The 49,140-nt window shown below is 48.1% G+C and carries 39 protein-coding genes; 22 read left to right on the plus strand and 17 right to left on the minus strand.

What is annotated here, in order from left to right:
• Positions 1–458: 458 nt before the first annotated feature.
• Both HNQ57_RS16965 and HNQ57_RS16970 read right to left on the minus strand, forming a co-directional pair.
• Positions 459–815, minus strand: coding sequence for a VOC family protein (locus tag HNQ57_RS16965; protein WP_221301780.1), 357 nt, complete (start codon positions 813–815; stop codon positions 459–461).
• 214 nt (positions 816–1,029) lie between these two features.
• The gene (locus HNQ57_RS16970; protein ID WP_244966227.1) at positions 1,030–1,899 is read right to left on the minus strand and encodes a LysR family transcriptional regulator; all 870 of its coding nucleotides are present in this window, start codon (positions 1,897–1,899) and stop codon (positions 1,030–1,032) included.
• Positions 1,900–2,032: 133 nt separating this feature from the next.
• Here HNQ57_RS16970 and HNQ57_RS16975 point away from each other — a divergent pair, with 133 nt between their 5' ends.
• The 4 genes from HNQ57_RS16975 (at position 2,033) to HNQ57_RS16990 (ending at position 5,584) form a co-directional block, all read left to right on the plus strand.
• A complete protein-coding gene (locus HNQ57_RS16975) occupies positions 2,033–2,359 on the plus strand; it encodes a DMT family transporter (RefSeq protein WP_184465011.1) in 327 nt (108 codons plus the stop codon).
• A gap of 142 nt (positions 2,360–2,501) precedes the next feature.
• Positions 2,502–3,632, plus strand: a complete 1,131-nt coding sequence (locus HNQ57_RS16980) for an S-(hydroxymethyl)glutathione dehydrogenase/class III alcohol dehydrogenase (protein ID WP_221301781.1) — start codon at positions 2,502–2,504, stop codon at positions 3,630–3,632.
• 48 nt (positions 3,633–3,680) lie between these two features.
• Positions 3,681–4,520 carry an S-formylglutathione hydrolase gene (gene fghA, locus HNQ57_RS16985; protein ID WP_184465013.1) on the plus strand — a complete coding sequence of 280 codons (840 nt, stop codon included), beginning with the start codon at positions 3,681–3,683 and terminating at the stop codon, positions 4,518–4,520.
• Positions 4,521–4,657: 137 nt separating this feature from the next.
• On the plus strand, positions 4,658–5,584 hold the full coding sequence (locus tag HNQ57_RS16990; protein ID WP_184465015.1) for a bestrophin family protein: 927 nt from the start codon (positions 4,658–4,660) through the stop codon (positions 5,582–5,584).
• A 156-nt stretch (positions 5,585–5,740) separates the two neighbouring features.
• Here HNQ57_RS16990 and HNQ57_RS16995 read toward each other — a convergent pair whose 3' ends face one another.
• A complete protein-coding gene (locus HNQ57_RS16995) occupies positions 5,741–6,337 on the minus strand; it encodes a TetR/AcrR family transcriptional regulator (RefSeq protein WP_184465017.1) in 597 nt (198 codons plus the stop codon).
• A 161-nt stretch (positions 6,338–6,498) separates the two neighbouring features.
• Between HNQ57_RS16995 and HNQ57_RS17000 the strand changes: the two genes are divergently transcribed.
• The 9 genes from HNQ57_RS17000 (at position 6,499) to HNQ57_RS17040 (ending at position 16,698) form a co-directional block, all read left to right on the plus strand.
• Positions 6,499–7,260, plus strand: a complete 762-nt coding sequence (locus HNQ57_RS17000; RefSeq protein ID WP_184465019.1) for an SDR family NAD(P)-dependent oxidoreductase — start codon at positions 6,499–6,501, stop codon at positions 7,258–7,260.
• Positions 7,261–7,272: 12 nt separating this feature from the next.
• Positions 7,273–7,566 (plus strand): 2Fe-2S iron-sulfur cluster-binding protein, encoded by a 294-nt coding sequence (locus HNQ57_RS17005; RefSeq protein ID WP_184465022.1) that lies wholly within the window; start codon positions 7,273–7,275, stop codon positions 7,564–7,566.
• Positions 7,567–7,605: 39 nt separating this feature from the next.
• The gene (locus HNQ57_RS17010; RefSeq protein WP_264299205.1) at positions 7,606–8,310 is read left to right on the plus strand and encodes an FAD-binding oxidoreductase; all 705 of its coding nucleotides are present in this window, start codon (positions 7,606–7,608) and stop codon (positions 8,308–8,310) included.
• A 155-nt stretch (positions 8,311–8,465) separates the two neighbouring features.
• A complete protein-coding gene (locus HNQ57_RS17015; RefSeq protein ID WP_184465026.1) occupies positions 8,466–9,533 on the plus strand; it encodes an alkane 1-monooxygenase in 1,068 nt (355 codons plus the stop codon).
• A 138-nt stretch (positions 9,534–9,671) separates the two neighbouring features.
• A complete protein-coding gene (locus HNQ57_RS17020; RefSeq protein ID WP_184465028.1) occupies positions 9,672–10,850 on the plus strand; it encodes an acyl-CoA dehydrogenase family protein in 1,179 nt (392 codons plus the stop codon).
• Positions 10,851–10,870: 20 nt separating this feature from the next.
• Positions 10,871–12,007 (plus strand): acyl-CoA dehydrogenase family protein, encoded by a 1,137-nt coding sequence (locus tag HNQ57_RS17025; protein WP_184465030.1) that lies wholly within the window; start codon positions 10,871–10,873, stop codon positions 12,005–12,007.
• Positions 12,008–12,052: 45 nt separating this feature from the next.
• A complete protein-coding gene (locus HNQ57_RS17030; protein WP_184465032.1) occupies positions 12,053–13,603 on the plus strand; it encodes a class I adenylate-forming enzyme family protein in 1,551 nt (516 codons plus the stop codon).
• 57 nt (positions 13,604–13,660) lie between these two features.
• Positions 13,661–14,071, plus strand: coding sequence for a hypothetical protein (locus tag HNQ57_RS17035; RefSeq protein WP_184465035.1), 411 nt, complete (start codon positions 13,661–13,663; stop codon positions 14,069–14,071).
• A 209-nt stretch (positions 14,072–14,280) separates the two neighbouring features.
• The gene (locus tag HNQ57_RS17040) at positions 14,281–16,698 is read left to right on the plus strand and encodes a TonB-dependent receptor (RefSeq protein ID WP_184465037.1); all 2,418 of its coding nucleotides are present in this window, start codon (positions 14,281–14,283) and stop codon (positions 16,696–16,698) included.
• Between the two features lie 103 nt (positions 16,699–16,801).
• Here the strand turns inward: HNQ57_RS17040 and HNQ57_RS17045 are convergent, their stop codons facing one another.
• Positions 16,802–17,806, minus strand: a complete 1,005-nt coding sequence (locus HNQ57_RS17045) for an AraC family transcriptional regulator (protein ID WP_184465039.1) — start codon at positions 17,804–17,806, stop codon at positions 16,802–16,804.
• 135 nt (positions 17,807–17,941) lie between these two features.
• Between HNQ57_RS17045 and HNQ57_RS17050 the strand changes: the two genes are divergently transcribed.
• From HNQ57_RS17050 to HNQ57_RS17070, 5 genes are all read left to right on the plus strand, one after another.
• Complete coding sequence (locus HNQ57_RS17050) at positions 17,942–19,162, plus strand: acetyl-CoA C-acetyltransferase (RefSeq protein WP_184465041.1); 1,221 nt, start codon at positions 17,942–17,944, stop codon at positions 19,160–19,162.
• Positions 19,163–19,258: 96 nt separating this feature from the next.
• Entirely contained in the window at positions 19,259–21,397 is a 2,139-nt protein-coding gene (locus tag HNQ57_RS17055; RefSeq protein ID WP_184465043.1) for a 3-hydroxyacyl-CoA dehydrogenase NAD-binding domain-containing protein, read from the plus strand.
• Positions 21,398–21,494: 97 nt separating this feature from the next.
• Positions 21,495–22,655, plus strand: coding sequence for an acyl-CoA dehydrogenase family protein (locus HNQ57_RS17060; RefSeq protein ID WP_184465046.1), 1,161 nt, complete (start codon positions 21,495–21,497; stop codon positions 22,653–22,655).
• A 97-nt stretch (positions 22,656–22,752) separates the two neighbouring features.
• A complete protein-coding gene (locus HNQ57_RS17065; RefSeq protein ID WP_184465048.1) occupies positions 22,753–23,889 on the plus strand; it encodes a CaiB/BaiF CoA transferase family protein in 1,137 nt (378 codons plus the stop codon).
• 412 nt (positions 23,890–24,301) lie between these two features.
• Positions 24,302–25,630, plus strand: a complete 1,329-nt coding sequence (locus tag HNQ57_RS17070; protein WP_184465050.1) for a right-handed parallel beta-helix repeat-containing protein — start codon at positions 24,302–24,304, stop codon at positions 25,628–25,630.
• A gap of 229 nt (positions 25,631–25,859) precedes the next feature.
• Here the strand turns inward: HNQ57_RS17070 and rrtA are convergent, their stop codons facing one another.
• The 4 genes from rrtA to HNQ57_RS17090 all read right to left on the minus strand — a co-directional run bounded on the left by rrtA (position 25,860) and on the right by HNQ57_RS17090 (position 33,346).
• The gene (gene rrtA, locus HNQ57_RS17075) at positions 25,860–26,447 is read right to left on the minus strand and encodes a rhombosortase (protein WP_184465051.1); all 588 of its coding nucleotides are present in this window, start codon (positions 26,445–26,447) and stop codon (positions 25,860–25,862) included.
• A gap of 187 nt (positions 26,448–26,634) precedes the next feature.
• Positions 26,635–26,844, minus strand: a complete 210-nt coding sequence (locus tag HNQ57_RS17740; RefSeq protein WP_221301782.1) for an aldehyde dehydrogenase family protein — start codon at positions 26,842–26,844, stop codon at positions 26,635–26,637.
• Positions 26,845–27,546: 702 nt separating this feature from the next.
• The gene (locus HNQ57_RS17085) at positions 27,547–30,666 is read right to left on the minus strand and encodes a PKD domain-containing protein (RefSeq protein WP_184465053.1); all 3,120 of its coding nucleotides are present in this window, start codon (positions 30,664–30,666) and stop codon (positions 27,547–27,549) included.
• A gap of 463 nt (positions 30,667–31,129) precedes the next feature.
• Positions 31,130–33,346 (minus strand): hypothetical protein, encoded by a 2,217-nt coding sequence (locus tag HNQ57_RS17090; protein WP_184465055.1) that lies wholly within the window; start codon positions 33,344–33,346, stop codon positions 31,130–31,132.
• Positions 33,347–33,588: 242 nt separating this feature from the next.
• On the opposite strand from HNQ57_RS17090, the gene HNQ57_RS17095 reads away from it, so the two are divergent.
• Positions 33,589–34,257: a TetR/AcrR family transcriptional regulator gene (locus HNQ57_RS17095; RefSeq protein WP_184465057.1), complete on the plus strand. Its 669-nt coding sequence runs from the start codon at positions 33,589–33,591 to the stop codon at positions 34,255–34,257.
• A gap of 445 nt (positions 34,258–34,702) precedes the next feature.
• Here the strand turns inward: HNQ57_RS17095 and HNQ57_RS17100 are convergent, their stop codons facing one another.
• Positions 34,703–35,368, minus strand: coding sequence for a choice-of-anchor Q domain-containing protein (locus tag HNQ57_RS17100; protein ID WP_184465059.1), 666 nt, complete (start codon positions 35,366–35,368; stop codon positions 34,703–34,705).
• On the opposite strand from HNQ57_RS17100, the gene HNQ57_RS17105 reads away from it, so the two are divergent.
• Positions 35,270–35,536 (plus strand): helix-turn-helix domain-containing protein, encoded by a 267-nt coding sequence (locus HNQ57_RS17105; RefSeq protein WP_184465061.1) that lies wholly within the window; start codon positions 35,270–35,272, stop codon positions 35,534–35,536. The two genes, HNQ57_RS17100 and HNQ57_RS17105, sit on opposite strands and share 99 nt — an antisense overlap.
• 636 nt (positions 35,537–36,172) lie before the next feature.
• Here HNQ57_RS17105 and HNQ57_RS17945 read toward each other — a convergent pair.
• On the minus strand, positions 36,173–36,799 hold the full coding sequence (locus HNQ57_RS17945; RefSeq protein WP_226968191.1) for a DDE-type integrase/transposase/recombinase: 627 nt from the start codon (positions 36,797–36,799) through the stop codon (positions 36,173–36,175).
• 23 nt (positions 36,800–36,822) lie between these two features.
• Positions 36,823–37,227: a hypothetical protein gene (locus HNQ57_RS17745; protein ID WP_221301783.1), complete on the minus strand. Its 405-nt coding sequence runs from the start codon at positions 37,225–37,227 to the stop codon at positions 36,823–36,825.
• A 698-nt stretch (positions 37,228–37,925) separates the two neighbouring features.
• Here HNQ57_RS17745 and HNQ57_RS17120 point away from each other — a divergent pair.
• A complete protein-coding gene (locus HNQ57_RS17120) occupies positions 37,926–39,542 on the plus strand; it encodes an amidase family protein (protein ID WP_184465063.1) in 1,617 nt (538 codons plus the stop codon).
• A 218-nt stretch (positions 39,543–39,760) separates the two neighbouring features.
• Here HNQ57_RS17120 and HNQ57_RS17125 read toward each other — a convergent pair whose 3' ends face one another.
• From HNQ57_RS17125 to HNQ57_RS17150, 6 genes are all read right to left on the minus strand, one after another.
• The gene (locus HNQ57_RS17125) at positions 39,761–41,656 is read right to left on the minus strand and encodes a CocE/NonD family hydrolase (RefSeq protein WP_184465065.1); all 1,896 of its coding nucleotides are present in this window, start codon (positions 41,654–41,656) and stop codon (positions 39,761–39,763) included.
• 5 nt (positions 41,657–41,661) lie between these two features.
• Positions 41,662–42,321 (minus strand): TetR/AcrR family transcriptional regulator, encoded by a 660-nt coding sequence (locus HNQ57_RS17130; protein WP_184465067.1) that lies wholly within the window; start codon positions 42,319–42,321, stop codon positions 41,662–41,664.
• A 462-nt stretch (positions 42,322–42,783) separates the two neighbouring features.
• Entirely contained in the window at positions 42,784–43,743 is a 960-nt protein-coding gene (locus HNQ57_RS17135; RefSeq protein ID WP_184465069.1) for a DMT family transporter, read from the minus strand.
• Positions 43,744–44,286: 543 nt separating this feature from the next.
• A complete protein-coding gene (locus HNQ57_RS17140) occupies positions 44,287–45,489 on the minus strand; it encodes an acyl-CoA dehydrogenase family protein (RefSeq protein WP_226968190.1) in 1,203 nt (400 codons plus the stop codon).
• A gap of 50 nt (positions 45,490–45,539) precedes the next feature.
• Entirely contained in the window at positions 45,540–46,664 is a 1,125-nt protein-coding gene (locus HNQ57_RS17145; RefSeq protein WP_184465072.1) for an acyl-CoA dehydrogenase family protein, read from the minus strand.
• A gap of 67 nt (positions 46,665–46,731) precedes the next feature.
• Positions 46,732–47,679, minus strand: coding sequence for an NAD(P)H-dependent flavin oxidoreductase (locus HNQ57_RS17150; protein WP_184465074.1), 948 nt, complete (start codon positions 47,677–47,679; stop codon positions 46,732–46,734).
• 820 nt (positions 47,680–48,499) lie between these two features.
• On the opposite strand from HNQ57_RS17150, the gene HNQ57_RS17155 reads away from it, so the two are divergent.
• The gene (locus HNQ57_RS17155) at positions 48,500–49,048 is read left to right on the plus strand and encodes an AbiU2 domain-containing protein (RefSeq protein ID WP_184465076.1); all 549 of its coding nucleotides are present in this window, start codon (positions 48,500–48,502) and stop codon (positions 49,046–49,048) included.
• The last annotated feature ends 92 nt before the right edge of the window (positions 49,049–49,140 follow it).

Raw genomic sequence — 49,140 nt, forward strand, 5'->3', positions numbered from 1 at the left:
TCTGGCAACCAACTAGGCGAATATTTTGATGAAGCCAAACTTCAGGCGGCACGTTTTTTTACTCAACTCAGCGCATAGTAAAAACCTTCGCTTCGCGCTACCACAACTCCTGCAGTCACCCCACCTATACAATCAATCCACAAAATCTTTGCCGCACAATTCATTCTCGGGAGAGATTTGAAGTTTTGGCTTATGATGCCCAATATTTATTTCCCAAAATGGTTTCGGCAAGTTGGCCAAGACATGAGCTACTCCCTCATCCCCCATTAGAGAATGATATTTATTAAAAAATAAAACTTGTGTTGCTATGGGTCTAGAATACTTTATCAGTGATTGCGCACTAGCCAAGCCCTACATTATTCTTTTGCAGCACCTGTTCCGCGCGGTAACTAGAGCGCACCATAACGCCAGAAACCACTTCTAGGAATCCCTTTTCCAAGCCTAATTGGCGATAGTTTTCAAACTCCGCGGGCGTCACATAGCGCGCGCATAAGCGGCGTAGGCGTTAGGTGCCCAATCTCGGGTTCCCGGTGCGCCTTCGTCTTTAGCCCAGGCAAGCAATGCTGCAGCATGAAATGCGTCGATAGCGGTGCGGCTAGGTGCTTCAAAACTAACAGTAACGCCGTTACCAACGCTGGCTGGCCGTTAGCAGGATTTAACACGAAGAATGGCGGTGCATCTTCACCCCATATAGAACCGTTTTCACCAAGGTCCGCAATACGCTTAAGGCCCAGTGCGCCAAGGACAGTGTCGTAGAAATTACGCGCCTTATTTAGATCGTTGGCACCAGCTGTAATGTGAGTAAAAATGCTCATGTGGTGTTCTCCGTATATGAATAGTACTTCTATCGAGGTGCGGCAAGTTTGCCGCTTCGCCTGTCGATGGAAAGCATCATATATTGCTCCACACGAATAATAATTACCGTAAATGTAAAATAACTTTTACCATGCGGTAACAGTTATCGACCGTGAATTATGGCCGCCGCGTGCTCGATATAGCAAACGCAGCAAGGAATAAATACCGCTACTATTAGGGTAAACTCTCTGCCAGGTAATCCACCAGTAGTCTTATTTTCGGCGACAAATGACGGTTTTGAGGATAAACCGCCCATATTCCCTCTTCAGGTTCCCGGTAATTATCCAGCAACGTCACGAGCTCACCTGCTTCGAGGTGTTTTTGAACATAATAGTCCGGCAGCTGAACGATGCCGAGGCCCTTTAAGGCGGCGTCCAATAAACTGTAGCCGCTGTTATACCGCACTTTACCGGTTACTCGAATATTCCGTTCTTTCGTTGCCTCCTTAAAATGCCAGTAATCCGGCGTGCCTAACAGGCAATTGTGCTTGCTCAGCTCCGTCAAAGAATGTGGTATGCCGTATTTTTCAACATAAGTGGGCGAGGCGCACACAAAATTAGTACGCTTACTGAGTTTTTTAGCCATCAAGGTCGAATTACTTAGCTTGCCGATTCGAACCGCTAAATCATAGCCACCTTCAACGAGATCGACTTTCTGATTACTTAAAAAAGCCGTCACCTCAATATCACTATATTGCATCATGAAGTCATTTACTAAAGGCAGTAACTGCTGCTCCCCGTAAGTGACTGGAACAGTCAGTTTGATCCTGCCCTGAGGTGTGGAGTTCAGGTTGCTCACCGCCTGCTCGGCCGCGTCTAAACTATCAAGGACACCACGACAGTGCTGATAGAAAACCCGCCCCTCCTCGGTTAAGGAGACGTTGCGCGTGGTCCGGTACAGTAATTTGATATTAAGACGCTTTTCTAACGCACTGACCTGCCGACTGACCTGCGCGGTGGAAATCGCCATCTCCTTCGCGGCCCGAGTAAAGCTTTCGTACTCGGCGACGTATACGAACTCGCTAATACCATCCCACTTCATCATTATTACTCACAAGTAAAAGATATTTTCAAAATAAGCACATTATCATTTCCTGAGAAACAAATATAATGGCAAGCATAAATTCAACGGTGCTTCCGTTATTTAAACTGAAGCAGGTCAATACAAGGGACACAAAATGAGCTGGTTATTTCTTTTTTTCGGGGTGGCGGCAGAAGCCATGTCTCACGTTGCGTTAAAAGAGACCGATGGCTTCACTAAGCCGCTAGCAAGTGTTTTAGTCGTATTAGGCCACTTAGCCGCATTTGTGTTCTTAGGCCAAGCAATGAAAGGCATGCCGGTGGGCATTGTTCATGCGCTATGGGCCGGCCTGGCAATAATGACCGTAACATTACTGTCTGCGGTAATATACCGCCAGCACCTAGACCTAAGTACGTGGCTCGGCATGGCACTGGTTGCGGCAGGTGTTGCCACAATCAACCTGTCGCAAGGGCATAGTCATTAAGCTAAGACACTAGACTGTGTCGCTGAATAAGAATAGGCATCGACCTATATAGGAGAAGCCATCAAAACACCGTAAGTGAACACCACACGCATCAAGGCTAGGTAGCCTGTAACAAATGACTAACCAAAGAGTGAGTATTGCTATGACAGATCAATTTATTAAATCCAGAGCCGCCATTGCCTGGGGGCCGAACCAGCCACTCTCCGTTGAAGAAGTGGATGTCATGCTGCCCCGTAAAGGCGAAGTATTGATAAAAGTCATCGCCAGTGGCGTATGTCACACTGACGCATTCACTTTATCGGGTGAAGACCCCGAAGGAATATTTCCTGTAATTTTAGGGCATGAAGGTGGCGGTATCGTTGAGCAGGTCGGCGAAGGCGTGACAAGCGTTCAAGTTGGCGACCACGTTATCCCTCTTTACACACCGGAATGTCGCGAGTGTAAATTCTGCTTGTCTGGCAAAACCAACCTATGCCAGAAGATACGTGAAACGCAGGGCAAGGGCCTAATGCCCGATGGCACCACCCGCTTTTATAAAGACGGCCAGCCAATTTTCCACTACATGGGTTGCTCAACATTCTCTGAATACACGGTATTACCTGAAATTTCATTAGCGAAAGTAAACAAAGACGCGCCACTGGAAGAAGTTTGCTTGCTTGGCTGTGGTGTTACCACCGGCATGGGTGCCGTCATGAACACCGCAAAAGTTGAAGAAGGCGCCACTGTTGCTATTTTTGGTCTTGGTGGTATTGGCCTTTCAGCAGTTATTGGTGCCGCGATGGCAAAAGCGAGCCGTATCATTGCGATAGATATCAACGAAAGTAAGTTTGAATTGGCCAAGAAATTAGGCGCAACTGATTTCATCAACCCCAAAGATTATGACAAGCCGATTCAAGAGGTCATTGTTGAAATGACCGATGGCGGCGTTGACTATTCTTTTGAATGTATTGGCAACGTCAATCTTATGCGCTCAGCGCTAGAATGCTGCCATAAAGGCTGGGGCGAATCGGTCATCATTGGTGTTGCCGGCGCCGGACAAGAGATCTCTACCCGGCCCTTCCAATTGGTTACAGGTCGAGTCTGGCGCGGATCCGCCTTTGGTGGTGTTAAAGGCCGCACCGAGCTGCCTGAATACGTAGAGCGTTATTTGAAAGGTGAGTTTCCCTTAACGGACTTCATTACCCACACAATGGGTCTTGAGGATATTAATAAATCCTTTGAATTAATGCACAAGGGCGAAAGTATCCGCACCGTTATTCATTTTGACAAGTAACTAGTTAGCTAGCTGCTCCGTCACTGGGGCAGCGTTTGGAGTTTCAGTATGTCCATTGAAAATATTAGTGTAAACAAAAGCTTTGGGGGTTGGCATAAGCAGTACAGCCACCACTCGAGCGCGCTGAACTGCAAAATGCAGTTTGCAATCTACCTACCGCCGCAGGTCTCTAGTGGTAACAAGGTGCCAGTACTCTATTGGCTTTCCGGCCTGACCTGCACCGATGAAAACTTCATGCAGAAAGCGGGAGCGCAGCGCATCGCCGCAGAATTGGGAATTGCCATTGTTGCGCCGGACACCAGCCCACGAGGTGACGGCGTCGCCAATGATAATGCCTACGACTTAGGCCAGGGCGCCGGATTTTATGTCAATGCCACCGAAATGCCCTGGAGCAAGCACTACCAAATGTACGACTACGTGGTAAATGAATTGCCCGAGCTGATCGAATCGGCATTTCCCGTATCAGACAAAAGAGCCATTGCCGGACACTCTATGGGTGGTCTTGGCGCCTTAAACATTGGCATGCTAAACCCCTTGCGGTATAGCTCAATGTCGGCGTTTAGCCCGATAAGCAATCCCGTAAACTGCCCTTGGGGCCAAAAAGCGTTCACAACGTACTTGGGAAAGGATAAATCGACTTGGTTGAACTACGACGCCAGCGAATTAATGAAGCAGGCAACGCAATTTGTGCCTGCTAAAGTTGATCAAGGCGAGTCAGACAACTTCCTGGTGGAGCAGTTAAAGCCTGAAGCGCTACAAGCGGCAGCAAGTGCAAGCGGCTACCCATTGGACTATCAGCTACACGAAGGCTACGACCACAGCTACTACTTTATCGCGAGCTTTATTGAAGACCACTTGCGATTTCACGCAACGCATCTCAAGAAATAAAGTCGCCTCGATAAAGCGTTTGATCGCAAGCTTGCAAGCGCTTTATCACCTCCCGCAACCCCGTAGCAAATAAACCTAACGCCAACATTCCTGTATTAGCGGGCAATGCAACAGGCACGCAGCCATTAGGTACCGCCATGATTGTTCGTAAAAAAACCAATATATTTAAGTTATTCTTTATCCTACGCGGCTCCATTGTGCCTAAGATTTTGCCACAAATTTTGTTTGTCGCATCACTGGGTGGCGCGGTGGCCATAGCACATCGTCATTATGCGCCCATCTTTCCAAACATCACGGTAGCGCCGTTCGCCCTACTGGGGATTGCACTATCACTATTTCTCGGCTTTAGAAATAACGCAAGCTATGACCGTTGGTGGGAGGCAAGAAAGGAGTGGGGCCAGCTCTTAGTCGATTCACGAAGTCTTTCTCGGCAAGTTACGTCTTATATAGATGGCGACACAGAGAGCGGAAAATGGGCCCAAGTACGCATGATCAGGCTGACGATCGCCTTCAACCATGCACTGCGCCATCGCCTAAGGAAAACAGATCCATGGGACGATATTAGCCAGCACCTTGAGGCTGACGATATTGCGCCATTAAAAAAATCGCGCAATCTACCTGACGCACTGCTACGAATGATGGCCGGCAAGCTCGGTGCATGCCGTCAAAAAAACATGTTATCTGAATTCTTGATACAGAGTTTGGATGATCGAATTACATCAATGGCCGGGGTTCAGGCTGCGTGCGAAAGAATAGAAAGTACACCGCTACCCTTTGCCTACTCCCTGCTGGTACAGCGCACCGCGTACTTATATTGTTTTATATTGCCCTTTGGTATTGTCGCTTCACAGGGCTTTGCAACACCCCTATTCTGCGCCATTGTAGCTTACGCTTTCTTTGGACTGGATGCCTTAAGTGACGAGCTAGAGGAACCTTTTGGTCATTCGGCCAACAATCTACCTTTGGCCGCGATGGCCAGAGCCACCGAGATTAATTTATTGGAAATTCTCGGGGAGGAGATTTTTCCAGAGCCCATTCTTCCTATAAAACATCTACTTGAGTAGAGAGTGTGCCAATCGGTCTTTTTTAAAATTGCCTTAACGCGGTTCAGATTGCACGCAATTTACAATTAGGCGTTGGGCTCTGCTATCGATAATTTACCTTAGGAAATGCTATAAACTTAATTCAATGATTGTCAGCTACTACCACTTAAGTGGTTATTACTCCCGAGGGAGCAGGTATCGAGAACATATTAAAGAAATTTCTTTTGCTAGGCGCGAAGGAGGAATCTCCGCTGAGGCATTGAGAAATATGCCCTCTATGGAGTTCATGCAAATATTCAGCGAAATATCGAGGTCTTCAACGTCTACGATTTCATTTCTATCGTCGAGGAAACCACTAAAGTAACTTACTACATTACTTTTTAACTCAGAAATTTTCTCATGAAAGTGGGCACCAGGTGCCTGTCTCAGCTTCCTGAGTAGCTCTGGACCTTCAGGCCACTCACCGTATATTTTTCCCACCAGCAGCTCAATAATTGCAACAAGCGCTAAATCGTTCTTGAGTTCCATACAAAAAATAGCGTCTACTATCTTAGATAGATAGTAATCCAACACCGCGTCGTAAATTTCGTTCTTATTATTAAAGTACTGGTAAATACTCCCAACGCTGACGCCTGCGCGTTCTGCAATGCGATTAGTGGTCGTAGAGATATAATCACGCTGCAGTAAAACCTGAGCAGCCGACTCTACAATGATGTTATGCGTTACCACCGACCTTTCTTGTTTTGGCTTTCTTTTCAATACCTTAGACGCCATTTTTGACTCCCTTCAAGCCCGTCTAAAAGACGAGTTTAATGAACATGAAACATGTCTCATAATAATCTCATTGCTATAGCATCACAAGTTATCGCGGCATTGCTTCGCCGATAGTTAAATAATAATCCTAACAGCAAACATGGTATAGGAAGGGATATTGTATGGACCACAAAGTGGTTTTTATCACCGGTGCGGGTAGTGGCATGGGGCAACTCTACGCTCGCAAAATGCTCGCGCAAGGTTGGAAGGTAGCTGCACTAGATGTGAACCAATCTGGCCTAAATGAACTGCCCGACAGCCCGAATTTACTACGTATAAATGTAGATGTTAGCGACTCCCAGGCTGTTTTAGCTGCCGTGCAGCAAACCGAATCTGAATTGGGACATATTTATCGGGTAGTAAATGCCGCTGGCATTATGCCCTTATCCAGAATACTTGATCAGGATATAAGCTTGATTAAGAAAATAATGGATATAAATTACGGCGGCCTAGTGAACGTAGCACATGCAACACTGCCCGGCTTGCTAGAACGAAAAAGTGGCGAGTTCGTAAGTTTTGCCTCGCTGGCGGGGCATCTTCCGGTGTTCTATGTCGGCGCATACAATGCATCGAAGTTCGCCGTCATCGCCTACACCGAGGTCTTGTACCAAGAAAATAGAGGCAGAGGCGTTAATTTCACTTGCGTATGCCCCCCGCCAGTTCAAACACCGCTACTGAATCAGGCGCGCGAAACCGTATGGCCGAAGATTTTCGGCATACTGCCTGCGATATCGCCTGAAACCGTCATAACGAAGATTGATCGCGCATTAAGTAAAAATAAATTTTGGGTATTTCCTGGTCCTGTTACTAAATTGAGCTGGGTATTTCGCAGATATTTCCCGGCACTTACGTGGCGATTCGTTCGTGCATATGAAGGGCTATAAGGAGACATACCCATGCTCAATTTTTTCTCAAAAAAAGACCATAAACTTGTCATCAATGGGAATCAGGAACTGATTTTAGAGAATAAGGAAACCGTCTTAAACGGCGCATTGCGCCACGACATTAAGTTTCCACATAGCTGTAAGGTCGGTGGGTGTGGCACCTGTAAATGCCGTTTAATTTCGGGAAAAGTCAAAGAATTTACTGATAAATCATATCTGCTTAGCAAGCAAGAAATAGCAGAGAATTATATATTGGCTTGTCAGAGTATGCCTAAAAGTGACGTTGTTATTGAAATCCCCAATTAGGATGAAAACAGCCACGAAATTGCTGGGTATATTTCAAAAATTGAAGCGTTGACCCACGATATATCCAAAGTCAGTGTCTCGCTGGAATCACACATACACTATAGGGCCGGACAATACGTATCTATCCAATCTTCAGATACTGATATTCCCGCGCGGTGCTACTCCTTTGCACAGAGCAATACACCAGGCGGCAATCAACTAGTGTCGTTTTTTGTCCGTGGCGTGACTGGTGGCCGCATGTCAAATTGGTTAATTGACCCGCTGAATGTTAATTCCAAGGTGACCTTGTCGGCAGCCAATGGCGATTTTTACCTTCGCGACCAATCTGCCCCAGTGTTATGTGTCGCTGGTGGAAGTGGCCTAGCCCCTATCATCGCACTGATCGAGGAAGCAATCCAAAACAACAGCGCCATTGTTGATCAACCGTTAACGCTGTTAATGGGCGTCAGGTCACAGCGCGACATCTACTATCAAGACCAGATCAATAGCCTTGGCACGCAGTGGAGAAATGAATTTCGATTTACTCCAGTCCTTTCAGATGAACCGGTAGCCAGTAATTGGCTGGGGCATCGCGGCTTCGTTACTAATTATATTGACCAGAAAACCAGCCTAGGCGCCACCGGATATTTATGTGGACCGCCGCCGATGATTGATGCCGCAATGATAAAGATGCAAGAAAATGGCATGGATTTAAATAGGATATTTTTTGACAAATTTCTGGATCAGTCCGGGATAAAACCCTGACTTACTTGAGTTTAATTAGCCTCCAAATATTGTACACAGTAAGGAATTTATCATGTTTCGTTATCTTAAATTTTATATTTTTCCGGCAGCGATAATGCTTGTTGCGTTTTCCATGCTGTTCGGCGGGGTATGGTTGTGGCTTCCAGGCGTTTCACTTGTTTTTATTAGTTTCTGCTTTGGATAACTTAGTTCCAAAAGATCTCGATGAGAAAAAGTATAAATATCCCTTTTTCTTAGATCTAGCCCTGTATATGTCTACACCAGCAAGTTTAGCAATATTTTTCGCTCTTTTTTGGGTCGCAGGCAGCGGCAGCCAGGATGTATTTGGTGTTGGCGGCCTTATTCAAAGCATGACAAATGTCGATGTTGTTGATTTGCGAAATAACACTCCATGGTACCACTATGTATTAATGGTTTTTGCCTTAGCGATGCCTGTTACCGGCGCTGGTGGCCTTGCCGGTCACGAGCTTACCCACAGAACATGGCGCCCATTCGATCTCTGGCTGGGCCGCTTCACAATGGCACTGAACTGGGGAATTGCCTTTCCGATAGAGCACGTTTACGGTCATCATTCCTATGTTGGTACAGCCAAAGATCCAGCCACCGCAGCCCGCGGTGACAGCGTCTACCAACATTTACCGAAGGCAATGTACCTAACGGTACTTAATGCATGGGAAATAGAGAGTTCAAGACTGGATAAGATCGGGGCGTCCGTTTTATCACCAAAAAATGTTTTGCTGCAGCTCGCATCTATAGCAATGGCAACCACCGTGGTAGCGTACTTATGCGCTGGCTGGGTGGGTGTTATGTTTCATTTAACCATATGTTTGATGACTAAAATCGCATTAGAAATTCTTAATTATGTAGAGCACTACGGCATCGTGAGAGTACCCACGGAGCCGGTAAAGCCGCATCACTCTTGGAATTGCAACCATTTAGTTAGCGGTGTGTTTACCTACAATCTGACTCGACATAGTCATCACCACGCAGATGCTCAGGTCCCGTTTCAAGACTTGCAGTCCTATCACGGTCAGCCGGAAATGCCAGGTGGTTTTATGACCGCATACTTAACCACACTGATTCCAACACTATGGCAAAAGCGTATCACGCCAAAATTGAATGAGTGGGACGAGAAGTTTGCTTCAGCAGCAGAGCGTGACTTAGCAAGAAAGGCAAATAAAGTGAGTCATTGGTCTGGGCTAAACCGGCGAACGTTGGCCTAGCATCGACGCCAATAAAAACGAGTCACCTCGCAGCAGCAAGTGATACAGATACATTATTACCGTCAGCAAGATTAATAGAAGCACAATATTAGCCTCTTCAGCTTAATTTTGCGCCGGTGATTATTACGAGAAATAGCTATGCATACAAAATTAAGCCACCAGGAATTGGCGTTCCAAGAAGATGTCCGCGTCTTCATGCGTGAGAATTTCACGCCAGAACTTGCGGAAAAAATTGCGCACCCCGCTACGTTTAAGTCAGCGACTATTGAATGGCAAAAGCGTCTGGATTCTCGTGGCTGGGCCGCAAATGGCTGGCCAGAAGAACACGGCGGCGGCGCATGGAGTGCTACACAGAAATACATCTATTGTAATGAATTAGCTGCAGTGGGTGCACCTGACGTGATTCCAATGGGTATCAAGATGCTTGGTCCTGTTCTGTATAGCTATGGTAGCGAAGAACAAAAGCAAAAATTTCTTCCTGCGACAAAATCCTCTGATATGTGGTGGTGCCAGGGTTATTCAGAAGTCGGTGCGGGCTCAGACCTGGCAGCGCTTAAAACTCGCGCGGTGCGCGACGGCGATGACTATATCGTCAATGGCGCCAAGATATGGACCACCTATGCACAATACGCCGACTGGATATTCTGCTTAGTAAAAACAAGTGATGAGGGGCGTCCACAAGGGTGTATTAGCTTCCTGCTCATCGACATGAAAACGCCAGGCATAAGCGTCTCGCCGATTATCTCTATTGACGAAGAACACCACCTGAATGAGGTTCACTTTGAGAATGTTCGAATACCCGTCGGAAATAGAATTGGCGAAGAAAACCAGGGTTGGACTTACGCAAAAGCCCTGCTGACTTATGAGCGTACAGCAATAGCCGGTGTCGCCTACTGTAAGCATACCTTGGAAAAGGTGCGAAAACTGGCATCGCAAGGTGGTGAAGAATCTCTTAGCCTCTTAGACGACGTCGATTTTCAGGCACGCTTAGCTGATGTCGAAATTGAGTTTATGGCCCTGGAGTTTTTAGAACTAAGGGTACTTAGCAGCATCGACAACGGCGAAGCGCCCGGCATGGAATCCTCTCTGTTAAAACTAAAAGGCAGTGAAGTGCAACAACTTGTACAGACCCTCCTTTGGGATATCGCCGGCAGCAGTGGTGGCATGGTGCCCGACATGCACGATGCGAAGGCGCTTTGGGAATGCCAGGGTAATGTCGCCCGTCGCGAATACATGTTCGGACGCGCGGCTACTATTTACGGTGGTAGCAATGAAGTACAGCGCAATATCATCGCAAAATATGCGCTGGGTTTGTAAGCACTCTAGAGAGATAAATAATGAATTTTTCAATGACAGAAGAACAACTGATGCTGAAAGACAGCGTCGCGAAATATCTCCAAGATACTTACAGCGCCGAGCATCGTGTAAATATATTGAAACAAACGCGTGGGTATAGCGCAGAGAACTGGCAGACCTTTGCCGATCTAGGTTGGCTGACAGTACCTTTCGCTGAAGAGGATGGCGGCTTTGGCGGCAATATTAGTGATGTGTCCATAATTATGGAAGAGTTTGGCAGCGCTCTAGTCATTGAACCGTTCTGGTCTGGCGTCGTATTAGCGGGCCAACTAATAGCGCGATCTAACAACGACTCGCTTAAAAAACATCTCATGCCAACGTTAATGTCCGGCGAACAGCTAGTAAGTTTTGCATTCTTAGAACCGCAGTCAGTGTTTATGCTCAACCACCTCACTACCACGGCGACAAAGGTAGGTGACAACTACTTGTTAAGCGGCGAGAAAAGGGTAGTTCTCAATGCAACAGCAGATTCAATCTTAATTCCCGCTCGGACTGCCGGTGACGGTAGTAGTGAACAAGGCATTAGCCTTTTTTTAGTCGACGCAAATGGTCCTGGGCTGCAGCGAGACGTCTATCGTCTTATGGATGGCCAGCTGGCGATGGATATCCGTTTTGATGGTATTCAAGTTAGTAGCGCCAGAATGTTAACCGCAGAAGGGGAGGCATTTCCGCTGATCTCCGAGGTCGTCTCTGAGGCGCTTGTTGCGCTCTGCGCCGAAGCTGTTGGCGCCATGAATCACTTGTACAAGGCAACAGCAGACTACTGCAGGACACGTGAACAGTTTGGCGTGGCGATAGGCACGTTTCAGGCATTGCAACACCGCATTGTCGATATGTTTATGGCAACCGAGCAGTGTCGATCGTTATTAATGCGCGCGCAGTGTTCAATTCTCGACGGCAGTAGTGACATTCAACGTGACGTAGCGGCGCTGAAAGTAATGATTGGAAAACACGGTCGGCACGTCGCAGAGGAGGCAGTACAGTTACACGGCGGCATGGGAATGAGTAATGAAATGCCTATAGGCATTTATTTGAAACGCCTCATGATGATTGACAGCTACCTTGGCAATAAGGACCACCATCGTCGACAGTTTTGTAAGTTACGCTATTGCGCATAGCCCGCTCGGCCATGCCGAATTATTTACATTATAAGGTTAATAATAATGAAGTTATTGAATAATCTAATTGATCACATTCAGTTTCACGCCCAGCACCGTCAAGAAACGATGATGGCGAGCGATTGCAGTAAATCTTTAAATTACGGACAGGCCTGGCAGCACATTAATAGGATTGCCGCGCGCCTGCAAAACGTCGGTATTGGCAAAGGCGACCGAGTCGGCATTTTGGCGAAGAATTCGGTAGATAATCTTTGTGTTTTACTTGCTTGTGCCAGAGTAGGCGCAGTCGCCGTTGGCATTAACTATCGACTGACACAAGATGAAATTAACTATATCGCTACCGATGCAGGAATCCAATTTCTCTTTTTCTCTAATGAATTTAACAGCCTCCGGGGCGACTATCTAAGCGGTAAGCCCGCAGTTTGCTTTGATGGTAATAGCTCCCCAACGCTATTTGAAAACTGGCTCAGCGACAACGAAAATGTCATCGACGCGAATGTAAATGGTGACGATATTCTCTTCCAAATGTACACCAGTGGCACGACGGGGCGACCTAAAGGGGTTCTTATCAGCCACAGCAATGTTTTGTCTAATTGCTTTCAAGCGCCGATGAGTACCGGACTGGGTATGCGTACCGGTGAACGTGCACTTATTATCGCGCCGTTTTTTCACGCAGTAGGATTGGTCGGCTCTTTATTAGGGTTAATCTATGGCGTTTCACTGGTTATTCATAGTGACTATGATCCGATCGGCATGATTGAAACCCTAGCAAACGATGACATCCACACAGTCGCGCTTATCCCGGTCATGCTGCAGTTTTCCTTGGCCATGGTGCCTAATATTAAAGATTACGATTTTTCTAGCCTTCATACTATTAGCTATGGTGCCTCCCCTATTTCAGAAACCCTGCTGCGTGAATGTATCGATGTTTTTGGCTGCGATTTCACGCAGGGCTATGGTCAGACAGAGGCGACAATGGCGTTAACCTTTTTAACGGCGGATGATCACCGGCGCGCATTAGCGGGAAAACCAGACCTCTTACGTTCCTGCGGACGAGCTGTATTTGCTAGCGAGGTAAAGATTGTCGACGCCGAAGGAAACGAATTGCCGCACGGCGAGATCGGCGAAATTATCGCCAATGGTCCGCAGATAATGCAGGGATATTGGAATCAAGCGGATGCCACGAAACACACCATTATAGACGGCTGGTTACACACTGGTGATGCTGGGAGAATGGACGAAGAAGGCTATATTTACATCCACGATCGCCTTAAAGATATGATTATTTCCGGTGGAGAAAATATTTATCCCGCAGAAATTGAGAATATTCTAGTGTCCCATCCGCAGATACAAGATGCCGCAGTAATAGGTGTGCCCGATGTAAAATGGGGGGAAGTTCCTCTCGCAGTACTTATCGCGAACGACGATCAGCGATTGACCAGTGATGAACTTGAAAATTACTGCCAAGGAAAACTGGCGCGATACAAAATACCGCGAAAGCTAGAATACCTCGACAGCTTGCCCCGCAACCCAACAGGTAAAGTGCTAAAGAAAAGCATTCGGGAATTAATGAAAGATAAATATCCGGCAAGTTAAATTGACTTGTCATTAAAGCAGTGGCCATTCCAACGTAAAATGAATAAGGAAGATAAAATGAAAGTCATTAAAGTACTTGCCCTCAATGCCGCCTTAATCAGTGCGGCGGGTCCTTCGATTGCACAACTTAATGGTACAAATTCGCTCCTTGGCAGCATCTCCAGCGTGCCGGCTATTGGCGGACTGCTCGGCACCGTTACCGAATTGCCCATTGTAGGCGGATTACTTGATCCAGCGCTGGAATTGGGTGGCATAGACTCACTTCCTCTCACTAATTTATCGCCGTTGCTGGCACTAGAAAACGGAGTTCCCATAGTTGAAAGACTCCCTGTTATAACTCGAATTCCAGTGGTGGGCGAGCTCCTTGGTGATGGGAAAGGTCAGGATCCTATCTCCTTAATTGGAGAAGTTTTAGGCCTTGAAGTATTACCACTGACCTTTCTTTTTGATGGCAGTATCCCGCTCTAATGCTGTGGATAGCCGATTAACCGTCTCGGTTAATGTCATGTTAGGCCGGTCCTAAAGGCTGATTTATCGATCTGTTAGCAAGATGGGCGCCTTATAAATTAATGTATAACTAATTTTTGGAAAAAATAATGAAATAAGCAACATGGTTAATACCAACACTTATGGGGATTTCATCACTGGCTCATACTGCGGTATTAGAGGAGGTAGTCGTGACCGCCCAGCTTCGTGCGGAAAACTTACAGGACGTCCCAGTTTCGGTAACGGCTATATCTGGCGCCAAGTTGATGGAAGCAGGCCTAGGAAGAATAGAAGATGTTCAGGCCTATGTGCCGAATCTAACAATGTCCAAGGCCGGTATTAGCACTGACATATTTATTCGTGGAATCGGTTCCGGTGCGAATCAGGGCTTTGATCAAAGTGTAGGACTTTATGTCGACGGCGTTAACTATGGTAAGGGACCACTATTCCGAGCCCCCTTCCTCGATGTCGAGCGCGTCGAAGTATTGCGTGGCCCACAGAATATATTGTACGGAAAAAGTGCAATTGCCGGGGCGTTGAGTCTGACCACCACCGCTCCGTCGTTTGAAGACGCTGCCTCAATAGCCTTGTCTTATACTCCTGAATTTGGGGAGCGCTCCGTTGATCTTGTACTGAACAGCCAGATTAACGACACCATGGCCCATCGTTTAGCCGTACGAAAACTTGATACTAACGGGTATTATGAAAACCCAATCACCCAGCGTGACGAAGCTGCTCAGGACGAGCTGACCGTTCGCTACAAAGTCATTTGGGATAATACGGCTAATTGGTCTACCCAGATTAAGCTTGAGTACAGTACTATTTCAGTCGCCGGTCGCAATGGCGAAACAATTCTAGCACTACCTTCAGATTCATCTAATCCAGTATTTGCCAACCGTACTTGGTTAGAAATATTGGATAAAACCACGGTACCAATATTGGGCACCCTTCTACCCAATGTTATTGATATTGATGCACCGTCGGAGGTGAATGACCCTGACCAGGACTACTCGCGCGCCATCAATTACGACGCTAGCGACACACAGACCTATAACATTACAATGAATAATAATTTTGCCTATAACGATCATCAATTTATAGCGACAACAGCATATCTAAAATATGATTACGTTGATTACTGCGACTGCGATTTTACCGGCGCAGATTTATTCCACGCCTATTTCAATGAACAATATGAGCAGGTTAGTCAGGAATTTCGCTGGGTATCGCCCGAGGGTGAACGCTTTGAATTTATTGGTGGCGTCTACGCTCACTACACAGACTTCTATTTCTTTGACACGTTTATCGCCGACTCGGATATTTTCCGGGCAGCGCTAAATGCTCTTGACCTACTGGCACTAGGTGCTCGGGGTGATTTGGACCCGGTCGGGCTCGGCGGCGGCGCGGGCCTAGCTCCTGAGGAAATTTTGGGAATTGGTGATGCTGGCACGGCGATTGTAGGTTTAAGATCGCCCCGTGACTTTGTTACCGAAGACCTACTTGGAACGATATTCCTACAAACCACTTACAACATCACTCAGGCTTTGAGACTTCAGCTGGGACTACGCTACTCTCACCAAGAAAAAGAAGGCGCTCGTGAGCTTAGGCTTGGCCGGGGAGAGGGCGATAACTTTGTCGCCTTTCAGCCTGGGGAGGAAGCGAACACTGTCATTGCTAATAACTTGGCGGCTGAGTCACACAACTTAAGCGGTAGCCGGGTAGAGAGGCATTTTTCACCGGATGTGAAAGTGCAATACGACATCGGCGAAGATGTGATGACCTACGCCAGCTTCACAAAAGGCCAAAAACCCGGTGGTTACGATGCCAGATCCAATTCCTCGCCAGCGGCGAACGTAGCCAATCCAGAGAATTATTTGGGTGTGCCTGTGGTATTGCTGGGCACATTTGAATTCCAAGAAGAGGTCGTTACCAGTTTTGAAATCGGTGCTAAATCCACACTTTTTGACGGCGCAGTTGAATTTAATATTACCGCATTTTATTCCCAATACGATGATCTTCAGGTTTCGATCTTTGACGGAGTTGTAGGATTTAATGTGGTAAATGCGGCGTCCGCTATCTCAAAGGGTTTGGAAATTGATGGGCGAGCAGCGCTCAGTGAATCGTTAATTTTCACCTACTCCTTAGGCCTATTGGATTTTAGTTTCGATAATTTTGAACTAGGTACTTGTCGGCAGGGTCAAGTTTCCGACAGCCCTGATGGCGTGCATTGTGATTACTCAGGCTTTACCAACCAGTATGTTGCAGACTGGTCAGGTAATATCGGAATTATTTACGATACCACTCTAATGGATCGCTTCGTGTTTAGAGCCAATGCCGACTTTGTGGGCACTGGCGATTACAATCCTAGCCCTACTCTTGATGAACGGGTCGATCAAGATGGTTACATAAAAATCAATGCCGGTATCGCCTTATCCAGTTTGGATGAAGTATGGCGTGTTGCCCTATTGGGCAAAAACTTAACTGATGAGCACACCATCGCTTATGCGTCAGAAATGCCATTAGCCTACAACGAAACCGGCGCAGCGACCTGGACAGGAATGGTTGATGCACCTAGAAGCTTCTCGGTACAACTCAGCTATAAATGGTAGTGCCTTACTTTCAAGGTTATTAAGGTTTGATTGGTCTCTTATTAGCCGACGAAAGTCGGCTTTTTTGCAATTCTGTTGTACTGAATTTCATTGACAGTAAACACTATAATTTACGGTACGCCATTGGTGTTGTGCCCATCCAGCCCTTAAATGCCCGAACAAAGGCACTGGTTTCTGAAAATCCGAGCTGGTCAGAAATATCCTGAATTCGATATTGCGTGTTACTCAGCATGTAAATCGCAACATCTCGACGGGCTTGAGTCCGCAGCAGCATGAAATCTGTAGACTCCTCTTGTAGCCGACGACGCAGCGTTTGAGGGTGTATTGACAGCTGCTCCGCAATTTTTTCCATATTTGGCACATCACGCTCTTTATGTATACAGCGTAGTATCTCGGCGCGAATTTTGGTGCTGTAACTCAGGTTTTCATGTGGCGTGAATATATTGCGAGGCGCACGCGCCACATAGGCATGGAGTCCACTGAAGTCTTGTTTGTTTGGCAGTAACATATCGCTTTCATGAAACGTTAGTTCAATACACTTCTCATTAAACTTTACCGGAAATCCATAAAAAACAGAGCGGTATTCTGCAGACCAATCTGGCGGCGGATAGTCAAGATGGACACTGACGAGTGGGACGCGGGTCATACTGATCCAGCATAAAAAGCGATGAATCGTCATTGCACTCGATGTCGCTATATAACTATTTTTAACGGCACCAGGGTGACGGCGATGCAGCTGGTAAGTAATGTACTTGTCATGGATTTCAATAGCGTGGATGAAGCCGACTTCGAATAAGTTATTGTAATGGCACATACGCTCCAAAATTTCGCCAATGGTTTCAAAAGCCATCATTGCGTGCGCCATTAGATCAAAACTACCTAACCGTAAAGGCCTGTCAAAAAGCCCCATACCCTCGTCGTTCATTACCTTCATGATACGTTGCTGAAGCATTACAAAGTTATCTAGGGCAATGCGAGCCTGATTTTGTTCTAAGAGTGCAGGCGAGATCCCACACTCTTTTAAAAACAGCTTGGTGTCGCAGCCGGCGGCGGCGGCGCCTTCTAGAGACTGGATCACAAAGGGCATGGCAATGGTAATGTCTGTCATGGAGGAAGTGTAACCCGAAAGACTAATTTTTGTAATCTAATGTCTGTTTTTGGTGGCTGCCGTCATTGTTGATAATGGTTCAGGTGTAGACACTGTGTACCGCAAGAAAACGCTTACCCACTACACGAGGTTTCTATGAGTACTCAATCTGCACATACAGCATACATTTTCGACGCTGTACGAACGCCACGATCAAAAGGAAAAGCTGACGGGTCACTGCACGAGGTTAAATCAATCGACCTAGGTGCCGGCCTATTACAGGGCCTGCAGCAGCGCCATGATCTGGATACCAGCTATGTTGATGACGTCATTTTAGGCTGCGTAGCACCAATTAATGAGCAAGGTTCCGACGTCGCTAAAATGATTGTGCAAAATGCTGGGTGGGATGAATCAGTCGCGGGAGTACAGCTTAATCGGTTTTGCGCATCGGGCTTAGAAGCGGTCAATATGGCCGCGCAAAAAATCGCGTCGGGGTGGGAACACCTAGTTGTCGCCGGTGGTGTAGAAAGTATGTCTCGTGTGCCAATGGGCGCTGACGGCGGCGCCATGATTCAGGATCCGGGCTTCGCACTGAAAGTCGGCTTTGTCCCCCAAGGTATCGGCGCAGACACCATTGCCACACTGGAAGGATATAGCAGAGAAGATGTCGACGCATTTGCGGCTGAGTCGCAGCGCCGCGCAGCCCACGCTCGTGATAGCGGCTATTTCGATAAATCAGTATTGCCGGTACGCGACAAGAATGGATTGATGATTCTTGAGCGCGACGATTTCATTAAACCTGATTCAACCGTGGAAACACTGGGTCGTCTGCGTGCCTCTTTTGGCGATATCGGTGGGTTTGGCTTTAATGACATTATTCTTAAAAAATACAACCAATTGGACAAGATCAATCATGTCCACACCCCCGGTAACTCGTCTGGCATTGTCGACGGTGCCTCTGCTGTACTCATCGGCTCAGAAAAAGCGGGAAAGGACTTAGGTTTAACACCTCGTGGCCGTATTCTAGCCACCGCCGTACTCTCCACGGATCCCATCATCATGCTAACAGGCCCTGGCCCAGCCGCACTGAAATGTCTTAAAGCAGCGGGGTTAACTGTAGCCGACGTTGACCTATGGGAAATTAATGAAGCATTTGCCTCGGTCGCCATGCGCTATATGAAAGACCTCAATATTGATCACGAGATTACCAATGTGAATGGTGGATCTATCGCCATGGGACATCCATTGGGCGCAACCGGCGGCATGTTGGTGTCAATAATGCTCGACGAGCTGGAGCGACGTAATTTGAAACGCGCGATGCTTTCACTTTGCGTGGGCGGCGGCATGGGCATCAGCACACTAATCGAGCGAATTTAAGTTTATCCGCGCCGTATTAACTGTATGAACAAATATGTAGCGGCTGAAGGTGTAGTGAGTAGGTCGCAGACAGAAATCGAATTTGAGAGACGTAACATGAGCGTATTTAAGTACGAAAAAGATGCTGAAGGTATTGTCACCGTAACGATGGACATGACGGGTCCCGTAAACTCCATGAATGACGAGTACGATGTCGCCATGGGTGAAACCGTGGCTAAACTGGAGGCGGAAGAAGGCCTGACCGGCGTTGTACTGGCGTCCGCAAAAAAGGTGTTTTTCGCCGGCGGCAACATAAAAGATCTGTTAACCATTGAGAAAGGCCAAGAAGGCCTAATGATGGAAAAATTAAGTAAGGTTAAATCACAACTTCGTCGTCTTGAGAAACTGCCAGTGCCAGTCGTAGCTGCCATTAATGGCGCGGCACTGGGTGGCGGCTTTGAAATCTGTCTCGCGTGTAATCACCGTATTGCCTATAACCATAAGACCGTACAAATCGGTCTACCGGAAGTGAGTTTGGGACTGCTGCCTGGAGGCGGTGGCATCGTACGCATGGTGAATCTTTTAGGCCTACAAACCGCCCTTCCTTTTCTGGTTGAAGGCAAAAAGTTAACACCAGAAATGGCGCTAGCGGCTGGCATGATCCACGAAACAGTTGGCAGTATTGAAGAGTTAGTACCACGCGCCAAAGCCTATATCTTAGAAATGAAAGGCAATGACAGTGCGGCTGTTCAGCCTTGGGATGTTAAAGGCTTTAAAATTCCCGGTGGCAAGGCCTGTGATTCACAAAACACCCAAGTGCTGCCTGTTATTCCGGCAATGCTTTTTAAACAGACGCGAGGTTTGTTGCCCGCCCCCGCAGAGATTTTAGATTGCGCGGCACAGGCCGCCACCGTGGGATTTGATGCGGCAATGCTAATAGAAAGTCGCGGTTTAGCCTATTTGGTCACCACACCAGAAGCGAAGAATATGATCACCACTTTCTTCTTTGGCTTAAACAAGATTAATGCCGGCTCAAGTCGCCCAGAAGGTCAAGCCAAAAATCTCACTAAGAAAGTCGGTATTCTTGGCGCAGGCATGATGGGCCAAGGTATCGCGTACGTATCTGCGATGGCGGGTATCGACGTTGTTCTGAAGGACATCTCACAGGAGAGTGCAGACAAAGGCAAGGCCTACACTCAAAAGCTCTTAGATAAGCGGGTCGCTAAGGGCCGCATGACAGAAGAGAAGCGAGATCAAGTACTGGCTTTGATAAAGCCCACTACTGATAACGAAGACTTACGTGGTTGTGACCTCATTATTGAGGCGGTGTTTGAGAATGTTGAACTCAAGCAGAATATGACCAAAGACTTAGAACCGTATTTGGCAGAGAACGGCGTATGGGGCTCCAACACCTCAACGCTACCCATCACGACATTGGCAGAGGGCAGCAGTAAACCTGAAAACTTCATTGGTATTCATTTCTTCTCACCTGTAGACAAAATGCCCCTGGTGGAAATTATCTGTGGAGAGAAAACCAGTGACGAAGCACTTGCCAAGGCCTTTGACTTCACCCAGCAAATTCGCAAAACACCGATAGTCGTTAACGACTCTATGGGATTCTTCACCTCTCGCACCTTTGGTACCTATCTCGACGAGGGCGCTCGGTTGATTCATGAGGGCTTACACCCCGTAAAGATTGATAACATCGGCAAAGCTGTTGGGATGCCGGTTGGCCCGCTAACGATTACTGATGAAACCAGCCAGCAGCTACAGCACAAAGCAAGCGCTACCTGGAAAGCCATGGGCCTGGATTTGGGCGATCGCGGTCAGATCATGGAAATCATCAATTTGATGGTGGAAGAACACGGTCGCGGCGGTCGCCATCACGGCGGTGGCTACTACGACTGGAATGAATCCGGTAAAACAGTATGGCCAGTAATTTTGGAAAAGTACTACAAGCCTGAGGTTGCTATTGCCAATCAAGAAGTGAAAGACCGTCTACTTTTCCGTCAAGTCATTGAGTCTATTAAGTGTTTCGAGGAAGGCGTGTTACGCACGGTTGTCGACGGCAATATCGGCTCAGTAATGGGTATTGGCGCACCACTGTGGACTGGTGGTTTCCTGCAGTTTGTTAACACCTATGGTCTTCAGCGCTTCAGTGACCGTTGCGATGAACTCGAAGCAAGCTACGGTGAGCGCTTTAAGGCCCCAGCAATAGTGGCAAGCATGTTGGCCAAGGGCGAGACCTTTGTCTAGCGCTCAGCCTTAGACATTGCTTAAGCGCTACAAGGCTAAACGGTGGTCTGAAAAAGGCCACCGTTTTATGGATGCATCATCTGCTAGGAAACGAATAATGCGTAATTTTACAGAAGAACAAAATTATTTTCGCGAATCTGTTCGTAAATTTTTTGAAACAGAAATAGCCCCCCATGTAAAACAAGCACGTATAGATGGAATTTTTGATAGGGAATTTTTTAGAAAAGCCGGTGAACAAGGTTTTCTTCTGATATGGGCAGACGAAGAGTTCGGCGGTATGGGCGACAAAGATTTCCGCTGGGAGCAAATATTTATTGAGGAGTCAGTCCGCGCTGGGTGCGCAGAGCTATTTTTGACTCTGCACAGCCGCTTGGTTGCACCCTACATCGGCAACTTTGGTACGGCTGAGCAAAAAGAACGCTGGCTGCCCAAGTGCGCTAGTGGTGAGTCTATTCTCGCGGTAGCTATGACTGAGCCTGACGCTGGAAGTGACCTGGCAGGTATGCGCGCGTCACTTATTGATGCCGGGGATCACTTTATACTCAATGGTTCAAAAACCTTTATCTCTAATGGCATCAACGCCGACTTGGTTATCGTTGCAGCTAAATCCGATCCAGATAACAACCCTCACGCAATGACCCTTGTTGTTGTAGAGCGAGGCATGGAAGGCTTTGAACGCGGCCAGAATTTAGAAAAAATGGGAATGCACGCGCAGGACACTGCGGAATTGTTTTTCAATGACGTAAAAATCCCCAAGGAAAATATACTGGGCGAGCGTGACCTTGGCTTCCTACATCTCATGCAGGGCTTAGCCGAAGAACGACTGATCGCGGCGGTAGGTAATATTGCTAGCGCAAGAACAGCATTCAACCTGACGCGCGCCTATGTTATGGAGCGTAAGGTGTTCGGTAAGCCGCTGTCTAAAATGCAAAACACGCAATTTAAAATGGCCGAGATGGAAGCTGAGATTGATGTTCTTGAAACCTATGTCGACCAGTGTGTGCAGCTCTCTAACGCGGGTTTGCTAACCGCCGAGAAAGCCGCCGTCGCGAAGCTACAGTCCAGCGAGATAGAGTGGAAAATGCTCGACCTGGGCGTACAGCTACACGGCGGTAATGGCTATATGAGCGAATATGAAATATGTCAGATGTTTCAGGGATCGCGAATTAATCGTATTTTAGCGGGTAGCTCCGAGATTATGAAGCTGATTATTAGTCGTCATATTTTCTCCGATAAATATAACAACAACCTCGACTAAGGATGATATGCACGCGGTGGCGTCATCACAAGATGCTTGCCACTTCATTATAGATACTAAAAATTCAAATCAAAGTGTGTGGTTAGGAGAATTGGCTATGGGTCCGTTAACAGGTATTAAAATAATTGAAATCAAAGGCATTGGCCCCGGTCCATACGCCGGTATGCTGCTGGCTGATATGGGTGCAGAAGTAACGGTTGTTGAACGGTCATCAACGCCCGGTGGAATTAGCCTACCACCTGACTTCGACTGCAACTCCCGTGGTAAAAAATCTATTGCACTTAATTTAAAAACCAAGGAAGGCATAGAAGCCCTGCTTAAATTGGTGGAGCAGTCCGATGCTATTTTTGAAGGTTTTCGTCCCGGTGTTGCTGAGCGCTTGGGCATAGGCCCGGAAGTCTGCATGGCCCGCAACCCCAAAATTGTTTACGGGCGCATTACCGGTTGGGGCCAAACCGGACCGTTGGCACACGCTGCCGGTCATGATATTAACTATATATCTATAACTGGTTCACTTGCGGCCATCGGTCGAGAGGATTCGCCGGTACCACCGTTAAACTTAATCGGTGACTACGCAGGCGGCAGCCACTTTTTAGTGATGGGCATGCTGGCAGCACTCTTAGAGGCCAAAACTTCCGGTAAAGGCCAGATTATTGATGCCGCTATTACCGATGGCTCAGCAAGCCTGATGTCCATGTTTTACTCAATGGATGCACTTGGGATCTGGGGGCCAAAACGAGCCAGTAATTTATTGGATGGCGCCACTCACTTTTACGATGTGTATAAAACGCTCGATGGAAAGTTTGTGTCTATTGGCTCAATAGAACCCCAATTCTATGCTCAGCTTATTGAGCAGCTGCAGTTAAACCCAGCTGAATTTTCCGGACAGGGTAACGCCAATGAGTGGCCGGTTCTGAAAGAAAAAATAGCAGCCGCGTTTAAAACCAAAACCCAGGCGCAGTGGTGCGACATAATGGAAGGCAGCGACGTATGCTTTGCGCCGGTATTAGATTATCGCGAAGCAGTAGCGCACCCGCACAATATTGCGCGCAAAACCTATATAGAGATTGCTGGCCAGGTCCAACCAGCGCCAGCACCACGTTTTAGCCGCACAGTTTCTGAGGTGCAATTTTCACCCCGCAAAGCCGGTGTTGATACCCAGTCAGTGCTAGCCGATCTGGGTTATGGCGAGGACGAGCTACGGGAACTGAACGACTTAGGCGTCCTTAGCTAATAACGATAATATTGACGAGGCGCGCCTTGCTGCCTACCGCACAGGGCGCCGTCTTTCAATAGAATATTAATAATTTGAGACATCGACAGAATTATTCTGTGGGTACAATCGCAAGCAAAAACCTACACTTACCTCCCCACCGAGCTAACATTGCCACTGGCTCAGAAATTAATGCATAGGCTAAAAAGCACTCGTTATTATTCCTAGCCTCTCTCCACTACGCCGAAATAAATTCTTAAAACAGACAGCAACTTCGATTGACATCATTGTCACCAGTTGGTTACACACATCGTGTCACCATACGGTGACACGATGTGTGTACCTAGCTAGATTAGGTCATCAATAGAAAAATAAAAACATATACTGCTCAGCCTGAAAACGGCTTGCGCGGACAATTTCGGAGATAAACCGCATGATTATTAAGAACGTGATGCCGCGCTACACGCTGGTGAAATCAATCACCGTATTACTTACAGCTCTGACACTTAGCGCCTGCTCCGATGGCCACTCTGCTCCGAATGTCGGGACACCCGTGAGCGTATCGGCTGACAACGAACCCCCGTTTAACAGGCCAGCAAGGCCCGGTAGCTTTCTGGTCAACAGCGAAGGGGATGAGCCGGATGCTCTACGTGGAGATGGTCGGTGCGAATCCGCGAAGGGCGAGTGCACCTTGCGGGCGGCCGTACAGGAGTCCAACGCCCTGGTCATGCAAACCACCAGCCCACTTACGCGCACCAATGTCATCATCGTGCCTGAGGGACATTACCGCTTCATCGAATCACCCGTGGTAGCTACCGCGGCGGGGGTCACTCTGGATGCGGGGAGATTAGTAATTCTGGGGAACACCAATATTAGAGGAGCAGGTGCCCGCAGAACCATCATTGATGGCAACAACATTGACCGCGTTTTTGAGGTCTCAGCAAATTCTACTTTCACCATTTCCGACGTGACTATCACTGGAGCGACCGCCAGTGGCATCTACAATCATGGCCAGCTCATAGTGACGCGTTGTTTGATTACCGAAAATTACAGTGGTTATGGTGCAGGTATTTTTAACACACCCTGGAGCTCTGCGATTATTGATTCGAGCACGATCAGCAACAACACTGCAGAGAGTGAGGGTGCCGGCATTCGGTTTGATTCAGCTGGCCTAGTGATTAACTCGACGATCAGCGGCAACCGTATTCTCGAGTCCTGCTGCGACGACACAACCTATGACGGAGGTACGCAGGGGGAAGGCGGTGGCATCGACGCTCGGAATGGAAGCGCGGTGACCATTATGAATTCGACGATAGTGAACAATCACGCGGTCATTGGTGGCGGTGGCGTCAACATTGCGAAATCCTACCAAGGGGATCCCGACGACCTCGTCGAAACATACAGTAATGGCACTCAGGGTCACCCGCTAGAACTGATCAATACGATCATCGCCGGCAACACCTCGACCCGAGGACGCGCCAACTGTAGCCAGGTAATTTCGCCAATTTATTCCCTGGGAGGGAATGTCTCGGACGATGACAGCTGTGAGCTTAACGCCGAGAATGATCTACCTAATACAGACCCCAAAATTAAGGCCCTTGCCAACAATGGCGGTCCAACCGACACGCACGGCCTCGCTATTGACAGTCCCGCGCGACGCAATGCTCTGCAGGAAAACTGCTCTCCGCAAGATCAAACAGGTGCCGAGCGTTTGCGTCCCTGCGACACCGGCGCTGTTAATAGCAGCGGTACAGCACCTTAAGCTTGCATAGCGATTTTACGAGCCTTAATGAACCTATAAAAACCAAATTCTGGCAGGCATTGATAAAAATAGAACGGAGTTGGAGATATTTATGAATTAAAAATTCATCACGTCTAAATTCACTTTTTTACGACTGTAAGTGCTCTTGAGAAACGTCGGCGGCCGCAGTAAATCTAGCAGCCCGCCGACAGTGCCGGGCAGATCTCCAGGCTAATCTTGATCGACAATTCTATCGACGCTTATACGAAAAATACAAATACTCTAGGGAAAAAATAATCCCCGCAGCAATTACACCAGCAAGATGAGCTTCGATCGCAACCCGCAAACCGATTAATTCCTCAGTCGCTGCGCGAGGGTATAAATCAAACTGCTCTAAAGCTATTTTCGCTAGCACCACAACAATACCAACGTAGACAAATAGCGGTTTCTCTTGGCGTATAGACAGTAACACCAACAGTAAATAGCCGTGCAATACCCCTGACAAACCAAGATAGTAATCCAGCGCTGGACAAAATAAATAAACCGCAGCACCACAAAGGCCAGACAAACTAATAAACTCGACCATCTTGCGCGTAACCGCCCGGCGATCTAGGTAAATTAAGCACGCCAACACGAGGCAATTACTAAAAAAGTGGTAGGCATTGCTATGTACCCACTGACCACTCACTAATCGCCACCACTCGCCGCGATCGACTGCTGAGCGTATTAATGCCAAATCGAGAACATTAATATGAACCAGCTGCAATATTGACAACGCAAGCAATAACAAAGGTATGCTGCGACCGAATTTAACCGAATATAACGCCAAGTAATTCATGTTAGCTACCCTTTGTGTTTGACGAACTCAAGTAATGATCTTCTTTAAGTCGGTACAACAAAACCAGAACAACAACCTCGACAACTATTAACATTAAAGCAATAGTCGGGATTATTGCCATTGGCCTTTTACTTTGGCAGAAGCCTTATTGACCATAGAGCCAATCGATACTGAAGGGTCGAACTCTTTATCTAACATCAGTTTTTACTTCGATGGTTAACTTCTCGGCAAAACGGGCATAAATACCATCCTGAACTAGAATCCGGTTACTGCACTCCGATTTTTCCAACATTGCGGATATTGATGCCATTGCCCCTGCGGCAGCATTATCAATACTCACGTCATCAAACACAATGAAAGGCGCGTTACCACCAAGTTCCTTTAGAGTCTTTTTCACGGTAGCCGCGCCTACCACAAACAATATTCAATACCCAAAAATGTGCCCCGGCTTCTTCGGCCAGTACCCCTAATGAGGTAGACGACAAGGGCGTTTCGATTGCCGGTTTGCCAACCACCGTGCAGCTGGCGCCAGCGCGATTTTGCGGGTAATCATCGCATTAGGGAAATTTCAGAGAGTAATAGTTGCCACGACCCAAATAAGATGGCAAATGACCGTGCCATACTTCGCAGATTGCTACCGCATCGACTCGATCATTCTTGTGACTTTTACGTAGGACTTCACAAACTGAGGCGATATCAATTTAACAGTGTATCTCCGCCGCTGTAGCTCTCGCCGCCAACGGCGGACAGAAACGCACGCGTCTATACCAACCTCTGCTTCGATTGGTACGCACTGACCGAGCATATCAATCCAATGATGACGCTTGAGCATTGCTTGCCACTAAGCCTATTCAAGCGAATCAACATCGTGAATATTAAAAATAGACTTTGCGATATCGACTCTAACGCTTGCAATGTTCATATAGGGCTTCTCCTCATCCGCTCAATGGCTAGTTGACACCTACCATTCTGGCGCAATGACGCCGAATTACTAGACTGAGGAGGAGTCCATCCCATTGTTTAAAATCTAAAGGAAAGCTAAATCCAAAAAAGTATTTTAGCAGCGGTCAGAAGACCGCTGCTATGTAATAACTTTTTACTATGAGTATCGACGGGACCATCGGCACACAACGGCACCTAAAACCATCAAGATTGTTAGCCAACCCATAGAGCCACCACCACTGCCACCACTGGCAGGCTTGAGCACTACCGGCGGCGCGCTTGGCTGCGATACCCTTACGTTAACGGTAGCCTGCTTTTGCATGTTACCAGTATCAGTAACACTTACAGTGGGCATATAGCTCCCTGCATCATTGTAGGCGTGAGTCGCAATACCGGCCTGGCCACCGAACTCAGAAACCGTACGAGTTTCGCTAATCCCATCTGCATAATCAAAATGATAGCTTGTGATGCTAGTGCCTTCAGCGGCTATAGAAGCACTTGCATCAAACCTAATAAGCTCCCCAATACTGGCGGTAGTTGGCGTCACTACCAGCTGGACCGTGGTTTGCTGGCCTGACCCCACACGAATAACTGCAGTTGTACTATCGGAATTATTGGCGTCATTTGATGCGGTTACAATTAGTGTAACGGTGTACTCGCCTGCCAGTGCATAAGAGTGTGTTGCAAACTTCTCAGTTCCTTCCTGAAATTCGCCGTCGCCAAAAACAAACCGGTAGCTTGCGCCTTCGGGTGCACTTGATCCAGATGCATCAAACATGGCTGTCACGGGCGCACGGCTATTCGACAATTCCACACTTAACACAGCATTAACAAGCACTGGATCCTCTTCAACCGTAACCGTAGTGGTAGTGTTGATAGTAATCGTATCTTCGGCGCTATTGCTGTTCTCATCCACCACTACAACACGCGCCTCATAGGACCCTGCTTTGTCATAATCATGACTGATCACTGATTCAGAAATTTCGCCTGAATTACTACCATCTCCGAAGTAGAAAACGTAGCGAGGAGAACCACCTTCCTGATCTGTATTATCAATAGTGGCGGTAAAGTTGACGGTTAATGGACCATTGGTAACATCACCCGAAGTTGGGGTGGCATCAAGAGCCACCGACAATGGGGCCTCATAAAGATCGCAACCGTTAGCATCTACTTCCATCCCTGCTGCGGTACCGGGGCACTGGTCAGTAGCATCGTTTACACCGTCTCCATCGGTATCTCTCTGCGAAGCAGAGCAACCGTTTAGATCGACCGATTCTCCAGTGGGCGAATTCGAACATTGGTCAATACGGTCATCAACACCATCTCCATCCGAGTCTATGGGAGCATCTTCTCCGCTTAGACCGGTCGGTGTTGTAGTGTCTGGTTTTCCTTCATCGTCGACTGCGTAAAGCGGTAGACCAACTGTCCCGGTTACTCGAACAGCGGGAACTGTCACGTCACGCGAAGTAGAACTAAAGAATTGTGGATGAGAGGCGTAAAATAACAAGGCCAAGTCCGTGCCCTCTGCGACACGCTCGGCAATACCAACTAGACTGACGTTATGTTCCCCTAGGCCGCGTAGTGGGGTAACTTGATCGTCAATCAAGCTATAGATCATGCCTCCATTTCGCTTCCCTACCCCTACAAATATAATACTGTCGCAGCCAGTCCGAGTTGGCAGTGCAGGATTAGCGCAATCCTGTACCATTTCGTTAATACCAGTCACGCTAGCAACCGTTAAATTAACCTGTGGTATCCCTGCCAATATGCCTTCAGCTTCCATCGTTCCAAGCTCAGCAACGAACGGGGCATTTCCAGTCGTATTCGCAATACCCGTCAAACCGTTTGCTACGACTGTCAGTGCAGGAACCTCGCGGACGGTGAAATTGCCACTACCGCCAGGAGCAAGCACTTTGTCGGCATTCAGTGACACGGTATCGCCACTCGTGCCGAGCGCAAAGCAAGTTTCATCAAGTACAAGCGGCAAAGCATCTGGCCGCAACCGCGATTCAAACCAATCTAATTGGCTGTAGCTACAACTACCACTATTTGCAGGAAATTGTCCTGCCTGTATTCCAGAAAATGCATGACCGCCGTTGTGCGTATAAAGTGAAACGTTTGCCCCAGCCGCTGATAAGCACTGCCGGTTCCACCACGCTTCATTAAAATTAAAAAGCGTATCAATCATCCCCTGAGTAAGCAGCACATCAAGCCCTTCGAGATAGCTCTCAGGGCTTGGGGCGGCGACCAGATAATCGCCAATTGCTAAACTGCCATCTTCATTGCGATCTGGTACGTTATAAGAGTTAACTACATCAACAAGTGGTACCGCATCAGGTAAATATTTTGGGTATGGCATCGCAGGTAAACCATTCGCCGCACACCAATAGCCCATTCCGCGATAATGAAACCAATCTAGGGCTTCCCGCGGAAACTCATTGGTTGCAGCGCCTCTTGCCAAGGTCTCCTTAACATACGGATCCATACCATCATTGGTCAACCCGCCCATACTTGCGTTCCCGCCGACCTCACCAAGTGCCGTTAGCGCTAGGTCCCACAGTGTTTTTACCGTATCGCCCGGGTTTAGGGAGTAACGCAAGTCGTGCCATGTAATATCCGGCGCGATAGCATCTAAGCGTTTCTTGTGATCCGTGGTTAGCAAAAGAAGCTGGAACCCGCCACCATAACTTCCACCTTGTGCGCCAACAACCAGATTCACTCCGCCCGCTACGCTTGTTTTGCTTTGAGGACGAGCAACGAAAGCATTAGTGACTTCGTCTTTCCACGCAAGATAATCAAGATTATTCTCAGCCCAATCTAGAATTTGGACGAGATATTGACCTTCAAATTCTGGATCCATAGTCCGAACAGTACCGCTCGACCCTCCAAATCCTCGAGGGTCCCAAGAAATAATGGTGTACCCTAAGTCTCGATAGTTGGCAAACCCACTTGTCGCCCCGCTTCCGCCAAACCCAGGTCCGTGTAGCATCAAGGGGTGCGCGCCATTACTTCTGTTTGCACAATCAAAATTGCTAGGTTCAAGAATATTGAACGCAACAACTTGCCCGTCATGAGTAGGCAAAGAAACCTTATATGATCGGTTTCCTTCTAAATTTAACTCGCTATCACACGATGCGTCATTTGCGGCATTTGCATACATAGCAAAAAAGCCGATCGCTAAGGCCGCGAATAGGCGGCCAATGTTTCTAATTATCATTTGCTTATCTCCTGTAGAAACTGGACTAGCGCCGAGACCTTGGTTGTAGTCAATAGGCACGTCCGTTTCGCATTTTTATTAAACTTAATAATACCCACTGCGACCGACCTTCAAACCACGACACATACCATGGAAAGAAATTTCATGGATTATCGCGGATAAAGGATTACTCCACTCTGAGTTATTGGCAAAGTACTTTGCGGCTTTTTATAGAATGTCGCACTCCTCCGGTAATCCCACCGTCATACGCCGCAGCTCCGACGCAGGCCAAACACTTTTAGCAGAAATATCAATTTCTCTGACGCCTTGGGATTGGGTTCATCACCCTTTAGGCCATACGCATAAATTAAGTACAGTAACCTCAAGGCACTGGGCGACTCTACAACCGAATAGACATGCCGGAATTCTGGATGACGAATATCCCCCCTTTAGCCAACTGTATAAAAAGCTATCCTCATTGCCTTGTCCCATTCAACGAGTAAGCGCAGATAAACCTCAATTAACAACTCAGAATCATCCTCACTCAGCAACCTATCAGCCCCACCTCGACTGGACCATCCGCCTCAATTCTAATATCAGGAAAACAACTCAAGCCCGCGCGAGTGGGATCTATTTGCAGATATTTTACATTTCGAGCCTTTATATGTACGCGATCGGTAGGCGGAATTGCAGTACTCGAACTCCAACCACGCTGACGACGGACATAAGGCGCTGGCTCGTGGCTACCTCCAGAAAGGACACCGACGTTTGAACTGAGCGGCGTTGGCTCACCCTGAGCCACACCAAGCCCCTCTGTAACAATATCAATTTCGCCAGTTAAAAGTTGCTCATCATTAAGCTCTATATTAGAAACCCAATACGCTCCACTTGGCGCAACGACTCCCGCGCGCGGACTATCTTGCGAGCGATCTATAATATACCGCACCCTAGCCGGGTTACGTTCCACCAAATGCTCCCCAAGAAACGCAGTTGCCTGGGGATAGTAATCATAGGTTGACGGGGAAAGGTGGTCCCAGGTTGGGAAGCTTAATACATCATATCTTAAGCCAGCACTGTCTAGCGCTTGCACTGTAAGCTCAGTTAACGGCAATGATTGCAGCTCATCCAGAGCTGAAACCCACATCATAACGGGGACATTATGCATACTCGCCACGAGGTGCTCGACTGGTGTGGTCGCGACTACCGGCGCAATTCGAGCAAATAAATCAGGGTAGCGTGACGCAAGGCGGAAACTTCCAATGCCACCCATAGAGATCCCGCTCATAGCAACCCATTCTGGGTCAAGTTTATAATGACGCGCAACATCAGCCCAGACTTCGAATACATCAGCTTCAGCCATGTCGATGTAAAAACCATCAGGCCCTCGCGCCGCAGGCGTTATAACAATACTACCGCGACCGCGCTCACCATACTGCTCTGCGTGCCGACTACCTAAATACTGATTAAAATTAGCCGACAGGGCATGTAGTAATAATGTTAGGCCATAACCCTCCACGGAAGGGGGCGTTCGCGGCACATAGATCGCATAGGGCTGCAATTGCCCAATAAGAGGCCCATCACACTCCCCCGTCGTTCCAATTCCACATTGACGAGCGTAATCAACGCCTTGCCCGTACTCAAACCTACTAGCAAAGATTCGGTTCATGTGTCCCGTTAACGGCACACCGGATTCATCCGTGATGGAGTCCATAAGTTTTGCAAAATCGACAACCGCATAGAACGCGCTTATATCGCCTGAGCTGAGCGCATCCGCCTGCGCTCGTTCCCGCCAAAAATGCGCTTCAGCTAACGCCTGCGCAGCAGCATCAACAATTGTTCTACCGCTCTTAGCAGTAAATTGCGGCATGGGTTCTTCACGAAATGCTACGTTATACAGTGCCGCCCCAGAAATGGCTGCGCCGCCTGGCGTAGTGTCATTTGCGATCAACCCAGGCTGAAGATACTGGCCAGACTCCAAATCCCATAATCCTACACCCGCAGCCAAACGAACTTTACCTCGACCTGGACGCCATATACCGTGGGGAACTCTTACCTCAATCTGACGCCGCACTCGATCCACATTTACAGTGATATCAGCCTCTATAACAGTTAAGTCACTTGCTTTATGGGCAACAGCTTCATTGCCATGTACTGTGACAAAGATAGCTGCAGGCGACCTAACTCCCGCGCCGAGAGGCCAATCTACGGGTTCATCGGAGGCGCCAATCGCAAGCGTGAATGCGGAAAGCTCTGGCTCCATCATTGTATTTAGCGTTAGCCGAAAAGCCGTCGCATTGTTTAATGCTTGTACCCGCAGCTCAACGAGATCGGCAGCATTATTGGCATAGGCCGAATTCGTCGGATACGTTAATGTTCCCGCTTTACGAGAAAAAATATAGCTGGTGCTCCCCAGTCCTTGAGGGTCTGTGAAATCCTGAGTTCCAGCAGCACCGTGATCGTCAAACAGCCAATCCTGATAGATAAATTCTCCTGAGCGATAAGCAGTCGCGCCGGAAATCAATATAGGCTGCGCATTCCAAACACCGGTATTGCTAAGCTGCGGAGCGACTGGCGGTGGCGCGTAAAGAATTGGCGGGCCAGGTCTAGGAATGAGATCTGATGGCAAACCAGCCAATTGATCGACATCAATCGACTGACTTTCATTAATTTTATTATTTTCCCGACAACCTTGAATTGACAATACAGCGAATACAAAAAGCGCGAAGGGCCTTACCTTCCAGACGTTTAAAAACTTAATCATGGCGGACCCCAGCCTTGTTCTTATAGGATTTATTAATTTTGCCGTTTAATTTAAATTTTTCTAAGCAATTACTTGGGGTAGGTAATACAAAGCAATTACGTGCCCAGCAAACCTCAACTGCGCCCCTCAGTCACAAAGTAACCAGATGGTGACTTAGGGCAATGTAACCACTGAGGTACATAATTGTCAATATGAGTGGCGCTGTGATTTAATTCGATGCACAAAATGGACAGGACAAAGGCGTGAGCTTAAATATAGATATCAAAAAACCCCAGGCCCGCAATATACGCAACCCAATTGGCGGACGTGACCGACTACTGAAGGCGGCGCTGCGGCTTGGCGAAAAACATCGATCTATTTCAAATGTTGGACTGCGCGAGCTAGCACGCGAGGCCGGCATGCACCACACAGCAATTTATCGACACTTTCAATCAATAGAAGAGATTGCCCTAGCACTAGTAGAGCTGTTAGCAAGCGAGCTGAGGGCTGAACTTCAATTGGCTGCGAAAGCCTTTAGAGGTAACACCCAGGATATGATTAGAGCCTCAACACAACACTATTTTAATTACGTCAGCGAACATCCTTTAGGCGTAATATTCTGCGCTAGAGAAATACATGGCAGCTTGCCGAGCTTACGGGGAGCATTACAAAGCATGCTGGATGATTTTGCGCTAGATAGAGCGGAGGATCTAAGCAAACTTGGTAAAAACGACTCACTACCAAATTTCGAAACACTTTTAATGCTGACACGCCTAATAGCGCAACATACACTATTTGCAGCCCTAGATTATTTAGAGGAGCCCAAAGATAGAGCGCGAATAGTAGAACAAACTATTATTTTCGTCGGCTGGCTTATAGAAGGCGCCAACTCTTCTTCAAATCCTAACATCACCCAGATACCGAAAGCCTAACATTATCCCGAAACACGCCTCTACTTTGCAAAAATTAATCTATATTCAATTAATCGTAATTAACCTTCCCACCGCGGCCTTGAGCGCTCAAGCTCAATTAGCCGCCTATACCGATTTGGAGTAGTATCGAGCCATTGTTTAGGTGCACTTCCTAAGGCACCTTTTTCAGAGTATCCTTAAAATAGCGCCATTTCTGCCAACTCAAGCTGCCTGTTACCCAAATATTACTTTACTAACTGATAACGCAGTGTTTGCAAAAAATTCCTATAATTTATACTTCGCTGATCTAAGCGCCGATAAAAAGACCGGAGCGGAATATCTAAATTTTTTGCAACACCCACAGCCCCTGAGGCATCGCTCTCAGAATATGGATTTCTAGAGATTCTAAGAACTGACCTGGTTGCAGAACAGGAATCCACAACACATCAATATAATAATGTAGATACTAGAAATCCGCCTCAAAAGCGCCTATATCACACTTACCTTTTTCTCCACGAGCGACACCCCTTTGGTCTGCCATTGTGCAGGTACCGAGATTACCTGCATTACGCGCCGCACTAGATGGCAATAGGGCGTGCGTATCGGTATCACCACCATAATCCTCAAGGTCAGCCAGCATCGGGTTTACCCCAGGTAGGTCGCTCGATTGATTCAGTCCGCAGCTATCATCCGAATCAAGATTATTTCCCCGAGAAAGAATTCTTGATAAACCGAGAGTTGTCAAACAATCGGCACTCGGCACGTCTGACGAATTATTCGCTACGATGGTATTTTCAAGAATAAGGTCAAATAAAGGAACTTCAGCAGCCCCCGTTATAGGGTCGGGAAGCGCGTCAAAATAAGTTGAATCAAAATGAATACCAGCACCACCATCAGCCGCACGATTAAATGCTATAGTTGAATTTCGTATAATTACATTTAAGCCGCGTATATCAACACCACCACCTTGCGCGAACAAAAATGGAACACCAGTCCCTTCAGCCACAGGTGCAGCTGTGCCAAGCGCCTCGTTATGGCTAATAGTAGAATTTGTGATTGTACCTCGCGTATCAATACGAATACCGCCAGCCTGACTATCAGCTGTATTGTAGCTTACTGTACTATCATTCATCTCCAGGCTACCCTGAGGAACCTCAAACTTACGGAAGTATCTTCTTTACTCGGCTACTCTGAACAAAGCGCTTTTGGTAGGGCCTTCAAACAATGGCATGGCACAACACCCAATCGATATAGGGATCTTATAAAATCTGAAGGATTAAAATATCAGAATAAAATATAGTCTTGAGGTGGATCTTCCAGAATATCACTGAGGTATCTACTTTGCTCGGGGAGGTCCACGCACCCAGACAGGACCTTCACCTTGGATATCAAGGTACGCCACAAAATTAATGAAAGAGTATCGATTAACTGGCGACTGCCGGATTACCCCCGTTCACATTAAAGAAAAATACTTATGGCGAGCATCTGTGACGAGGTAAATATATCATTCGATGTGATGGAGGTAATGCTGACTTAACACCAACGCTAGCAACCCTGAAGCCGCGAGCCTAGTCATCATTAGATTGCGGGCTAGAAACTAAAATCTGATACGCCTGCTGATTATAAATTTGTATTTATAGTCAGGAGTTTTTAAATAACGTGCATTAACCGCTGCAACAGAAACCGTTCATCCAGAGCATTAGAAGATAAAAAACTACAACGCAATAATTACAACAGTATCTAACCCAGTCTTATATTACCGCCATAGCAGAAACTACTTTATAATCAACTTTCAATTTTAGATTGAAAATATCTCGTCACACTTGCCTCATTCGGAAACTCATCAGATCCAAACAGTATCAACTGACCCTCAATATTTGTTTTGCCCTTTCCCCGACGGCATGTCGTCGATTAAACAATCACCTTTATTGAGATTCTAATGTGGACTGATAATTAAGTTCTCAACGTCAGCCATGCCTAAGTATTTTTCTACCCAAATTCGCTTTTCAGCATAGCTATGAGGATTCTTTATCGAGGGCGCTGTTAAGATGTAAAAATCCAACTTTGGGTGCTCATGCAACCACGTGTACGATTCGATTACATCGGACATAGGATCAAGGCTTTCATAAAGACCAGGTATGCTTTGTGGAAAAGCAAATTCCGGATACTTAGCTTTATGACTCACAAAGCCGGCAGCATAATCACAGGTCCACCGCTGCACAATCAGTACCGCGTTTTCTGCCTTAGCCTTGTCTTTTGGTTTAAGCGGTCGCGCAGGAATGACCGCGGTTCGATAGTGTGAGGCCATGTGTTTATAACTGGCATTGATGGCTGGTTCGTAACGGCAAGGTTTGCTCACCGCGCTACGAAGCTGATCAGGCACAATGATCTCCGGCACAACACCAAAGAACTCGAAGACCTTAACGTGGGCATCAACCCAATCCGCTCTGCGTTCCGTCCAGCAGGCGGTGGCAAAGGTGTAATTGCTGGCACCGAGCGTCGCCACAAAGATCTCAGCGCTGCAGCCCCCCGGTATCGGGCTTAACAATGGCGACCGTTGCACCGCTGTAATCCACAAACCGTTTTTCACCGGCGCGCTGTATCTGCCGCATAGAGTGTTTTGCGGGGTGCACCATTCGCGGTAATACCCACAAGACTGCGAGCACTGATAGCCCGCGTCCCCATAGGCTTGTTTGTACTCCTCCCACAGCAGCTGTTTGGTGAGCCTTTGCGCTTTAACTCCAGATGTATGCCTGCGCAATCAGGCATAACGCGGCCATGTCGGGCGCTCAGCTGAGGTGAAGGAAACAGCAGCGGCTCAAGGTCGCTGCCTGACATCTCAGCGGGCAGTGGCCAGCAAAGGCCCAGTACAGCGGCGCGCTTGCCGTAGGTTGATACAGTGCCCACGCCGATGCCTAGGCTGCGCGCTATCTGCCTGTGACTTAGCTTTGCCTCAAGCTTAAGGCGGCGGATTTCTTTGATATGTCGCATTGCTAATCTCGTGTTTAGCATCGTTATCCCAGCGCAAAAGCGGCAAGGATAACGTGCAGTACAGGATGAATTCAATGCATGAGGTGGTGTGGAAATTGATGATGATCAGTCATTGCGACAGTGTGATCACCCGTTGCGATAAGTCCCGCAAAGTAATCACCTTGAATCGCAGGCGATGACCAGGTTGGGCCGGAATACGCAAAACGCACTAAAGTAACACGCATGCGCGTCATTATTGCGCTTTGATAATAGAACAAATTATCACCACGCCACTACCACCCAAATCACAATTACCGTGAACCCAAGGGCAATTACCACCAAACTACCTCAATCCACCCTATTGCAATATTCTTAATATTTTACTAATTAGTCTTCGCGCGACAAAAATTCACAAAATTAATCCCGACCATAAAAAATAAAAATAATATTGATACAAAAAAAATCACATCATCGCACCAACTTGGTTCGCGAAAACTTTTTCGCTGTTCAAATAAAAATAGGACATCTATTAATAGTATGCATGTTCTGTATAAATTTTATCTAAATGTAGAACAAGGACTACATATCAAAGTACTGCCTAATTTACCGCCTGGCAATGTGATATACCGCTCATACTCAGCCGCAAAACGCCGGAACACAGATTCATGGCACGCCGATTGCTCCCGCATGGAATTGAAATCAACCGGAGAATTTTTACTATGTTAGTTAATCGAAAAATCTCGCAGTCGGCTTTGGGCATTGTACTTTCGGCAACGCTACTAACCGCCTGCGGGGGAAGTTCTAATCATACAAAAGCAAGCGCAACCCCAGGCGGGGAAACTCCAAAAAACTTTGAGTTACTGGAAGCGACTGTCGCCGATATTCATGCAGCATTTAAAGGTGAACAGGTAGCTGAGTCTGGACAACCCCTTAGCTGCGTGGCTCTAGCAGAACAATACTTAGCTCGTATCGAAACCCTCGATAACACCACAGAGACAGGCTTACCCATCAGCAGCATAGTTAGTATAAATCCAGCCTGGCGGGAGCAAGCTAAAGCGCTAGACACAGCATTCGCTAGTAATGGTTTGGTCGGCCCGCTGCATTGCGTGCCGGTATTATTAAAGGATCTGTACGATACCTTTGACTTCCCGACAACTGCATCATCGCGGGCATTGGCAGGCTCCCAGCCGCCAGATGATGCCTTTACGGTGGCTCGCCTGCGAGAGGCTGGCGCACTTATTTTAGGTAAAGCGGGCATGAGTGAATATGCCTTTTGGACACAAAGCCTTAACAGCGTATCCCTGCGAATCGGCACCCCCTATGACACCAGCAGAGATGCCGGCGGCTCCAGCGGTGGCAGCGCTGCGGCGATTGCCGCTAATTTTGGTTTATTGGGTACTGGCTCAGATACCTGCGCCTCAATCCGGCTACCGCCATCCAATAACGCCCTAGTAGGCGTACGCTCTACTGTTGGTCTTGTTTCACAAGATGGCCTTGTACCCCTCTCTCACACCATGGACGTAGGCGGCCCAATTACTCGCACCGTTCGGGACGCAGCGTTGATGCTAAATATCATGGCGGGTGTGGACCCGGCGGACCCGCGCACCCATGCGGCCGACCGTTATCAACCGTCTAGCTACCTAGATTATCTCGATAAAAATGCCCTAAAGGGTAAACGAATCGGCGTGCTACGTAGCTATGGCGGTACTGACGCCTTTGGCAATAACACTGATGTAAACGCCGCCATGGAACAAGCCTTGATTGATCTCGCAGCCGCAGGCGCAGAAATAATCGACCCTATTACCCTCCCGGATTTCAACGACATTTCTAATTCACTTATTGTTCAGGAATTCGCCGACCACATGGATGAGTACCTAGCAAGTTTTGATGCTCCTCGCACTGATACAGTCGACATATTTACCAGTGGTTTGGTACACCCCTTCATTGAAGCGATTATCGGTGTCAGTATTGCCGCGCGCGACACAAGCTCATCACGCTACATTGCTCAACTGGACGAACGCAAAGCCCTACGCGACTACGTTGAAGCCGAGATGGACGCACTCGGCCTAGATGCTTTAGTCTACCCGCCAGCCCAACAACCTGCGCGACCTACTGGGCTCGTGCAAACTAACAATTGCGGCTTTGGCAGCACAACCGCCATGCCCTCTATTGTTGTGCCCGCTGGATTCTCCTCTGATCAACCAGCACTCCCTATCGGCATCGAATTTTTTGGTCGCAGCTGGGATGAAGCAACGTTATTTGGCATTGCCTATGCGTATGAACAATCCACCCAACACCGACGCCGGCCAATATTGCCTGGCGATCCTGCACCGTAAGATAACAAGGGACGCGACCTACTAAATATTAAACTTCAGCGGCTTTTCGGCGCGTTATTAGCCCCTTAAGAAAATCATTATAAATTAGCGCAGTAGGAGGACCTACTCCGCTAATTCTACGTTAACGGCAAATCACCTTAGCCTAGCCGTAATGGCTATATCACGTTGAACTCAGAAAGAAACCTATAGCGAGCCAACCTAGCTGAGGCTTAAACCGGCTATTCACTAACAACCGGTATCGCGCTGATTGGCACAACCGGAAATACCACACTAGATGGATGCTCTGCATCACTATAGATAGTTAGCACACCGGCCAATTGGTCTAGTAAGTCTAATACCGGTGGTATCCCACGCGGGAAGTCGCTGGCACCAACTGAGATACGTAATGCATGACCCTCTTTGATTACTGCACTTGTAGAAAATATCTCTACATTTATCGCTACGATTTGGTTAAACCCAGGGGTTTGGCGACTCTCCTTCGTATACAGATGCCAAGGCTGAATCATTTGCCCACCTAAATAGCGTGAACGCTCTGGATCTAGCGCTCGGGCGGAGGCGGTGAGCAGGCCGCTAGTGAGCTGTTTCGAAACGCCATTCGGAGCCACATCTGTCACACGCACAACTACACCCGCATCTAAAGCAGTAGTTGCAATCCACAAGTCCGCTTGAATTGGACCATTGATAAAATAGTCCTGATCCATTGGCGCACTGGTGTAGGTAGATTCTAGAACTTCCGCAATACGGTTATCCTCATAACAGGGCAAAGGAACAACACCGAGAATACCCGCCGACCATTGCGCTGCGCTATCCGAGCAAACACCGCCGACAGGTTGCTGAAGAATTATATTGGAACTTTCACCTGTACCAGCTGCAGTCAGCGTTAGGCTACCGTCACCACGCAGGTGCCAGCGTTCCGCCCGCGCCTGTGGATGAGGCCAGTCTTCCATCACCGCATAGCGTTCCTCGCCGTAGAGATATTGTGTGACCTTGGGCATAGCCTCCGCACCATTGTCCACGTCTTTGAGGTAATGATCGAACCAAGCTAAGGCAATGTTATCCATGCTAGGCAAACCGTCAGCGGGCAAGCCGGCACCTCCAGAGCCTTGCAGATGATCCCAAGGACCGATCAACAGCTTTGCATTGGTATTGTTCTTTAATCCTTCGTAGGTCATCGGTTCGCTGCGCTGGAATATATCGCGCAGGCCGCCGACAACAAAGGTCGGAATGGTCACTTCATCGATGTGCGTAAGTGGCGAACGTACAGACCAGAACTCGGTATTGTAGGCCTTATCATCAAAACCGGTCAGACCTCCCACCAACGTCGGGGTTTGGAAAGCAGTAACGGCGTTGATCGCATGTTCGGTGAGTAGCTGCACGAACAGAGCAGGGTCTTGGATATTTTCCCTAGCAGGGATTAGCGACAGGCCCGTCACCAGATACAGCCAAGCCGGCACAAAGGCGCCGTTGATTTGCCCACCCGCAAAGGTAATATCGCGATATACATCACCAGGTGGCACGATAGCGAACAAGGCTTTATGGGCAGGGTGATTATGGCGAGCGGTAAGTAACTGGGTAATAGCCATAAAAGATGGCCCCCAGGTCCCGACATTGCCATTTGACCACGACTGAGTCGCAACCCATTCCATGACTTCGGCGTAATCTTCCTGCTCAATCGGACCCCAGGCCTCCCATACTCCTTCGGAATTTCCTGTGCCACGGACATCGACATTCACATGCGCATACCCGCGCTGGATAAAGTGGGCATTGGGTGCAGCTATTGCGCCGAGACTGCTGTTGTATCCAGTTTGAGTCAATATAACCGGTAGCGGCCGCGCTACCGGATTACCCTCCGCATCTGTGGGCAACGAAACATGCGCAGCTAAACGTATACCGTCGCGTAGAGTAATATATTCAATCGGGAGCGTAGTGAAACTGCTATATTCCTGCTCACGCTCATAGGGTTGCCAGCGACTTTGTGCTGACGATTGCTCGCCGGGCGATACCGCGATGCCTGTGCGGCCACTATTTGAATTACCACCGCAGGCACTCATCAGGAATAGCAGCAAGCTAAGCAGGCCAACTTTGATACGAAGCGAGGGGTTTAAGTGAGTCATTATCATTATTCTCCAGCAACTGGCGCTAGGCCACGGATCAGTATCTTGAGTATATCGTTGAAATAAGCATCGCCTTGATCCTGACTTTGTGCGGGATCAAGTTGCCAAGCCTGCTGGAACAGCGTTCGATACCTAAACCACGACGCGATGAGGGAATAGGCTAATAAATGTGCATGACGGGCATCTACGTCTTCACGCAGAGCACCGGCTTGTTGCGTTTGGCTAAAAGCCGCACCTGCGCCCTGTAACAGTCGGGACATTTCCGGAGGGATGCCGACACTATTGTCGACGGCAATCCAATCGGCGATTTGAGTGTAATCAGGGTGAGTTTGAAAGAAGCGAAAAGTGCGCCGAAGAAACAATTCGATGCCAGGCATATCCAGCGTCGAGTTTTGGTTAATGAACTCACTGCCCTCAGCCAGACTTGCGTAGTAATCTATAACCGCTTGCCAAAGCTGCTGCTTTCCACCGAAATAATGCACCACTAAACCCTTGGTGCAGTTTGCTTCCTTGGCTATAGCATCCAGTGATGTCCCGCTAAACCCCTGTTCAGAAAACACCCTCCGTGCGGCCCCGAGAATTCGATTATAAGAATCCTCCCGCACTTTCTGTCGGCTGGTTTTCTTGGCTGCTTGTGTGCTCGTAGTGTTTGCCGAAGAAGACATAAATTAACTTCGCTGCCCAATTGGTCAACGAAAAATACACCAGCACCCAATTAATTACAAGTAGCCCCAGCTTGGCGACAATAAGGATGAGCGGTCGTCATAGCGCCCCGCTATACCAACAGAAAATCGCCAGAGACCATCCCTTACTTATCTTCTATTTGATCCACTCCGAGCGCCAGCGTCGGGCTTACAATGCCTAGATTACAGAGGAAAGTAATCCCGCGACGCGAAGGTAATCAACAGCAACCTATCAACGCGCTACAGCGATGAACTAGTCCTTATTCTCGGTACCAGCCACTAATCGAATTACGTAAAAACAGAACAATCTTGACCAATGTATTGCTTCACCAACATCGAAGCTGGGCGCATCGCGATGCTGATGGAGTACACACCCTAGGTATAGATCACCGCTATCAATCGCGACTCACGTTTTTTTGCACAAGACTCAATTTTCAGGGTCACCTACGTCCGCAGAATCTGCCGCAAAAATTGCTGTACCGCGCGCCAGCGATTCACGATCAATGCCAAAAAGATCAGTAGGCAACCCACTAATTGTATTGCGGACATACTTTCTTTAAACCACATGGCTGCGATCAACGCTGTCCACACTGGTTCAAGCACCATAATAACCACGCCATTGCTATAGGGAGAAAGGCTCTGAGCATAAGTTTGGATATAGAAACGCATCGCCGTGCCAATGGTGGCGGAAAGCATCACCCACAACCACACCATAGGCGCTGAAACCAATTCCCCAACCTCCCAGCTTTCCGTCAGCGCGGAAAAAATTCCCGTAACAAGACCAACAACCGTCAGTACCAATGTCGTCAGTAGCAGCACAGGTACTTGCGGCGTATCCAGTGTTAGCCCATCCCGGCCTGTTTGCGAAATTGGGTTTGCCGCGCGGGCATTGAGATTAAAATAGACCGCAAAGAGGCTTGCGGCTGCCAGTAAAAGCAATTGTGCGGTCTCTAATTTAAGCTCTTGATTAAGCGACAATAATGCAAGACCACAACAGGCTATTGGCAATGCTAGCCAGGTGCTTTGTGGAACGGCCTCTTTAAAGACTAGTCGCGCAATAACGGGGACGAGCACAACGGCCAAGCTGACTAGGAAAGCTGCCTCGCCAACATGGTTCGATGCAGCGAGTCCTAGGACCCATAAACTCATGGCGAAGCCGAACACAACACCAACTTTAACGCAGCGCCAAAGGACGGCCGAACTAAGTACACGTAATTGGCTCCGCGCCACCAGCCCCAGCAATACTGCGGCAATAAAGAAACGTAGCGACATGAACAATAGCGGCGGCATAATGGCCACGGCTTCTTTGGAAAAAATCCAGCTTATCGCCGCAAGCAAGGTAACCACAACGAAAAGCACGTCTGCAGACATTGTGCCTTTAAAATCGGCGCGCATACGTTTCATAATCTACTGTTTAGCCCCTAAAATATGACGTCTTTACAGCGCAATCTTGCTGGGCAATAAATTGCCCTTGGCGCGCCAGCCACTTACCTCAATACACAACACTGTTTTCACTAAACTTTTCGACTTTTCAGTGAAGGTTAAAAGCTGCTAGCTAAGTATTTATGAATCCCGCGTACACACGGTGAATCTACAGTATTGATGACATCTTGATGTGATGGCGCCAATTAAGACGCCATTTTTTTGATTATTTAATACCCGTCTCATCGCCTAAATTAACATTACACTCGGAACAGACCCTGGATGCATTTCTAGCGACGCTAGTTCAATACTCACGATTTTAATTTGCGCAGTAAACTTTCTATTTCTTCGGCTTTCCAATAGAAGGCGAGCGGAATAGACACCGCCACCATCACTAAACCGCAGGCTAAGAGTGCATTTAACATCGGCATATATCTCCTCTGTTTAGGGCTAGTGCCAAAAACCCCACAATCCAAGCTCATCATAGCGCTAAGTCCATCTACCCGAAAGACTAACGCCCGAACGCTACTTCAACTCACTGGAGTTTTTGCCCAAAATCTGCCGCGCAATAATCAATTGCTGTATTTGCTGGGTGCCTTCGTAAATATCGATAATTTTCGAATCCCGCGCAAACTTCTCCAGCAACTCGGTTTGGCTATAACCCAACTGCCCGCAAATCTCGACGCATTTTAAGCTTACTTCGTTGCCCATACGGCCCGCTTTGGCCTTCGACATAGAGGCGTTCATTGAGTTTGGCTGCCGATTATCGGCCATCCACGCGGCTTTCAATACCAGTAGGCGGGCAGACTCCCAGTCGGCCTCTAGGCCATAGAGATCATTTTCAATGGCAGAGAGCTGATGGTAGTTCTTGCTGTAGTCCAGCGTTAGGCCCTGTTCTTTCAGTAAGTCTAGCGTTAAATCTAAAGCGGCACGGGCCAAACCAACCGCCTGCGCGGCAACAATGGGCCGCGTGTTATCAAAGGTTTGCATTACGCCGCCAAAGGCCTTTTTGCGCGCTTCAGCGGTCTTTGCTATTTCAGGGTTGCCAAGCAAATTGGCTTTGGGCACCCGGCAATTTTCAAACACGATCTGCGCCGTGTCGGATGCGCGAATCCCGAGCTTATGCTCTACCCGCGTTACCGTCATGCCCGGCGTCCCCTTGGGCACAAAGAAGGACTTAATCGCAGCCTTGCCCATCGTGGTATCAAGTGATGCCCACACCACAACTTGGCGGCAGCGGTAGCCGTCAGTTACAAATATTTTCTCACCGTTAAGCACCCACTCGTCACCGTCTAAAGTCGCAGTGGTTTTAATATTGGCGGAATCCGAACCACAACCTGGCTCGGTGATCGCCATGGCGGCAAACAGCTCGCCCCACTCCGCTTTTTGTTCATCGCTGGCAACAGCTTCAACAGCCGCATTACCAAGACCGATGGTGGGCATGGCCAGAAACAAACCCACATCACCCCAACACATTGCTTCGGTGGCGACCGTCATCCGCATATTATTGCCGTTGCGATTGCCCTCTGGTTTGCTGGCGCCCTCCTTCTTGCTGGACGATGACCTGCCTGCTTTTAACAGTGCACCCAGCTCCACCAATTCCTCGGGCAGCTCTTTTTGCTCCAAAGAGTCGTACTTACGGGAAATCGGCCGCAAACCGCCCTCTGAAAATTGGCGCATCAGTCCGCTTAAATCTTGTAAATCTTTAGGGAGTTCTAAATTAATCACGCGGTATTCCTTTTTATAATTAGGCAGGTCATGAACTCAATAAGTCCGACTCAAGCGACCACTAAACCAGTGAGAATGGCGAGCGCGCGTAAATTCCGATACCACAATTCAACGGGGTGCTCACGCGTAAAACCATGCCCGCCCAATAACTGCACGCCATCGGTACCTATTTTCATACCCACCTTGACCGCTTGTCGGTGTGCAAGATACGCCATTCGACTGCAATCCAAGCCCTGCACGGCTTGCGACGCCGCGCGATACACCATCAAGCGCAAACCCTCTAGCTCCGTGGCCATGTCAGCGACCATAAAAGCAACTGACTGGCGATGTGAGATCGGCTCACCGAAAGCAACGCGCTCGTTGACGTAGTCTTTCACGTAGTCTAATACCGACTGGCAGGTGCCCACCGCCAGCGCTGCCGTTGCGATGCGGCTTAGCGACAGAAATTGTTCAAGATTAAAATCATCCGTTAACACGGCGTCAGCGGGTAGGGCGACATCGCTAAAGTTCGCGGCATACAATGGCAACGGCCGCAGCCCCATATATTGCTCACGCGCAAAACTGCAGCCCGCCAGCGACGGCGCCAATAAAAACCCGCGGGTTCCCAAAGACTCACCGGCAGTGCTCACCGCCTTCGCAAAAACCAGCAGAAGCTTGGCCTCAGGTCCAAAGGGCAGCAGACTCTTTTTACCGGACAAGTGCCAAGTCCCATCTGACTGCTGCTGCGCAGTCGCGCTTAGATTTGCCGGATCACAGCTAAGCCCCGGCTCCAGTAACGCGATCGCCGCCGGTGCAAACTGATCAAGTAACAAGGTATCCGCCACACGAGCTTGCTGAGCGCTACTGCCCCATTTCATCACGGTGTTGATCACCGCTAGTGGGGCGAGAACCGCCAGCGCCATCGACATATCACCCTGGGCAAGATCTTCTATCGTCAGGGTATTGGATATCGGCTGGTGGCCGGCGCCCACACCGCCAAGCGCCTCCGGCACGGGCATAAAATTTAAACCCAGCTCTACCGTTTTTTGTAGAAAATCATCGGGCAAGCTCGCCGCCTCATCTGCCGCGCGCGCTTTGGGTGCCATTTCCTCTGCTGCGAAGCGACGCATTACTTCGCGCGTCATAAACTCTTCTTCAGTGGGCGTTAAATCAAACATCGGTGCAGATTCGCTCATTACTTAACCTCGGCGGCGCCCCTTTATACGGGGCTATTATTGTTAAAACACTGCGCCTGCGATGGCACTAGCGCAGGTATTGGGTACTCAGCTGCTTCATGATCTGGTGAAATTCGGTCATCGTCTCACTCAAAATGGCTTGTGCAGTTTTAACGCTGTCGATGCGGCCTGCCACCTGACCAGACAATGGAATAGCCGCCTCCATATCACCACCAAAATACAATTCATTCACGCCAGCAAAGTGCTCCATGGCATTGAATTTACCCAGCGGTAAAAGTTGCTCGGTACGCTGGGTTCTAAGCGCACGCAAAGCCGGACGCGATGCTTGATTAAGAAAAACCGTGTCGGTTTCTTTGGCACTAACAACCGCATTTTTCCAATTGTCGTGAACCGGCGACTCCGCGCACGCCAACATCCGCGTACCCATTTGCACGCCCTCAGCACCCATGGCAAAAGCACCGGCCATCGACGCGCCATCAGATATGCCACCTGCGGCGATAATCGGCACATCTACTCGGCTGCGAATCAGCGGCAGCAATACCATTGTTGATACCGGACTGGGATTTTTAAAACCGCCACCCTCGCCGCCTTCAACTACCAGGCCATCCACCCCCGCATCGATGGCTTTAAGCGCCATATCGAGTGTTGGCACCACGTGAAAGACAGTAATACCCGCCTCTTGAAATGCCTTGGTACACACATTTGGGCTGCCCGACGACGTGGTCACAAACTTAATGCCCTGCTCGATCACAAAATCGACAATATTCGTGCCCTTCACATAAGACAACGCGACATTCATACCAAAGGGCTTGCTGGTGAGTTCCCGCATTTTGGCCACTTCAATTTTTATATTGTCGAGTTCACCCGACGAGGTCTCGATGATGCCCAACCCGCCCGCGTTACTCACCGCGGCGGCCAACTGTGCCCGCGCGATCCAGCCCATTGGGGCCTGAATAATCGGGTATTCGGTGCCGGTCATTTCGGTAACACGGTTTTTTATCGCCAACTCACTCATACAAAAACTCCAAATTAGTAAATCTAGGCGCACTCAGCCCCCAGTAAACAAAGCATCACAATCTGTGCCGTTCAGTACGCGGTCAAGCCCCGCCCAACCACCGCCGCAAAGCGACTTATATTCTTCGTTAATCCAAGCTAAGCGCACGCTTGTCACCTTAGGCCCCGACCTTATCGAGATAAGCGTAAGGCACCCCATGTCACAGCATAGTGGCTATGACGATATCGCCTTAGGGCAATCAATTTTTGGGGATTAGGCGAGGCGCCACCAGCAATCAGACCCAATAGTTTCACTAAAGACACCGTCACCACTGATTGCAACGACTGTTTCGGGCGCGTTTACTGATCAAGCTCAGCACGAGCCTCTACCTTATTCGATTGCGCTTTTCATACCAAAAGCTAGAGCAAGCCTAGCCAATCAAAATTGTATTGTCACTACTAATGACAAATTATATTTCACGCAGAGCGAGTACACACCCCAAAGCGCTAGAACGCGACCTAGGCGAGCGCCGGAACTAGCCCGGATCAATTGTGCAAGGAAGGCTTTGATCGAAACCTCCCCGTTTCAGTAGCCGCGGGCTCACTCTCACAGATTGGGTGGCACCAACTCATTGATTATTAATGCGGCAGGTATATGATCAAGCGAAAGGGAATTCAAAATTGATAGAGGGAACTTGCCTTGTTAACACCGCCAACTAATTCCTCGGCCTCAACAAAACCCATTGCAAAGTATGGCTTATTCCATTTTCGTCGGAAATTCCTTTCTGTGATAGGAGGCCTCGGCCCCCAAAATCAAGCTATTAGCCACGGTGGAGATCAATATGCTTACCAAGCTAGAAATGGAATTCGCGCAAATAAAGTATCGCTGGCAAATGCACGATAAATTGTTTGAAGATAATGACACAGTTGATCTTCTTAATCGTTGTGGTGGCAAAGTATTCGCGTTACTTCAGTCGTTGCTGGTCTATGATACCTTAGCGGCCCTTTGTCGGCTTACTGATCCGAAAAAATCGTCGGGTCAAGAAAACAACAGTATTTATAACCAATTTGAAAAACAGAAAGTAACTCTATCAGTAAAAGAGATTCAAGAAATTGATTCTCTTTTGCTGTCACTGGAAGACAAAATTAAAAATATAAGGAATTTACGAAACAAAGCAATTTCACACAATGACTTAAAAGTAGCTAAAAATGTGGTTCAGCTTCCAGCCGTAACTTATGGTGAAATTGATGAAGTAATAAATCTCGTGTGTATGGCTTTAAACAAAGTATTTAAAACTAGTGGTGACTACGAGTCAGTTGAAGAATTTGGGCCTGGGGTAAACAAGTTGCTTAGGCTATTAAAAGTCGCAGAGGCTAGCGAAAATGTGTAATCGGGTAGCCGAGGGTCTCTAACCCTCAGCCCCCACAACACCCTGCATGCGGATCCGCACAGGGCGTTTCACTAAGAATGGTGAAGCTTGAT

The sequence above is a fragment of the Zhongshania antarctica genome (assembly GCF_014202945.1).
Classification (GTDB): Bacteria; Pseudomonadota; Gammaproteobacteria; order Pseudomonadales; family Spongiibacteraceae; genus Spongiibacter; species Spongiibacter antarcticus.

Excerpts from the sequence above, each read along its gene's own strand:
- HNQ57_RS16965 (WP_221301780.1), bottom strand. The coding sequence starts at position 815 with ATGAGCATTTTTACTCACATTACAGCTGGTGCCAACGATCTAAATAAG.
- HNQ57_RS16970 (WP_244966227.1), bottom strand. The coding sequence starts at position 1,899 with ATGATGAAGTGGGATGGTATTAGCGAGTTCGTATACGTCGCCGAGTAC.
- HNQ57_RS16975 (WP_184465011.1), top strand. The coding sequence starts at position 2,033 with ATGAGCTGGTTATTTCTTTTTTTCGGGGTGGCGGCAGAAGCCATGTCT.
- HNQ57_RS16980 (WP_221301781.1), top strand. The coding sequence starts at position 2,502 with ATGACAGATCAATTTATTAAATCCAGAGCCGCCATTGCCTGGGGGCCG.
- fghA (WP_184465013.1), top strand. The coding sequence starts at position 3,681 with ATGTCCATTGAAAATATTAGTGTAAACAAAAGCTTTGGGGGTTGGCAT.
- HNQ57_RS16990 (WP_184465015.1), top strand. The coding sequence starts at position 4,658 with ATGATTGTTCGTAAAAAAACCAATATATTTAAGTTATTCTTTATCCTA.
- HNQ57_RS16995 (WP_184465017.1), bottom strand. The coding sequence starts at position 6,337 with ATGGCGTCTAAGGTATTGAAAAGAAAGCCAAAACAAGAAAGGTCGGTG.
- HNQ57_RS17000 (WP_184465019.1), top strand. The coding sequence starts at position 6,499 with ATGGACCACAAAGTGGTTTTTATCACCGGTGCGGGTAGTGGCATGGGG.
- HNQ57_RS17005 (WP_184465022.1), top strand. The coding sequence starts at position 7,273 with ATGCTCAATTTTTTCTCAAAAAAAGACCATAAACTTGTCATCAATGGG.
- HNQ57_RS17020 (WP_184465028.1), top strand. The coding sequence starts at position 9,672 with ATGCATACAAAATTAAGCCACCAGGAATTGGCGTTCCAAGAAGATGTC.
- HNQ57_RS17025 (WP_184465030.1), top strand. The coding sequence starts at position 10,871 with ATGAATTTTTCAATGACAGAAGAACAACTGATGCTGAAAGACAGCGTC.
- HNQ57_RS17030 (WP_184465032.1), top strand. The coding sequence starts at position 12,053 with ATGAAGTTATTGAATAATCTAATTGATCACATTCAGTTTCACGCCCAG.
- HNQ57_RS17035 (WP_184465035.1), top strand. The coding sequence starts at position 13,661 with ATGAAAGTCATTAAAGTACTTGCCCTCAATGCCGCCTTAATCAGTGCG.
- HNQ57_RS17045 (WP_184465039.1), bottom strand. The coding sequence starts at position 17,806 with ATGACAGACATTACCATTGCCATGCCCTTTGTGATCCAGTCTCTAGAA.
- HNQ57_RS17050 (WP_184465041.1), top strand. The coding sequence starts at position 17,942 with ATGAGTACTCAATCTGCACATACAGCATACATTTTCGACGCTGTACGA.
- HNQ57_RS17055 (WP_184465043.1), top strand. The coding sequence starts at position 19,259 with ATGAGCGTATTTAAGTACGAAAAAGATGCTGAAGGTATTGTCACCGTA.
- HNQ57_RS17060 (WP_184465046.1), top strand. The coding sequence starts at position 21,495 with ATGCGTAATTTTACAGAAGAACAAAATTATTTTCGCGAATCTGTTCGT.
- HNQ57_RS17065 (WP_184465048.1), top strand. The coding sequence starts at position 22,753 with ATGGGTCCGTTAACAGGTATTAAAATAATTGAAATCAAAGGCATTGGC.
- HNQ57_RS17070 (WP_184465050.1), top strand. The coding sequence starts at position 24,302 with ATGATTATTAAGAACGTGATGCCGCGCTACACGCTGGTGAAATCAATC.
- rrtA (WP_184465051.1), bottom strand. The coding sequence starts at position 26,447 with ATGAATTACTTGGCGTTATATTCGGTTAAATTCGGTCGCAGCATACCT.
- HNQ57_RS17090 (WP_184465055.1), bottom strand. The coding sequence starts at position 33,346 with ATGATTAAGTTTTTAAACGTCTGGAAGGTAAGGCCCTTCGCGCTTTTT.
- HNQ57_RS17105 (WP_184465061.1), top strand. The coding sequence starts at position 35,270 with ATGGCTAATAGTAGAATTTGTGATTGTACCTCGCGTATCAATACGAAT.
- HNQ57_RS17100 (WP_184465059.1), bottom strand. The coding sequence starts at position 35,368 with ATGAATGATAGTACAGTAAGCTACAATACAGCTGATAGTCAGGCTGGC.
- HNQ57_RS17745 (WP_221301783.1), bottom strand. The coding sequence starts at position 37,227 with ATGCGACATATCAAAGAAATCCGCCGCCTTAAGCTTGAGGCAAAGCTA.
- HNQ57_RS17120 (WP_184465063.1), top strand. The coding sequence starts at position 37,926 with ATGTTAGTTAATCGAAAAATCTCGCAGTCGGCTTTGGGCATTGTACTT.
- HNQ57_RS17125 (WP_184465065.1), bottom strand. The coding sequence starts at position 41,656 with ATGACTCACTTAAACCCCTCGCTTCGTATCAAAGTTGGCCTGCTTAGC.
- HNQ57_RS17130 (WP_184465067.1), bottom strand. The coding sequence starts at position 42,321 with ATGTCTTCTTCGGCAAACACTACGAGCACACAAGCAGCCAAGAAAACC.
- HNQ57_RS17135 (WP_184465069.1), bottom strand. The coding sequence starts at position 43,743 with ATGAAACGTATGCGCGCCGATTTTAAAGGCACAATGTCTGCAGACGTG.
- HNQ57_RS17145 (WP_184465072.1), bottom strand. The coding sequence starts at position 46,664 with ATGAGCGAATCTGCACCGATGTTTGATTTAACGCCCACTGAAGAAGAG.
- HNQ57_RS17150 (WP_184465074.1), bottom strand. The coding sequence starts at position 47,679 with ATGAGTGAGTTGGCGATAAAAAACCGTGTTACCGAAATGACCGGCACC.
- HNQ57_RS17155 (WP_184465076.1), top strand. The coding sequence starts at position 48,500 with ATGCTTACCAAGCTAGAAATGGAATTCGCGCAAATAAAGTATCGCTGG.